Source organism: Streptomyces sp. NPDC036764, assembly GCF_055609385.1.
Genome location: NZ_JBVJPT010000004.1, coordinates 283113 through 338282 on the forward strand (window position 1 = coordinate 283113; position 55170 = coordinate 338282).

Below are 55170 nucleotides of genomic sequence, written 5' to 3' on the forward strand. Positions count from 1 at the left end.
ACTACTTCGTTACAAGACCCCCCAACGGGGCCTGCTGCAAGGGAACGGGGCGCGGCGTGACGGGAGCCGGAGGGTCCGTTTCCGCGGCCGTGGAAACGGTCGATGCCGCCTCCGCCGCCGATCCCTCCTCCGTCGCTTCTCCCCAGGGCACCTCCACCCGAGCCACCCCGCACGGCACCTCTCCCGTGGCATACGGCAGTTGCAGCACCCCGTCCCGTGTCCACAGGCCCGCACCCGCCAACCAGCCCTCGGGCGCCGCGAGATGACGTACCTGCCGCTCGGCGGGCCGCCACACCCCGACCCAGCTCCCGACCGGCCCGTCGATGCGCAGCGCCACCCCGCAGCGCTCCGGCGTCAGCACCTGCCCGGGCTGGATCGCGAACGGCGTCACCACGCACTCCGGCATCCGCAGGCACTCCGGGAAGCGCACCGGCAAAGTGCTGCCCAGCACCCCCCAGCCCAACCGTTCCTGCCCGGGCGAGGGCGCGTCCGAGCGGATCAGCAGCAGGCCGCTGTCCGGGTCGGCGAGCAGCACCCGGTCGTCGCTGTCGGCCGCGATCTGCAACAGCGGCGACACCTTGCCGCCCCGCCCCAGATCGACCACCACTGCCTTGGTGCGGCCCCCCGACTCCCGGTCGAGGGCCAGCATCCGCCCCTCCCGGTCCAGCCACACCCCGCCCGAGCAGCGCCCCGGGATCCGGGCGAGGGGCTCCGGCCCGAAGGCTCCGCCCGCCACCAGCCACACCGTGCTGGAGTCCCGGCCCACCGCGAGGGCGTACGCCTTGTCGCCGCCCGGCGCCGGGGGCAGCATCCGCAGCCGGGTCCCCTCCTGCGGGCACTGCACCGCGCCCAGCGGCAGCTCGCCCGTGCCGGGCCCCGTCGGATACAGCAGCGAGAAGACGTGCCGCCCGTCGGTCGGGCGGCGGATGAGAACCCGCCCGTCGCCCATCGGCTGCACCTCGGTGCCGGGCTCCTCCGGCTGGTGGGCGGGCAGCGGCACGGCGTAGGGCTCGGGGCCGTCCAGCGTCCAGCGCTCCGGGAACCAGCAGTCGCCGTCCAGGGCGAGACGGGCGGCGTAGGAACCGTCCGCGGTGATGGTGCACTCCGTACGAGGCGCGTCGCCGCCCTCGTGCTCCGCCACGGGCGGTGGGGATCCCTCCTCCTCGAACGAAGTCGAGAGCTCGGGGGACGCACTGGCCGTCATGGTCCGGTCACCTCCGGTAACGACGCTAGTTTTCGCACGCACAGGCGTGGGACCGGGCCGTTCCCCTTCACACAAAGGGGTGGCAGAGGAACGATTCGCCTGAGGAAACAGGGGTGGATGTGCTGAGCGGAGCGGCTCGTGCGCACGGGTGGCGGGCGGGGCGGGCGAGCGGCTCCGGCACCGGTACATCCGCGGGGACCAGCCAGGTAGCCTTGCCCTCGTGCCCCGTCTGTCTGAAGTCATCGCCGCGCTGGAGAACCTGTGGCCCGCCGAGCGGGCCGAGTCCTGGGACGCGGTCGGCACCGTCGTGGGCGACCCCGACCTGGAGGTCTCCCGGGTCCTGTTCGCCGTCGACCCGGTCCAGGAGATCGTGGACGAGGCGGTGAAGCTGGACGCCGACCTGCTGGTCACCCACCACCCGCTCTACCTCCGCGGTACGACGACGGTCGCGGCGACGCACTTCAAGGGCCGCGCCGTGCACACCCTGATCAAGAACGACATCGCCCTGCACGTCGCGCACACCAACGCCGACACCGCCGACCCCGGAGTCAGCGACGCGCTGGCCGGCGCACTGGACCTGCGGGTCGTGGGCCCGCTGGTGCCGGACCCGACGGATCCTTCCGGGCGCCGCGGCCTCGGCCGGATCTGCGAGCTCGACCACCCGCTGACCGTCCGCGAACTCGCCGCCCGCGCCGCCGAACGGCTGCCCGCCACCGCGCAGGGCATCCGCGTGGCCGGCGACCCCGAGGCGACGGTCCGTACGATCGCCGTCAGCGGCGGCTCCGGCGACAGCCTCTTCGACCAGGTGCGGGCCGCCGGCGTCGACGCCTTCCTCACCTCGGACCTGCGCCACCACCCGGTTTCCGAGGCCCGCGCCCACAGTCCTCTCGCGCTGCTCGACGCGGCGCACTGGGCCACCGAATGGCCCTGGTGCGAGCTGGCCGCCGCCCAGCTCGACGAGATCTCCGACCGCAACGGATGGGACCTGCGCGTCCACGTCTCCGACACGGTCACCGACCCCTGGACCGCCCACGCGGCGTCCAACCCGCCCACTCGAACCACGGGAGCCCCCAACTGAACGCCGCGCCGGCCGACCAGATCCGACTCCTCGACGTCCAGGCCCTCGACGTCCGCCTGCAGCAGCTCGCGCACCGGCGGAGGTCGCTGCCCGAGCACGCCGAGATCGAGTCGCTGACCAAGGACCACACCCAGTTGCGCGACCTGCTCGTGGCCGCGCAGACCGAGGAGAGCGACACCGCCCGCGACCAGACCAAGGCCGAGCAGGACGTGGACCAGGTGCGCCAGCGCGCCGCCCGCGACCAGCAGCGCCTGGACTCCGGCGCCGTCACCTCGCCGAAGGACCTGGAGAACCTCCAGCACGAGATCACCTCCCTCGCCAAGCGGCAGGGCGACCTGGAGGACATCGTCCTGGAGGTCATGGAGCGCCGGGAGTCCGCGCAGGAGCGGGTCGCCGAGCTGACCGAGCGGGTCGGTGCGGTCCAGGGCAAGGTCGACGACGCGATCGCCCGCCGGGACGCCGCCTTCGAGGAGATCGACGGCGAGGTGGCCACGGTCACCAAGGAGCGCGAGGTCATGGCGGCGTCCGTCCCCGCTGACCTGCTCAAGCTCTACGACAAGCTGCGCCAGCAGCAGGGCGGCATCGGCGCGGCCAAGCTGTACCAGCGCACCTGCCAGGGCTGCCGCCAGGAGCTGGCCATCACCGAGCTGAGCGAGGTCCGCGCCGCGGCGCCCGACACGGTGCTGCGCTGCGAGAACTGCCGCCGGATCCTGGTGCGTACGGCCGAGTCCGGACTCTAGGAGCCTGCGCCGTGCGGGAGTTCATCGTCGAGGCCGACGGCGGGTCGCGGGGCAACCCGGGGCCCGCGGGCTATGGCGCGGTCGTGATCGACGCGGCCACGGGCCAGACGCTGGCCGAGGCGGCCGAGTACATCGGCGTCGCCACCAACAACGTCGCCGAGTACCGGGGCCTGGTCGCCGGCCTGCGCGCCGCGCACGAACTCGACCCCACGGCCACGGTCCACGTCCGCATGGACTCCAAGCTGGTCATCGAGCAGATGTCGGGCCGCTGGAAGATCAAGCACCCCGACATGAAGCCGCTGGCCTTCGAGGCGTCGAAGATCTACCCGGCCCCTCAGGTGACGTACGAGTGGATCCCCCGGGAGCAGAACAAGCACGCGGACCGGCTGGCCAACGAGGCCATGGACGCCGGGAAGCGGGGGGAGCAGTGGTCGGCTTCGGCTTCTACGGCGGAGCTGGAGGCGGCTGACGCCAAGGCGGCGCGGGCCGCGGCCGAGCCCGAGCCGTCCGGCCCGCCCGGAGACGCTGCTGCGGGTGCGGCTCGGGCGCGTGCGGCGCTGTCGGAGGGGCGGGCTGCTGACGCTTCTGCTTCCGCCGGTTCTTCTTCCCGCCGCGGAGCGGCGGAGGGTTCGGGCGGCGGAGCCGTCAGGGCTGAGGCCGATGTCAGGGCCGCGCGGAGCGTGGCCGCGCCGGCTTCCGGGTGGGGGCCCGCCGACATGGGGGCGCCTGCCACGTTCGTGCTGCTGCGGCACGGAGAGACGCCCCTGACGCCCCAGAAGCGGTTCTCGGGGAGCGGCGGTACCGATCCGTCGCTGTCCGACGTAGGCCGGGACCAGGCCGAGCGGGTCGGTGCCGCACTCGCCCGGCGCGGCACCATCCAGGCCGTCGTGGCGTCGCCGCTCGCCCGAACCCGGGAGACCGCGGGCATCGTCGCAGCCCACCTCGGCCTGGATGTGAGCGTCGACGACGGGCTGCGCGAGACGGACTTCGGTGCCTGGGAGGGCCTCACCTTCGGCGAGGTCCGCGAGCGCTACGCCGACGACCTCAACGCCTGGCTCGCCGACCCCGAGGCCCGTCCCACCGGCGACGGCGAGAGCTTCGCGGCGACCGCCACCCGGATCGCCGCCACCCGCGACAAACTGGTCGCGGCGTACGCGGGCCGCACGGTCCTCCTCGTCAGCCACGTCACGCCGATCAAGACGTTCGTACGCCTCGCCCTGGGTGCCCCGCCCGAGTCCCTGTTCCGCATGGAACTCTCCGCGGCGTCCCTCTCGGCGGTCGCGTACTACGCCGACGGCAACGCCAGCGTCCGCCTCTTCAACGACACCTCACACCTGCGCGGGTGAGCCGCCGAGCGCTGCCGCCTCGCGCGCCAGCGCCTCGACCCGCTGCCAGTCCCGCGCCGCCACCGCGTCCGCGGGAAGCATCCAACTGCCGCCCACACAGCCGACGTTGGGCAGCGCGAGATAGTCGGGTGCCGTCGCCGGACCGATCCCGCCCGTGGGGCAGAACCGGGCCTGCGGCAGCGGTCCGTTCAGCGAGTTGAGATAGGCCGTGCCGCCCGCCGCCTCGGCCGGGAAGAACTTCATCTCCCGCACCCCGCGCTCCAGCAGCGCCACCACCTCGGACGTGGTCGACACCCCCGGCAGATACGGCACCCCGGACGCCCGCATGGCCTCCAGCAGCAGGTCCGTCCAGCCGGGGCTCACCAGAAAACGCGCCCCCGCCGCGACCGCCCGCGTCACCTGCTCCGGCGTGATCACCGTGCCCGCGCCGACCACCGCGTCCGGCACCGCGGCCGTGATGGCCCCGATCGCCTCCAGCGCGGCCGGCGTCCGCAAGGTCACCTCGATCGCGGGCAGCCCGCCCGCGACCAGCGCCCGGGCCAGCGGTACGGCGTCGGAGGGGTCGTCTGCCACGACCACGGGGACGACGGGCGCGAGATCCAGGACTGAGGTCATGGCGTCATCCTGCCCATGAGACGCATCCTGCGCAAAGCTTGTTGCGCAGGATGCAATGAGCCGGCGTCGGCGGTCGCCGCTAGTGGATCTCCGCCACCAGCACGTCCAGCGTCCACGCCTTTCCGGCCCTGGCCGGCGCCTCCACCTCGACCTCGTACCCGAGGTCCCGCAGCGCCTCCACCAGTTCCGCCGGGCCCTGGGGCGCGGCACCCGCGGTCAGCAGGCTCCGTACGATCCGCCCCTTGGTCGCCTTGTTGAAGTGGCTGACGACCTTCCGTGTCGGCGCGTGCAGCACCCGTACCGACGCCGTCCGCCCGGCCACCTCGCCCTTCGGCTTCCACGCCGCCGCGTACGCCGACGACCGCAGGTCCAGCACCAGCCCGTCCCCGGCCGCCTCCGGCAGCACGTCCGCCATCGGGGCCCGCCAGTGCGCGCCGAGCGCGCCGAGGCCGGGCAGCTTCACGCCCATCGAGCAGCGGTAGGAGGGGATGCGGTCGTTGACGCGCACCGCACCCCACAGCCCCGAGAAGACGAGCAGCGAGCGAGCCGCCCGCTTCTTGGCGGCGGCGTCAAGGGACGCCAGATCCAGGGCGTCGTACAGCACCCCGGTGTAGATCTCCCCGGCCGGCCGCGCGCCCGCCGTCGGCAGCCCGGCGTTCTTCGCGACCTCGCCCCGCAGGCCCTCGCTCAGCCCGAGCACGTCCCGCGCCTTGTCCTCGTCACCGGCGCACAGCTCGACCAGCTCGCGCAGCACCGCCTCCCGGGCCTCGCCCAGCCCCGGCAGGGACAGCGACTCCAGCTTCAGCGGCGCACCACGACCGGACGAGGCCTTGCCTTCGGACGGCGGCAACAGGACAAGCACACGTACTCCCTCACTCGAACTCCGCCACAGCGTACGGCGTGCCACCCGGCGACCCTCGCCCTACGCTCGACACATGCCCCGCCGCCACATCCGCGTGACCGGCGCCCCCGAGGCCCCCCTCCGGGCCGCCCTCACCGCCCTGCGCACCGAGCTCGGCGTCGCCGGGAGCTTCCCGCCCGACGTCCTGACAGAGGCCGAGCAGGCCGCGAAGGCGCCGGCCCTCCCTTCGCACGACGCCACCGACATCCCCTTCCTCACCATCGATCCCCCCGCCCGTCGCCCACCACCACCCTTCCAACGAGTCGCTTCGCGACCACCTCTTGATTCCACCGACCTCGACCAGGCGATGCACCTCTCCCGGCGGGGCACCGGCTACCGCGTCCGGTACGCCATCGCCGACGTCGCCGCCTTCGTCGTACCGTCGGGCGCGCTGGACCGTGCGGCACACCGCCGGGTGACCACCCTCTACTTCCCGGACCTGCGGATCCCGCTGTACCCCGAGTCGCTGAGCGAGGGCGCGGCCAGCCTGCTGCCGGATCAGGACCGGCCCGCCGTGCTGTGGACGGTCGACCTCGACGCGGACGGCCGTACGGTCGCCGTCGACGTCCGCCGGGCCCTGGTGCGCAGCCGGGTCAAGCTGGACTACGCCGGCGTGCAGAAGGAGATCGACGCGGGGACCGCCGAAGAGCCGCTGGCGCTGCTGCGGGAGATCGGTCTGCTGCGGGAGAAGCTGGAGGTAGAGCGGGGCGGGATCTCGCTCAGCGTGCCCGAGCAGGAGATCGTGGAGCGCGACCACACCTACGAGCTCGCCTACCGTGCCCCGCTGCCCGCCGACGGCTGGAACTCCCAGATCTCCCTGCTGACCGGCATGGCCGCCGCCGACCTGATGTTGTCCCTCGGCACCGGCATCCTGCGCACCCTCCCTGCCGCCCCCGACGGCGCGGTGGGCCGGCTGCGCCACACCGCGCACGCCCTGCACATCGACTGGCCGCACCACGTGTCGTACGCCGAACTCGTCCGCTCGCTCGACCCGCACCGCCCGCACCACGCGGCCTTCCTCCAGGAGTGCACGACCTTGCTGCGCGGCGCCGGCTACACGGTGTTCCGGGACGGCGCCCTGCCGGCCATCACCACCCACTCCGCAGTGGCCGCCCCCTACGCCCACTGCACGGCCCCGCTGCGCCGCCTCGCCGACCGGTACGCGTCCGAGATCTGCCTGGCGGCCACCGCCGACCGACCGGTGCCCGAGTGGGTGGCGGCCGCCCTCGACGCGCTGCCGGCCCGGATGGCCGAGGGCAGCCGGCGCGCGGGCACGGTCGAGCGGGAGTGCCTGGACGTCGTGGAGGCGGCGCTGCTGAAGGACCGGGTGGGCGAGGTGTTCGACGGCTGTGTGGTGGAGGTCGAGGAGCGCCGACCCGCCGTCGGGACCGTGCAGTTGGAGTCCCCGGCGGTCATCGGCCGGATCGAGAACACGGACGGGGAGCCCTTGCCGCTCGGGGAGCGGATCGGGGTCCGGCTCACCCAGTCGGATCCGGGAGCGGCGAAGGTGCGCTTCGAGCCCGTGCGATCTCCTTGACGAGGCTGTCGGCGTCGTCGGCGTGGAAGCGCACGAGACGGATCTCCTGACGGCGTCCGAGGAAGGTGAAGTGGGCGACGGGCCCGGTGAGTTCGAGCGTCACGGTGGTCTGCGAGCCGATGGCGAGGTTCAGTTCGCCCTCGGCCCGCTCATGGGTGGTGCGCAGCTCGCGGCGGGCCCGGGCGATCTGCTCCAGCGGTATGCGCAGATCGACGTGCGCGGCACGCCGGACGCGCAGGACGTGGTCGTCGAGGACATGCGGTCGTACGACGGAGGCGGCGTGCATCCCGACGACGAGCACAAGGGTGTACACGTCCACCGTGAACCACGCCCGCTGCACGGCCGGGTGGTTCCGCAGCAGCACGGACATCATGATCGACTCGATCACGATCACGAACCCGAATCCCAGCAGCATCGTGCCCTGCCCACGCGAGTACCCGAAGCCGGTGCCGGTACCGAGCCCGTTCGGGCGCCGGGCCACCCACAGCCCGATACTCGCCAGGAGCCGCAGCTCGTGCCGGACGAGGACGAGCACGGTCCGCATCACGGCCCGTCTCCTTCCGTTTCGGTGAGGATGCGCAAGGTACGGCGGATGGCCTCCGCCTGGGCCGGTGCGAAGTCGGCGTAGAAGGCGCGCAGGAAGCTGCTGTCGGGGTCGACGTCCAGCTTCTCGGGCAGCAGGTCGGGGGCGAGGCAGTCGACCAGGGCGCGGGCCGCGTCGTCCACGCGCGGGTCGGCGGGGTCGGCGTCGGCGAGGTCGTCGAGCAGCGCGTAGGCCGCGAGGACCTGCTCCTTGGCGCCCGGCCGGGTGAACGCCTTCTCGAACGCGCCCACGAGCTGGTCCCGGCCCTCGGCGCCGGCCGTGGTCTCGATCAGCGCGAGCATCTCCCGGTCCTTGGCGGCCATGGGCGAGTCGGAGACCTGCCCCATGTCCCGGAAGAGCGCCGCGAGCTGGGGCGACACGGGCCCCTCGGCGGTCACCGCGCCCTCCGTCTCCAGCAGCGTCCGCAGCCGCGCCCGCCGCTCCCGGATCGCGTCCTCCTGCCGGGCAAGATCCTCATCCAGCTCGCTGAGCACCTCGACAAGATCCTTCCCGGCGTCCTCGGCGAGCACGTCCCGCACCTCCGCAAGCCCCAGCCCAAGCTCCGTCAGCCGCCGGATCCGCGCCAGCATGACGGCATGCCGCAGCGTGTACTCCCGATACCCGTTCGGCCGCCGCTCCGGCTCCGGCAGCAGCCCCTGATGGTGGTAGTGCCGCACGGTCCGCGTGGTGACACCGACCGCGGCGGCGAGTTCTCCGATCCGCATGGGACCAGTAGAGACGTTGACGTTGCGGCAGGGTCAAGCGCCGGCTTGCCTGCCTGACGATCGTCCGGCCCGTGTGCCACGATCGAGGGAACGGTTTCCGATCTCTCGGACAGGTGATCTTCCGATGTCCCAGTCTGACGGGCGACAGAAGGAGGGGCGTGACATGACTGCCATGGCCCACGAGCCGCTCACGCAGGAAGAGGTCCTGCTGGAGGGCTTTCTCGCCCTGGACACGCCGGAGGGTTTCCGGGCCGAGTTGATCGAGGGGGAGATCGTCGTGACGCCGCCGCCGGACGGGGATCACGAGAAGTACATCAGCCGGATCGTGAGGCAGGTGATCAAGCGATCCAAGACGGACATGGACTTCTCCGGGAACAAGGGACTGACGGTGAAGAGTGCGGTGGCCTGGCCGATGGACCACGTGATCCCGGATGTCACCTTCGCACCCGTCGATGCGGACTTGTTCGGCGGCGCCAATTCCTGGATGCCCTGCGAAGGCGTCGTCATGGTCCTGGAGGTGACATCGACCAAGCCGAAGGCCGACCGTGAGGCCAAACGTCGTTGCTACGCCCGCGGTGGCATCCCCTTCTACCTGCTGGCCGACCGGGACACCTCCCAGGTGACCCTCTTCAGCGAGCCCGAGGATGGCGACTACCGACAGCACTGCACACGCCCCTTCGGTAAATCGCTCGCCCTCCCGGAACCGTTCGCCTTCGACCTGGAGACGGCGGACTTTCTCTGACGCTCCTGGCGTTGCACCTTCCGGGAGTGGCCGGGAGGTGCGACGTGGGTGAACAGGCGCTGTGGACCAGAGCGCGGCTGGGCCGGGACGGGCCCCCGCTCGACCTGCTCACCGCCCGCTTCGACCTGCACGTCTACGCCCCGCACGCCCATGACGAGTTCACCATCGGCGTCTGCGTCGGGGGCAGCGAGATCATCGACTACCGGGGCGGCCACATCCGTCCTGGCCTGGGCTCCATCGTCGTACTGGCACCGGGCGAGATGCACACCGGCGGCCCCGGCGAGTCCGGCGGCTACGCCTACCGCGCCCTGTACGCCGAGCCGTCGCTGCTGACCGACGGCACCCTGGGCACCGGCACCCCGCACTTCCACGAGCCCCTCCTCGACGACCCCCAGCTCTCCAACGCCCTGCGCCTGACCCACGCCGAACTCGCCGCCTGCCCCGACCCCCTGGAGGCCGAGTCCCGCATCCCGTGGCTGATGACGGCCCTCACCCGCCGCCACTCCACCGCGCGGGCGACGACGGACACGGTCGCGGGCGCCGACCACATAGCCAGGGCGGTCCGTGACCGCCTCGCCGACGAGCTCACGGCCCCACCCTCCCTGGCATCCCTCGCCACCGACCTCGGCCTGTCCCGCTACCAGCTCCTGCGCGCCTTCCGTACGACGATGGGGATACCGCCGTACGCCTGGCTGGCCCAGCACCGGGTGACCCGAGCCCGCGGTCTGCTGGAGACCGGCCTGCGCCCGGCCGAGGTCGCCGGCCTGGTCGGCTTCGCGGACCAGGCGCACCTCACGCGCTGGTTCCGCCGGGTGCTCGGGGTGACCCCGGCCGCGTACCGCAACAGCGTTCAAGACAGCGGACGGTGAGGGGGCCGAAACTCGCCGCATGACTGCACGCGGCTGGTTCCTGTTCGCCCTGATGAGCGTGATCTGGGGCGTCCCCTATCTGATGATCAAGGTGGCGGTGGACGAGGTCTCCCCGTCCATGGTGGTGTTCACGCGCTGTGCGCTGGCCGCAGCCCTCCTGCTCCCCTTCGCGCTCCGCCAGGGCGGCCTGCCCCGGACGATACGGACGCACTGGCGCCCCCTGCTGGCCTTCGCGTGCATAGAGATCATCGGCCCCTGGTGGACCCTGACGGACGCCGAACGTCACCTGTCCAGCTCGACGGCGGGCCTGCTGATCGCGGGCGTACCGATAGTCGGGGTCGTCCTGTCCCGCTTCTTCGGCGCCACGGAACACCTCGGCGTCCGCCGCCTGACCGGCCTGGTCCTGGGCCTGGCCGGCGTCGCGACCCTCACGGTCCCGCACCTGACGGGCGGCGACGCCCGCTCCCTCGCCGAGGTCCTGCTGACGGTCCTCGGCTACGCGACGGCCCCCCTCATCGCCGCCCGCTACCTCAAGGACATCCCGTCCCTCCACCTCACCGCGGCCTGCCTGACCCTCGCGGCCCTGGTCTACGCTCCCGCGGCGGCCCTTACCCGCCCCGCAGCGATGCCCTCGGCCGAGGCCCTGACGGCCCTCGCCGCCCTGGGCGTGCTCTGCACGGCGGTCGCCTTCGTGGCCTTCCTGGAGCTGATCAAGGAGGTGGGCCCGACCCGGGCGACGGTCTTCACGTACGTCAACCCGGCGGTCGCGGTGGCGGCGGGCGCCGTCTTCCTGGACGAGAGCCTCACGGCGGGGGTCGCGGTGGCGTTCGCGCTGATCCTGGCGGGCTCGGTGCTGGCGACGGGCGGGAGGTCCGTAAAGGCGGGTGGCCCGGGCAGGGGGGATGCTGCCGGCTCTGGCGAGGGAGAGGCTGCCGGTCCGGGCGTGGGGGATGCTGCCGGTCCGGGCGTGGGGGAGACCGGCGGACCGGGGAAGGGCACTCGCCCGGTACCATGGTCGACACGGCAGACGAGCCGGGCGGACGGCCGCGTGGAGTCCCCTTAGGGGCTTCCCGAGGAACGTCCGGGCTCCACAGGGCAGGGTGGTGGCTAACGGCCACCCGGGGTGACCCGCGGGACAGTGCCACAGAAAGCAGACCGCCGGGGACCTCGGTCCTCGGTAAGGGTGAAACGGTGGTGTAAGAGACCACCAGTGCCCAGGGTGACCTGGGCAGCTAGGTAAACCCCACCTGGAGCAAGGTCAAAAGGAGCGCCGTAAAACGCGCTCTGCGGGGACGTTCGAGGGCTGCCCGCCCGAGTCCCCGGGTAGACCGCACGAGGCCGGTGGCAACACCGGCCCTAGATGGATGGCCGTCTCCCCGGCCGCCGCGAGGCGACCGGGCGACAGAACCCGGCGTACAGCCCGACTCGTCTGCCATCGAGGGCCTGAACTGGGATGTTTCCCTAGTCAGGGACTTTCCCGTGTCGAGGCACTTCCCGCTTCTAACTGGGAGTTCCTGCGAGTTCCCGTGAAGGTCCGACCTGCCGTCCGGCGCGATCGTGGGCCGCTCCAACGTCGAGAAGACCTACGACCCGATGCTGCGCTGCGTGGACGGCAAGCAGTGCATGGACGTGACCCCGACCGGCGTGCCAGCCGCCACGGGCCGCGCAAGCCCGCCGTGCTCGGCGCCACCACCGCCCTGCTTCCGCTGTCGGAGGAGGCTGGCATCCGATACGCACGGTGCAGTCAGGGCGTGGTCAGCGCGAGCGACTCGAACCGCACTCGATGACGCGGACTGCGGGAACCCGTGGTCCGCAGATACATCTTCACGCGAGGGCAGGCACAGGTGTCGAAGGAGCCACGAGTTCCCGCAGCTTCCTACGGGTCTCGGCGTCGGTCGAGTAGATCACTGTTCCGACCATGCCACGGGTCAGCAGGACCTTGTAGGTGTTCAGGATCAAACGGTCCACATCTCCATCGGGTGTGGACTTCTTGAACACGGGGTCCTTGGACGCCGTGCGGTCGACCCTGGGCGGTGTAGACACAGCCGACCTGGCCGAATCCGGCCGGATCTGTGGCCCAAAGAGCTGCCGGCGGCGCACCGTTCACAGCATGCCGGCCAGCACCGCGTCCGCTCGCTTGCTGGTGAGCGGGAGCGAGTACTCGACCAGCACCTCCACCTGGCCGAGACCGGCATCGACCAGGGCCCGCCCAAGCGCGGGTAGCGAGCGCTCCCACGAGCGAGCCTCGGACAGGCTGGGTTTGTAACCGTGGAGGTGCACGAACCGCTCGGTGAGGTGCAGGAACAACGAACCGTCAAGGGCCCGAGCGGTGATCGCTTCTGCGGACTCGCGAAACAGCAAGGAACGCCCCCAGGCAGCACGAAGTAACTCGTGCGGGTGGGGGCATGTCCTTCGAGACCCCACCGGAGTGGAGCGGAAGCCCGTCGGGCCGCAATGACGATTAGTCGAACTCTATCGCGAGCTGCTGCGCGATGGTCTGCTCCACCTTGGTGACCTGCGGCGGAAGCTTCTTCTTCGCGGGCTTGGCCAACGGGGAGTCCGCGACCGTGCCGGAGATCAGTTCCCGGAGAGCGTGGCGTGTGTCCGTGTCCTCGGCGTAGATGACAATGCCTTTGCGGGCACGGGTGAGCAGCACGTGGTAGGCGTGTCTCACCAGGCGGTCCACTTGCTCGTCGCTCACCTTTGCCTGCTTGAGCTTGCCGTCGTGGGTCTTCGTCCGGTCCACTCTGAACCGTCCGTCCTGCCAGACGAGGTTCTGGCCGATGATGACGCCGCTCCAGTCGAACTCGAAGTTCTGCGCCGTGAAGATGCAGCCGATCTGCCCGAAGCCGCGTGGATCGGTAGCCCACTGACTTGTCTCGGGTACGTCGTCGAGGAGCACCCCGTCCTTCGCGTTCCATGGGCGATGCCAGTCTCCGATGCGCACTTCGAGGAGGAGTTCGCCGTTGCTGGGTTTCTTCCATTCCCAGCAGAACCCGGCAGTCATCCGCGCCTGTGCGTTGTCCTTGCGGATACGTTCCTCGAGAAAGGTCTCCATCTCCTCGGGGCTCTCCGCCAGACGAACGTCGATACGGCCGTCAGGTACCCACGGGGGCGCGGTTGTCGGGTTGAGACTCAGCAGCTTCGTCACCCAGTCGCGGAACGCGACGCTGCCCTCGGCTCGGAACATCCCGGGCAGTTCGAAGACTTCATAGTCGCACCCGCGCGCCTCGGCCCGTTCGATGAGATAGGACACCGAGCCGACTTCGTCCGGGCGAAGTGACTGCCAGTCGTCGAGCAGCTGTGCGTCGAGCGGCCGCCCCTCCTGGCTCCTGTGCCACCGCAGGGCTTGTGCCCGTAGAGGGCGCGGACAGGCTGGCCAGCGCCACCGTCCCGCCGGCTGCTGCACCGAGGGCGACAACAATCACGGTCGCGGAGCGCAGAAACAGGTACCTGACCAAGTCGGTCTGCTGACTCTGGCACAAGCAGCCCCTTCCCCGATCAGGAATCGGACATTCCGAGATCTGGAATGCGCCAGTAGGAACGCGATGTTCGAATGGGCCCTCTTGATCTGCGGGCTGACCCGACCAGTCAGCCGTGATCAAGGGGGTTTCATGCGCATTGCGCATCACAGACGTGTCCTCGTCGGAGCCGCGGCCTCAGCCACAGCCGCGATGCTTGTGCTCACCGGCACCCCGGCGGACGCCCAGCCTGCCTCTTCGGCAGTGGCTTCGTCGGCGAACGCCGACTCCACCGCTCTCACCCAGCTCGCCGAAGGCTACCTGCAGCAGCGGGCCGACATGCTGACGACGACTCGTCCGACGGCCAGAGCCGCGACCGCCCGCGTCCGGGCCACGCGCTCCATGACCGCGCAGGTACAGGATGATCTCGCCGCACTGGTGGAGAAGGGCAAGCGGTACAAGGAAGTCGACGGCGGCTACACGAAGGCGCAGGTCGATGTGGAGGTGACTGACACCTCCGTCACCGGCCAGTCGGCAACGCTTCAGCTCATCGAGCGCACCCGCCTCCACCTTCCGTTCACGCCGCAGGAGGTCGCGGACGGCGCTCCGGAATACGAGGAAGTGTCCGTTCCGCACACCGTGAAGTTCACCCAAGGCTCCGACGGTGCCTGGCTGCTTTCGTCCGACAAGGCCGACACGAAGGGAGGCCCGACGCCGACCACGCAGGTGTCCGACGTGGACGCCGTTGACGGCGCCGATGACGGGGGCGGTAAGGCGGAAGAGGACGAGGGAAGCAAGGACGCCGCGTCTGGCACCGCTCCGCTTCCCGACAGCAGCGACGACTCCGGCGACAAGCGGGAGGTCAGGGGCTACGGCTACGGAAAGATGGTGGCCTACGCGGACAAGTACTGGGACCACCACAACAGCGCCTGGCGCACGTACGGCACCGACTGCACCAACTTCATCTCCCAGGCGATGCATGCCGGCGGCTGGGGCCCCAAGGGCGGCGCGATCATCCAGCGGCCCAGCAACAAGTACTGGTTCTACGGACCGACGACGTGGACCACCAGCTACACCTGGGCGGCTGCGGAGAACTGGTACTGGTTCGCGAAGAAGCACTCGAAGCGGACCAAGATCCTCGACAACGTGTGGAAGATGGCCAAGTCGGACGTCCTCCAGGCCGACTGGGGCCGCGACAACAACATCGACCACACGATGATCGTCACGAAGAAGTACCGGGGCACCCCCTACCTGACGTACCACACCAGCGACACCCACAACAAAAGCCTGAAGAAGCTCCTCTCGGACCATCCGCGTGCCTGGTGGTACGCGCACCGCACCTGACAGGCTGCTGATCCCCCTCACAGGAACCACATAGGAGTGCGCTGTGGAGCGTCGACATCTTCTGGCTGTGCCGGCCGCTCTGGCCGCTCTTGCCTTCGCATCCGGCTGCTCGTCCGGTGATGACGAGGCCAAGTCCTCAAGCCCCTCGACCCCCTCGGCCTCGGCATCGTCCGACGGGGCCCGCGAGGCCGTCGTGGCGTACGTGAACGCCCTGAACTCCCGCAGCGCCGACGGACTGATCGAAGTCGGGGGCGTGAAGGACGAGAAGTGGTCCAGGCACGAGGCCGAGCAGATCCTCGCGGACAAGGGCGGGCGGGGGTGGAAGATCAAGGACGTGCAGGTCGAGCACGACATGGGCCCGGACACCGGCTCGGCCCGCCTGATGGCCGAGGACAAGGCAGGAAAGCCCATGCGGGACACCTTCACCGTGACGCGGGAGAAGGGCGCCTGGCACCTCGTTGTCTTCACACAGCAGCCTGCGGAGTCCGGTAAGGAATCCGCGTCCACCGACAAGCCGAGTTCCTGACAGAGCTGTTGGGGCGGCTCGCACCCGTGACCCGGGTGCCAGCCGCCCCAGCCGGTAGGTTCCGCCAGGCGAAAGTCCTCGAAAGCACTGGTCAGAGAAGGGTTCCGCTCTTCATGGGTCCACGGTGTCGTGGTCGCGACCCAGTCGCGATCACCGGGGAGGTCCCTGCCGTGGCGCCGATTCTGTTCACCGCTGTGCTGTTGCTGCCGTTCGTCACGGCTTACGCAGGTCATAGCGCTGCGGTGGCACTCCCCGGCGTATAGCCCGACTCTTCTGCCGCTCTCTGCGGGTTTCACTCGGCACGGCCTCTGACCTGCCCTCGGAAACTCCTCCCGACCTTTCGGGGGCTTGCCGAGTCGGGAGTCCGCCTCAGACACAACGGCAAGTCCCTGAAGTTTCCCAGGAGCAGAGTCGGCGGCGATGCTGCAGGCCCTCCGTGCGTTGCGCCGACTCCCCGTCGAGGCTGCACGCAGTGGGCATCCGTTCCGCGCTCGGCGCGCAGGCACTCCTGCGCAATCTGCCGGTGGTCGGTGCGCGTGCACAGTCTTTGAGCTGGCTCCGCAATCTCTGATTGGCCCACGGCCACTGACCGCGTAACCGTTCACGAGCACTGTGCATCCGCTGCGCAGTCGATGCGCAGTGCTCCTGCGCACCGCTGTGACCTGCTGTGGTCGGCCTTTCGTATCTGTGGTCGGACCCCATGGTCGGGCTCTGCGCAGCCCTCGCGAGCGGACGGTGCGCGCCGGCAGGATGACTACAAGGGTGGTGACTGGCTCCATGCGACCGGGATGGCAGGGTCTTGGACTGGATGCCAGACCGGTGAGGAAGGTCCGTTGTTGCGCAGGTCTGTCAGCGATGCCGCGAGGACGGGAACGTAGCGCAGGAAGCCGACCGCCGCCGGTTCCCTCGCAGCTGCACTGAGGGCGCGGATGCGCGTGGTGATGCCGGCGGGGCCGGTGCCGTCCAGGACGAACAGGACGCGAGGGAAGAGCGGATAGTGGCGTCGCCATGTCTCCTGCACCGGGTCCTGCGCGATGGTCGGTCCGCGGCGCGTAACGGGTGTGGGGGTGTACCGGTGGAGGCGAGCGTAGGTGCCGATTTTTGCGGACAGGCGTTCCGGGCCCATGGTGGCCCGGTCGACCTCGATGAATGCCCGCAGCATTGCCCCGTCCTCGCCGTCGGCGGGACCGCGGCGGTAGTACATGAGGGCGTCGGGTATGACGGCCTCGCCGCCCCCGAGGGAGTGGTAAACCTCCGGAATCCAGTCCAGTGGGCGGCACAAGTCGCCACTTCGGCGCGCGTCTTCGAGGAAGGCGAGCGCGGTCTCGGTCACCGTCAACGTGTGTCCCACCCGCAGCCTCGCGGCTGTCGGATCGGACAGCGTTTTCGGTGATCGTCGCCCGCGCGGCTCCGGCCACTCGGAGGCGATCTGCGTGCCGTACGAAGTGGGAAACCATACGCGCAGCCGTCCGGCCCGGGGCAGGGTGATGCGGTCGACCAGTCCCTCATCGCGTAGCTTGGCCATCCTCCGCCGCGTCTGCTCGATCCGCACCCCCGGCGCGATCACCCGGTGCATCTGCTCGGTCGTGGCCATCCGGTACTGAGTCAGCACCGCCAGCGCCAGGCGATCCCCACCGCCTGCATCCGCGTCCCTCATCGTCGGCCTCCCCTTCGTGCGCAGGGGGCGCCGCCGTACCCGGCGCCCCGCGTACGACCAGAGCAGCAGCCGACCCCGACCACACGTGCGACCACAAAACCCCGACCACGGTCACGATGCGGCAACACCCCCTGCCGACCAGACTGTTAACCCCGCCGACATTCCCACCCACACTCCCCCTGGCAGCCGTCAGCGCCCCGTGGGCTATGGGCGGCATATTTGCAGGTCACCACGTACGTATCCGTGTGGTCGTCAGCCCGACATCCCCCTCTGCACACCCCGCGCTCGCCCCGAACCAGAAGAAAGCAGGTGACAGGGGACGGCGGGCGAACGGGCGGGTGCGTGCCGCCGGGGGATCGGGGCGCCGTTCACGCTGTTGCACGCCACGGGCGCCGGCGCGCTCGCGCGTCGAACCCCGCGCCGGCCAGCAACACCACCCACTACAGGCGTCCGGGTGGCAGGCACCATGGAGGCCTTGGGACATCGCCGTGCACGAGGAGGTGGCACTCGACCTGCTCCTGGTGGATGTCCGCTGACACTCATTGGGGAGGGAGCATGTCCGGACGAAGTTGCAGGGCGGCGGCCTGGGTTCGCTGTTACGACTGCCGTCCGGTGAGCATCAGGTCCCGGTCCGTCTCTTAGCAACACCCGCACGTAAACGACGTGCACCCCGCACACGTCACAGCGCGTCGACCCCGCTCACCTTCCACCCCCCGTCCGTGTGGGCCATCGTCATCCGCACCCGGTTCAGATCCACCCGAGCCCCCGAGACCTGCGTGCTCTCGGTGACCTGGTTGATGAAGAGGAGCACCACGACCTTGTCCGGGGAAGCCGACACGACGGATGCGGCCGGGGTTCCGGTGGCGGGGGCGGTGATCGTTGCTTTCACGACGCCGCGGTACTTCTTGGCCGTCGGGCCGACCACGGTCTTCGTGGTCTTGCCGTACTCGGCGCGGAAGTCTCCGGTCAGGTGGGTGCGGGCCCTCGCGAAGTCCTCGTCCAGGTGGCGGTAGTCGTAGGACAGGACGACCGGTGCGGCCCTCTGCGCGGCAGTGAGTGCCTGGGTCCGGGCGTTCGCCGTCTGGCGTCCGTCCCAGTACTGCCAGCCAAGTATGGCGGTCGCCACCAGGGCGGCCACCAGAAGGACGCCGAGCACCGCGGTGAGCAGGCGGCGTCCACGGGGGTGTCCCTCGTCCCCTGCCGGCGCGTCCTCCTCGAAGGACTCCAGCGACGGCTCCGGCGGGTCCTCCCAGCCGTTCTTCGGGGCCTCGATGAGTACGGTGCGGCCGGCGACGGCGACGGAGGTCTCCGGCGCCGGTGCGCGGTGGCCGCGCTCCGCTCGCTTGGCCGCGGCACGGGCGGCCGCCGTCATGGTGCGCCGGGTGCCGGTGTTCGGGGTCGTCTTCGGCATGGTCGTACTCCTCTGTGGTGCTTGTCAGCCGATCTGCGGTGCTGTCAGCCGACGAACTCGACGTCGGACGTCAGCCAGCGCCCGTCCCGGTGCACCAGGTCCAGTTGCAGGCGATACGTGCGCGCCTCTCCCTGGGGCGCAGCCGTGTTCGTCACCTTGCTGTCGGCGACCACCAGAACGCGGGCCGCGTTCTCGGTGGAGCGGACGATGCCCGCCTCCAGGACCTGGCCCTCCGAGACGGACTTGTTCGCCGCTACGAGCCGCGTCAGTTGCTGCGTCTGTGCTGCGAACTGCTTCCTGAAGTCGCCCGTCGCGCCTGCCAGGACGTTCGCGCTGTCGCGGTCGTAGTGCCGGTAGTCGAGGGAAGTGAAGTTCAGCGCCGACTGACGGGCCGCGGCCAGGATGTCCTGGCGGCGCTGGTCCGCTTCGCGCTGCGCGTGCAGGCCGAGGGCCAGCCAACTCGTGAGTGCGGTTGCCAGGACCGTCGCGGCGACGAGTCCTGCCGTCACCGCCCTGGAACTCCGCAGGTTCTTCATGCCATCGGGCCGACGAGCAGCCATTGCCACGACTCCTTTCCGAACACGGCCTGCTGGCCGCCCTTCGAGCCGATCTCGACGGCCCTTCCGTCCGGGCCGGTGGTGGTACCGGTCTCCGGGTCGTACGGGGTGACGTAGGCCGCCTGGTTGGCGCCGCCGTACGCGGCCGACGCGCCAGGGGCGTTCTGTGCGCCCCGTACGGACGACTCGCTGCCCCGCGGGAGCGTGCAGCGGGCCTTGGTGTTCGCCTCGCGTGTGCTGGTGTCGGCAGGGTCGCGGCGTGCCGTGCCGTAACCCTGCGTGCAGGCCGGCGGGTCGTCGGCGTTCACCACCAGGCCGAAGTGGGTGGTGCCGTCGCCGGGGATGACCGTGTAGCTGCCCGCCACCATCACCGGGAAGGTGACCAGGGCCTGCTCCACGCCGGGCAGTCGCGCCAGCGTCACCTGGCCGCCGCTGATCAGGTTCGCCAGGAGCACCGACAGTTCCGGGCCGGCCGCCTTCAGCAGCGAGTTCACCTCCTGCGCCGCCGGTCTGGCGTTGCCGATCAGCTTGCGCAGGTCGCCGTCGCTCTCCTTCAACTGAGCCGTGAGCGCCGCCAGATCGCTCGCGAACGACTTGATCGACGAGCCCTGGTCGGCCTGTGTCTTCAGTACCTTCCGTGAGTCCTCGATGAGTGCGATCGTCTCCGGCAGCGCCTCCGATGCCGACTCGATCAGCACGTTGCCCGAGTCCACCAGCCGGCTCAGGTTCGGGCCCGTACCCGCGAACGCCTTTCCCAACTCGTCGACCGTGACCCGTAGATCCTTCCGCCCCACCGAGTTCACCAGGCGGTCCAGGCTGAGGACCAGGTCCGTCGTCGGCAGCGGTACGCGTGTGCTCTCGCGCGGGATCGTGCTGCCGTCCAGCAGATAGGGGCCGTCGGACGTGCGGGGCTGCAGGTCCACGTACTGCTCGCCCACCGCCGAACGGTTCGCCACCACGGCGAATGTGTTCGCCGGGATGCGCGGTGCCCCGTCCTCGATGTCCAGGGCGACCGAGACGCCGTCGGCGCCCGTCAGGTGCAGCGCGCCCACCCTGCCCACCGGCACCCCGCGATACGTCACCTCGGCGCCGGGGAAGATTCCCCCGGACTCGGCGAAGTCCGCCCGGACCGTGTAGCCGCGGTCCAGGACCTCGTCCACGAGCCCGGTGTACTCGGCTCCGACGTACGACACCCCTACGGCGGTGATGGTGGCGAAGGCGAGCAACTGGGCCTTGACCGTGCGTGTGATCACGGCTGGACTCCCTTCAGCATCAGCTCGGCCAGTTCCAGGTCGATCCCCTTCGGCCAGTCGCCCCCGGTGCCGTAGCCGCCGTAATCGCTGTAGCTGCTGGTGCACACCGGCGGGCACAGCGGGTCGCCACCGCCGCCGGAAGGGGCCGAGGGGGACGACGGCACGGCCGGTGTGCTCGGGAGCGCGGTGGGTGTCGGGACGGTCGGCAGGCTCGGGAGATCCGGTACGTCCGGGAGGTCCGGGGTCTTCGGGAGCTCGGGTCCCTGGGGTTCCCCGCCGCCACCGCGGCTGCCGCCCGGCTTCTCCGTCAAGTTGCCGTAGATCCCGGCCAGGTCGAGGTCGGCCGTGATGTGGAGGTTGACGTAGTCACCCTTGATGGCGTCCACCGCGTTGCGGGGGAACGGATAAGTCGTCAGCAGCTCGAGTGAGTTGGGCAGGTCGTCGCCCGCCTTGTTGAGCTGTTGCAGGATCGGGCGCAGATGTCTCAGGTTCGCGACCGCGTCGTCGTGCGACGCGTTGACCACCCTGGTGCCCGTCCTGCCGAGCTTCGACAACGACGTGAGCATGCGCGTCAGGTCTCGCCGCTGGTCGGCCAGGACCTTCAGGGCCGGCGGCATCGCGTCCACGGCCTCGGCGATGGTCCTCTTCTCCTTGCCGAGGCGCTTGGCGAGTCGGTCCACGGCCTTCAGCGCCCGGACGATGTCCTGCTTCTGCTCGTCCAGGCCGCCCAGGAACACATCCAGCTCCTTCAGCAGGGACCCGACCCGGTTCTCCCGCCCCTCCAGAGCCTTGTTCAGTTCTACGGTGATCGTCTTGAGCTGCGCCACGCCACCGCCGTTGAGCAGGGCGGACAGGGCGGACAGCACCTCCTCGATCTCCGGGTTGCGGCCGCTGCGGGACAAGGGGATCGCGTCGCCGTCCTTGAGGCGTCCGACCGGGGTGGTGTCCGTCGGCTCGGACAGCGCCACGTACTTCTCGCCGAGCATGCTGGTCTGCCGCAGCTCCGCGATCGCGTTGGCGGGCAGCTCGACCGAGTCGGCGACCCGGAGGCGTACACGCGCGTGCCAGCCGTCCAGCTCCACCTTCTCCACAGCGCCCACGGTGACGTTGTTGACCTTCACCGCCGACTGCGGCACCAGGTCGAGGACGTCACGGAACTCGACGGTGACGTGGTACGCGTCGCCGTCCGAGGCCGCTCCGCCGGGCATCTGGACGTCGTACCAGCCGTTGAACTCGCAGCCGGAGAGGAGCAGCGAGCCGACGGCCGCCCACGCCGCCACCCCGCCCTTGCGCAGCACGCTCGCGCGCGGAACGCTCATGCGTCGGCCTCCAGGATTCCGCCGAGGGTGCGGTCGACCGTGCCGGTGACCGCCGGGCCCTGCGGGACCTCGGGCAGGGAGTCGAACAACTCCCGCAGCTCCCTGCAGTCCGGGTTCTTTCCGCCCTCGTCCCCGGTCGTCCTGAGCACCGAGCACAGCAGCGAAGCCGGGTCCTGCGCCTGATCGGCGTTGTTGCGGGTGTCGAGGGTGCCGGCCGCCGGGTTGTAGGCGTTGTTCAGGTTCGACATGCCGGTCGGGGCCACCTCCAAGAGTTCCTCCAGCGCGGCCCGTTGGGTGACGAGCACCCTGGTGACCTTGCTCAGACCCTCCACGTTCGCGGTCAGTGACTTCTTGTTCCTCTTCACGAAGCCGGACACGTCGCCCAGCGCCGTCCCGAGGTTCTTCAGCGCCGCCGCCAAGTCCTCGCGCTCGCCCGCCAGTTGTTCGGCGACCTTCGCGAGGCTGCTGTTGAACGACCGCACGCTCTTGTCGTCGGCCGCAAGCGCCGCCGTGAAGACCTGGAGGTTGCGGATCGTGCCGAACAGATCCGTGCGGCCGTCGGACAGGGTCGTGACCGCCTGCGAGAGGTCCTCGACCGTCTGGTTGAGGTTCTTGCCCTGGCCGTCGAGGTTGTCCGCGCCGACCCCCAGCAGCCGCGACAGGGAGCCGTCCTTGTTGGCACCCTCCGGGCCGAGCGCCTCCGCCGTGCTGTGCAGGCTGTCGAAGACGCGGTCCAGCTCCACGGGTACGGCCGTGCGCGACTCGGGGATCTCGTCCCCGTCCCGCAGCACCGGACCGCCCCGGTACACAGGCAGGAGCTGCACATAACGGTCGCTGACCACCGAGGAGTTGATGATCGCCGCCTGCGCCCCGGCCGGGACCTTACGGCCTGCGTCGTATTCCAGGTCGACCCGCACACGGTCGCCCTCCGGCGTGATCCTCCTGACCTCGCCGATCCGGACGCCCAGCACGCGGACGTCCGAGCCGGGGTAGATGCCGACCGTGCGCGGGAAGTACGCCGTGACGCGGACCGGCTCGGGGCGCGGCCACAGGACGTGGGCGAGCGCGGCGACGAGGGACAGTGCGGTGAGCAGGGCCAGAGGCCTTCTCACCCTGACAGGGATGTTCACTGCGCCCCTCCCGTTCGCGGCACCACGGGAGCGGCGACCAGGTTCTGGACGTAGGAGTCGAACCAGCGGCCGTTGCCGAGGGTGTTGGTGAAGAGCCGGACGTAGGGCGCCAGGAGCTTGATGCTGCGGTCCAGGCTTGATTGATTGCGTTCGAGCATCTGCACCACGCGGTTCAGGCCCTTGAGCGCGGGCCCGATCTCCTTGTCGTTGTCCTCGACCAGGCCGGAGAGCTGGATGCCGAGCGCGGCGGAGCTCTTCAGCAGTTTGTGGATCGCCTCGCGCCGCTTGCTGATCTCCTTGAACAGTTTGTCGCCGTCCTTGACCAGGGCGGTGAAGTCCCCGGAGCGGTCGGCGAGTACGCCCGTGACGCCGTTAGCGTGGCTGAGCAGCTCGCGCAGCGCCTTGTCGCGGGAGGCCACCGTCCTGGAGATCCGGGACAGGCCCTTGAGGGACGCCCGTACCTCTTCCGGTGAGTCCTCGAAGGTGGTGGAGATGGTGTCCATGGCCTTGGCCACCCGGTCGGTGTCGACCTTCTCCGATGTCGTGGTGAGGTCGCTGAAGGCCTGTACGACGTCGTAGGCGGGGACCGTGCGTCTCAGCGGTATCTCGCTGCCGGGCGCCAACTGTCCCCGGCCCTTGGGGTGCAGTGCGAGGTACTTCGCCCCGAGGATCGTTTTGACCCGGATGGACGCGCCGGTCTCCCTGCCGAAACCCGGCTCGCCCTTGATCTTGAAGGTGACCTTGACGTGGTCGCCGTCCAGGTCGACCTCCTCGACCTTGCCGACCTTGACCCCGGCGATCCGCACCTCGTCACCGGGCTTGAGCCCGCCCGCCTCGGCGAAGGCCGCGCTGTACGTCCTGCCGTCTCCGATCACCGGCAGACGGTCGGCGTTGAACGCGGCCACGGCCAGCAGTGCGAGGGTGGTGAGGCCGACGGCACCGATGACGACGGGGTTGCGGTCGCGGAAGGGGATGAGGCGCGGTCGGCGGATCCGTATCCTCGGCAGCCTGGGCGGCTCGACGCGCACCTTGAACAGCGGTTGCGGGCGGGGCCTGCGGCGCGGCAGGAGCCGCACCCTCGGCAGACGTATCCTCGGCAGCCTCGGCGGCTCCACCCGCACCCTGAACAGCGGCTCGGGACGTTGCTTACGGCTCATCCCCCGCACCTCGCCCTCGCCACATGCAGTTCGGGTGTCAGTACCTGCTTCGTCTTCGGCAGCACGATCCGCCCGTCGAAGTCACAGAGGTAGAAGTTGAACCACGAGCCGTAGGACGCCGTCCCCGTCAGCTCGTTGAGCTTGTTCGGCAGCCGCTTCAGGACGCCCTCCACGGTCTCCTCGTTGTCGTTCAGCGTTCCGGTGAGTTCGGTCAGCTCGGCGATGTCGTCCTTCAGCGAAGGACGCGCGTCCTTGAGCAGCCCCGAGGTGGCCTCCGTCAGATCGCCGATGCCCACGAGCGACTGCCCGATGGGCTTGCGGTCGGCGGCCAGGCCCGAGACGACGCGCCGTAGCTGCTTGAGCAGCCCGGAGAAGCGGGCGCCCCGCTTGTCCAGCGTCTCCAGCACGGTGTTGAGGTTGTCGATCACCGAGCCGATCAGATGGTCGCGGTCGGCCAGCGTCGAGGTGAGCGACGCCGTGTGCACGAGCAGGCTGTTGACCGTGCCGCCCTCGCCCTGGAGGGTCTTGATGATCTCGGTGGCGAGCTGGTTGACGTCCTTCGGGCTCAGCGCGGCGAACAGCGGCTTGAAGCCGTTCAACAGGGCGTTGAGGTCCAACGCCGGTTGTGTGCGCGACAGCGGGATCGTCCCGCCGGGCCGCAGCAGCCGGGAGCCGTCGCCCACGCCCTCGGTCAGCGCGACGTACCGCTGTCCGACCAGGTTGCGATACCGGACCACCGCGCCTGTGGTGGCCGGCAGCGGCCGGTCCCGGCCGACCGTGAAGGTGACCTCGGCCAGCGTCCGGTCCTTGATCCGGATGCCCTCGACCTCGCCGACCCGCACCCCCGCCACGCGGATGTCGTCGCCCTCCTCCAGGCCGGTGACGTCGCTGAAAACCGCGCGATACCGATGCTCCGGGGTGAAGGAGATGCTCACGATGGTGGCGGCGAGGAGGGCCGTCGCCAGGATGGTCACCACCGCGAAAACGCTGAACTTGACAAGGGGAGCAGCGGTCTGCCGCGCGCCTGCGGTCCTCATGCCACACTCACCGCCGTCCCGCGCGCCAGCGGCCCGAACAGCAGCGTCGCGACCGGCGGTACCTCGTCGGCGGGCACCCCCAGCGCGGGCGCGACGAGCGAGCCGACGGCCTGCTGCTCGGCTCGCGTGGCGGACACGCCGAGCGGGTCACCCGAGGAGGAACCCCCGGCCTTCGAACCGTCATCGAGGTGGGCCCCGGGCGCCGGTACCGGCGGCCCGGGCAGATCACGGCAGTCGGGTCCCGAGTGCTCGCCGTACCGTGGCTCCTCGCCCGGTTGGTACGCACCCTGCGGCCGCACGACCTCCAGCGTGATGTGCATCTTGCCGCCCCGGAACGCTCCCTCCGATGCCTTCTCCTGCCGGACCAGACCGGCCAGCAGACACGGGTACTCGGGGGAGTAGCGGGCGAACAGCTCCAGCGTCGGACGGGAGACCCGGCCGAGGGCGATCAGCCGGTCGCCGTTCGCGTCGAGGAAGTCCTCCGTGGTGCCGGCGACGGTCGCCGTGCTCCGCAAAGCCGCAGCCAGCCGGTCCTTCTGCTCGACGATCGTGCGGCTGGTGGTGACGGTGTTGCGCAGGATGTCCATCAGGTCGGGCGCCGCGTCGCCGTAGATCTCGGCGACCTCGGCGAAGCGGGCGATGTCCTCGGTGAGGGAGGGCAGGTGGGGGTTGAGGCGGCGCAGGTAGGCCTCCAGGCGCGTGAGGTTGTCGCCGATCCGGTCGCCGCGGCCTTCGAGGGCGGTGGCGAACGCGGAGAGGGTGGCGTTGAGCTTGCCGGGCTGGACGGTTCGCAGCAGGGGCAGCAGGTCGTTCATGAGTTGCTGCACCTCCATGCCGACCCGGGTGCGGTCCTGGGTGATGACATCGCCGGCGCGGATCGGGCGGGCGGACGAAGCGGCGGACGGCACCAGGTCGACGTACTTCTCGCCGAACAGCGTCTTGGGAAGCAGGCGCGCATGCACGTCGGACGGGATGTACGCGACGTGCTCGGGCTTGAGCGCGATGTCGAGCGTCGCCTTCGTCCCGTCCGCCCGCACCTCGCGCACCTCGCCGACCAGCACCCCGCGCAGCTTGACGTCGGCCCGCGGATCGAGCTGGTTGCCGAGGCTGTCGGCCTCCAGCGTGATCCGCACGACCGGCGTGAACACTTGTCGGTACATCGCGACCGACAGGGACAGCAGCAGTGCGAGTACGGCGATGAAGACGACGCCGTACAACCGCAGTCTCAGCACTCTCATTCGGCGGCTCACCCCGCGATCCGTACGGTCGTACTGGCGCCCCAGATCGCGAGCGACAGGAAGAAGTCGAGGATGTTGATCGCCACGATCGAGGTCCGCACCGCACGGCCCACCGCCACGCCGACGCCCGCGGGGCCGCCGCTCGCGTAGTAGCCGTAGAAGCAGTGGACGAGGATGATCAGGACGGCGAAGACGAGCACTTTCCCGAAGGACCACAGCACGTCGACCGGCGGTAGGTACTGCTGGAAGTAGTGGTCGTAGGTCCCGGCCGACTGGCCGTAGTAGCCGGTGGTGATGGTGCGGGCGGCGAGGTAGGACGACAGCAGGCCGACCACGTACAGCGGGATCACCGCGACGAACCCGGCGATCATCCTCGTCGTCACAAGGAACGGCAGCGAGGGCACGCCCATCACTTCGAGCGCGTCGGTCTCCTCGCTGATCCGCATCGCGCCCAACTGGGCCGTGAACCCGGCGCCGACGGTCGCGGACAGCGCGAGCCCGGCCACCAGCGGGGCGATCTCGCGGGTGTTGAAGTACGCCGAGAGGAACGCCACGAAGTTGGAGGTGCCGAGCTGGTTGAGGGCCGCGTAGCCCTGGAGACCGACCTCCGTGCCGGTGAAGAAGGACAGAAAGGCGATCACACCGACCGTGCCGCCCACCACCGCGAGCGCGCCCCGGCCGAAGCTCACCTCGGCGAGCAGCCGCAGGATCTCCTTCTTGTAGCGGCGCAGGGTGCGGCCGGTCCACGCCAACGAGCGGCCGTAGAAAGCGAGTTGTGCGCCGAGCTCTTCGAGTGAGCGCAGCGGGCGTCGGAGAGGTCTCATCGGCTAACCCCTCTGCGGGACGACCTGGAAGTACACCGCGGTCATCACGAAGTTGGTCACGAACAGCAACATGAAGGTGATCACCACCGACTGGTTCACCGCGTCGCCCACACCCTTCGGGCCGCCCTTCGCGGTGAGTCCCTTGTACGAGGCGACGATCGCCGCGATCGCGCCGAAGACGAGCGCCTTGACCTCGGCCGCCCACAGGTCGGAGAGCTGGGCGAGGGTGGTGAAGGAGGCGAGGTAGGCGCCCGGGGTGCCGTTCTGCAGGACGACGTTGAAGAAGTAGCCGCCCGCCACCCCGACCACCGACACCAGGCCGTTGAGCAGCACCGCGACCAGCATCGACGCCAGTACGCGCGGTACGACCAGCCGGTGGACGGGGTCGATGCCCAGCACCTGCATCGCGTCGATCTCGTCGCGGATCTTCCGCGCCCCGAGGTCCGCGCAGATCGCCGTGCCGCCGGCGCCCGCGATGAGCAGCGCGGTGACGATCGGCGAGGCTTCGCGCAGCACGGCGAGCACGGAGGCGGCGCCCGAGAAGGACTGCGCGCCGAGCTGCCGCGTCAGGCTGCCGATCTGGAGGGCGATGACCGCGCCGAAGGGGATGGAGACCAGGGCCGTCGGGAGGATCGTCACGCTCGCGACGAACCAGGCCTGCTGGATGAACTCCCTTGCCTGGAACGGCCGTCGGGGGATCGTCCGGGCGACGTCAAGCGCCATCGCGAACAGGCTCCCCGAGTGCCGCAGCGCGCCGATCGGTGACAGGCTCATGCGCCGACCACCGTCTTCCGGTGCAGCGCGGCCTCGCGTCGGGCGATCGCCTCCCAGCGGGGCGGCCGGGGGATACCGGGCCCCGGCAGCAGGCGGGGAGTCAGAGCCTGGCCGGCGGGAGACTCCGTGCCCTTGGCGTCGTCGCCGAGGGCGGCCAGCTCCTGCTCGACCTGCGCGGCGTCCTTCTCCTCCGCCATCCCGATGGGGCCCTGCATACGGCCGTTCAGGAACTGCCGTACGACGGGCTCGTCGCTGGTCAGCAGGTCCTCGCGCGGCCCGAACATCACCAGCTCGCGGCGGAACAGCAGGCCGATGTTGTCCGGCACCTGGCGGGCGGAGGCGATGTCGTGCGTGACGATCAGGAAGGTCGCGTCGATCTGGGCGTTGAGGTCGACGATGAGCTGGTTGAGGTAGGCAACGCGGACCGGGTCGAGGCCGGAGTCGGGTTCGTCGAAGAGGATGATCTCCGGGTCGAGAACCAGGGCCCGGGCCAGCCCCGCCCGCTTGCGCATCCCGCCGGAGATCTCGCCGGGCAGCTTCCCCTCGGCGCCGATCAGCCCGACCATGTCCATCTTCTCCAGCACGATGCGCCGGATCTCGCTCTCGGACCTACGGGTGTGCTCGCGCAGCGGGAAGGCGATGTTGTCGTACAGGTTCATCGAGCCGAACAGCGCGCCGTCCTGGAACAGCACGCCGAAGAGCTTCCGAACCTCGTACAGGTCGTGCTCGCGAAGCTTCGTGATGTCCCGGCCCTGGATCGTGATCGAGCCACGCTCCGGCTTCAGCAGTCCGACGAGCGTCTTGAGGAACACCGACTTGCCCGTGCCCGAGGGGCCGAGCATGACCGAGACCTCCCCGGCGGGCAGCGTCAGTGAGACGTCCTGCCAGATGACCTGGTGACCGAAGGACTTGGTCAGCCCTTCCACACAGATCTCGACACCCATCCGGTCCACCCTTCGGCCCCTGGAGCAGCTCTGACATCTGCTCTACGGGGAGGGGCGGGGCGTCCGTCGCTCGGGTGACGGATTTTTTTCGAACGGGTTTCGGGGCGGGGGTTCGGCCGGATCTACGACCCTCCGGCCGGAGTCAGGGCTGAGGGGGCGTCGTGGGGAGCGGAAGCGAGGCGGACGGCACGGCGGAGGGCTCGACCGGCAGGTCAGGGGCCTCGGACAGTTCCGGGATCCCGGGCAGTTCCGGCACCTCGGGCACAGGTGGCACCTCCGGCGCGGACAGCACCGGCAGCGGGGACACCGAGACCTTCGGCACCGCCACTTCCGGCAGCGACGGCACGGACAGCGGCCGGAGCGATTCTCCCGACGGCGACCCGGCCTCGTCAGGTTCGGCTGCCGAGGCCGTGGGCCGGTTCCCCCGCGGAGCCCTGTGCCCGGCGCCGCTGTCCGGCCGCTGTGCCTCCGCGTCCGGCGAAGCAACCGCGGGCCGCGGAGTACCGCCCTGACTCCCGCCCCCGTCGAGCGTGTAGGGCAGCACGAACCCGGCCACCGCGAGCGTCGCCGCCGTAGAAGCCACCGCCACGGCGTGCACCTTGCCGCCGCCGCGCGGCCGCCCCCACCCGATCAGGAACAGCGCGCACCCGAGCGTCGCGGCCAGCGACTGCCGCAGTGTCCGCCGCGCCCGGGCCAGCAGCGACTCGACGGTCCGGTAGCTCAGCCCCATCCGGACCGCGACCTGGCCGACGTCGAGGTCCTGCGACTTCAGCCGCAGCGCCTCGGCCTGCCGAGCGGGCAGCTCACCACTGCGCACCGCCAGCCACTTCGCCTCGGCCCGGTCGCACACCGCCTCCTCGACGGGCACCGGGCCGGGGGCGATGAGCGTCGGGCTGGTGCGCACCTCGGCCTCCCGGTTCACCTGCCGGTAGCGGTCGACGCACAGCCGCATCGTCACCGTCGTCAGCCACGCCGCGAGCCGCTCGTCGTCCAGGTCGGGACGCTCGGCGGCCCGCAGCATCGCCTCGTGCACCGCGTCCTCGGCGTCCTCCGCGCTCATCGACCTGCGCCGGGCCACCTTGAGCAGATGCTCGCGGTGGCCCCACATCTGCTGCCAACGCTCGTCGGAGGCATCCGTCTCCGCAGACATGTCCGTCGCCATGAGGGCCCCTTCGCTCTCACCCCACCGGTGCCGTCCCGTCCGGCGGGGCGCGACATTACCGCTCGGTATCGGCGGTTGTGGAGGGGGAGGCGGTGATCGAGTCCGCGCTGTTACTGGTCAGCGCGTCGCTGCCCGGCAGCAGGTCGTCGCCGGAAAGCCCGATGTCCGGGGCGGGGAGGGGGAGTTGCGGATTCTCGGTCTCCTCGGGGTCGGCGGCCGGACGCGATGCGGTGGGGGCCGGCGAGGCGGGGGCCGACGGCGTGCGGGTCGGGGTGGCGCTCGGACGGGCGGAGCGAGTCGGCGAGGGCCGCTTCGGCTCCGAGGGCGGCCGCGACGGCTCGGGGCCGGAAGAGGAACCGGCAGAGGCGTCCGGCACCACGCTGTGCCCGTCCAGGAAGTACGCGTACCAGGCCCTGACCGTGCGCAGATACGCCGACGAGTGGTTGTAGCCGAGGACCGCCAGGTCCATCTGGGCGGGGACGGACAGGTCTCGCCCGCCCGCGCACAGATAGCGTCCGGCGGCGAGCGCGGCGTCGAAGACGTTGTTCGGATCCGTGCGTCCGTCGCCGTTGCCGTCCGCTCCCCAATGGGCCCAGGTCGACGGGATGAACTGCATCGGCCCGACCGCGCGGTCGTACGCCGTGTCCCCGTCGTGGACACCGCCGTCGGTGTCCCGGATCAGCGCGAAGGCGACGCCGTCCAGTCGTGGTCCGAGGATCGGCGCCACGGTCGTACCGTCGTCGGTCACCCGGCCGCCCCGCGCCTGCCCGGACTCGACCTGCCCGATCGCCGCCAGCAACTGCCACCGCAGCCCGCAGCCGGGCGTCTCGTGCGAAAGCCGCTGCTCCGCTCGCCGGTAGGCGGCGAACACGGTCGCGGGCAGCGCGGCGCCGACCCCCGCCGGGGCGCCGCCGCCGTCCCGCTTCCCGGTCCGCAGCGGCGGCAGCTCGGTGCGGTACGGGGTGTCGCCGGACACGCTCGGCCCGTGCTGCGCGGGCGACTGGCCCGCTACCGACGCCGAGGCCCGTGCCGGGACCGCACCCGGCGCCTGTGACGCGGTCAGCGCCACCAGTGCCACCGCCGCGGCCGCCGTACCTCTGGCGGTTCTGACTCCGTGCCCTGCCACTTTCTGTTCCCCTCCCTGCAGACGTCCGTCTGTGTGTCTGCTCTACGGGGAAGGGCGGCGCATCCGTCGCACGGTTTGCGCACCTGCCGCTACGGCGGATTTCGGAAGCTTCACTCTTTCTGGCTATTCCTGGAGGCCAGAGTTCCGGGCTTCCTCTAGTCAGGAGGAGAGAACCCTGGTCTCTGGAGGCAAGCCGTGGATGACAACCGCCGACTTCCCCTCGTCTACGTCCGTGGCTTCGCCGGCGGCACGCGCGGCATCGACAAAGCCGTCGACGACCCCTTCTACGGCTTCAACGAGGGCTCGGTCCACGTCCGTGTCGGCGCCCACAACCAACCCCTTTTCCACCAGTTCGAGAGCCCCCTGCTGCGGCTGCTCCGTGACGAGGGCTACGAACTCCTCGTGAAGGGGAACCAGGCGGCCTACCTCGCCGAGCACGACGAGATCCCCGCCAACACCGTCTGGATCCATCGCTTCTACGACCGCTCGGCCACCACCTGGGGCGGCAGCCCGCAGGAGTACCAGTTGGAGGACGCCGCCGTCGATCTGCTCGACCTGATCGACCGGCTGCGGGAGAAGACCGGGGCGCCCGGCGTCCTCCTCGTTGCCCACTCCATGGGCGGACTCATCTGCCGGTCCTTGTTGCAGAAGGTCCTGCCCGACCGGGGGCGCGACGCCGCCGGCTGCGTCGCGAAGTTCTTCACCTACGGCACCCCGCACGGCGGCATCACCTTCGACCTCGGCGGCGGGCTGCTGGAGCGGGTCCGCGACACCCTCGGCATCCAGGGCGCGGACATCTTCGGGCCCCGGCGGATGTACGAGTTCCTCACCCCGCAGGCGCTGACCGACCCCGACGGCCCGCCCGAGGGCTGGGACGCCCGGGAGATGCCGCAGGGGCCGGGGGCGCTGCCCGTCGAGCAGGTCTTCTGCCTCGTGGGGACCGACCCCGCCGACTACGACGTCGCCTTCGGGCTGTCGTCCGCCGCCGTCGGACCGCACAGCGACGGGCTCGTCCAGATCGAGCGGGCGTATGTGCCGGGCGCCCACCGGGCCTACGTGCACCGCAGCCACAGCGGGCGCTACGGCATGGTCAACTCCGAGGAGGGCTACCAGAACCTGCGGCGGTTCCTGTTCGGGGACACCCGTATCGAGGCCTCGCTGACCGGACTCCGGCTGCCCGCCGACGGCGACCTCGTGTGGCAGGCCGAGGCCCGGCTGTCGGTGCGCGGACTGCCGGTGGTGATGCACGAGCGGCTGGCCGCCCACTGGTGCCCCATCCAGCTCGACGGGCAGCAGCCGTCCACGTCGCTGGCCTCCACCTTCCTCAACAGCGGACTGCGGGCCACCTCCGACGAACCCATGCGGTTCATCCTCGAACTGCGGATCATCTCCCTGCGCGAGCGGCGCGGCATCCTGCACCTCGGCGACCACCTGGAGCACAGCGCCGACTTCGCCGACACCCTCGTCATCGACGTCGGCACACCGGACGGCGGCCCCGGCATCTGGGCCACCTGGAACTCGGAGATCGAGGGCGCCATCCGCGACCACCGTGCCGCAGGGGCGCCCCGCGTCGACGAGGACCCCGCCCCCGGCCACTGGGTCGCCCACATCCCGCTGCCCGCCAGCGCCGCCCCGCTCGTCGGCGGCGACGCGCGTATCCGGCTCGAAGCCACGCCCTGGAAGTGAGCCGGTGGTGGGACCTTCCGGCTCGGAGCCACGCCTTGGAAGTGAGCCGGTGGCGGGACCGTCCGGCTCGGAGCCACGCCTTGGTAGTGAGCATCGGTGGCGGGACCGTCCGGCTCGGAGCCACGGGGCGGACCCGGCGGCGGGCCGGCAGGCGGACCCCGGCCCTGAGCTCGATGGCCGGACCCGATCGGCGTTCACTTGCCTCAGGCAACCCGCAGGTACAGTGGCCGCATGCCGAAGCCGCCGTCGACCGACGCGGTACCGGCGATACCGGATGTCCTGCTCGTCGTAGGTGAGCCCCGTACCTCCGAGCCGCTCTCCGCACTGCTGGAGCTCGCCGGCTACCGGACCGTCGCGGTGGACCGGGCCACCGAGGCCGGCCTCCTGCTCGCCGAGCGCCGGTTCGATCTGGTCATCCTCGACGTGATGCTGCCGGACACCGAGGCCCTCCGGCACAGCCGCCGTCTCCTCGCCCCCGACCGCCCGGCCGTCCTGCTGCTCACCGGGACCGGCGAGTTCCTCGGCAGCCTGCCCGGCGGCGGCCCCGGCACCCACGGGCCGCCGGGGGCGCCCGGCCGGGTCGCCGAAGTCCTCGCCCGGGCACGGCAGTTGGTTCGCGGTCAGGAGCCCGCCGGATGGGACGACGCGCTGCGCTACGGCGACCTGATGCTCGACGACGCCACCCGCCGGGCCCGGCGCGGCGAGCGCACCATCGAGCTCACGCCCGCCGAGTACCGGCTGCTGCGCTGTCTGCTGGTCAACGCCGAACGAGTGCTGTCCAAGGAGCAGATCGGCCGCCACGTCTGGGACGACCCGCCCACCGACGGCGCGATCGAACGGCTCGTCTCCCGGCTGCGCCGCAAGGTGAACGGAGGGCAGACCGCGCTGATCCACACCCGAAGGGGCTTCGGCTACTGGCTGGGCGGGCCCATACAGCCGTAGGCACCCGTCCGGCGGGTCGTTCTCTGTGCCCTGGGTCACATTGATCAAGTGTCCGGGATATGTCTGGGACCTGTCAGCCCGGTTCGCTTCACTGACCCCGACTTCCCCTGTCCCGGCCCTCCCGAGGCCGGCCCCACGACCGAGGAGAGCCCACCCATGCCCGAGCCGCAGGACGCGAGCAGGAGCCTGGACACCGAGCTGGACTTCGACCCCGAGGCCCTGCGCGCCAGATACCGCACCGAACGCGAGCGCCGGATCCGGCCCGACGGCAACAGGCAGTACCGGCGGATCGCCGGCGAGTCCGGCCCGTACGCCACATACGGCCAGGACCCGTACGCCGACCCGGAGTTCACCCGCGAGGCGCTGCACGACCGGGTCGAGGCGGTGATCGTCGGCGGCGGGTTCGGCGGGCTGCTCGCCGGGGCGCGGCTGCGGCAGGCCGGTGTGCGGGAGATCCGGGTCGTCGAGAAGGGCGGGGACTTCGGCGGCACCTGGTACTGGAACCGCTACCCCGGCATCCACTGCGACATCGAGTCGTACATCTACCTGCCGCTGCTCGAAGAACTCGGCCACGTCCCGAAGTGGAAGTACGCGCCCGGCGAGGAGATCCGCGAGCACGCCCGGGCCATCGCCCGTCACTTCGGTCTCTACGACCACGCCTGCTTCCAGACCCAGGTCACCGAACTGCGCTGGGACGAGGCGGAGTCCGAGTGGATCGTCGGCACCGACCGCGGGGACCGGATGCGGGCGCGGTACGTCGTCGTCTCCAGCGGCACCCTCAGCGAGGCCAAGCTCCCCGGCATCCCCGGCATCGAGACCTTCCGCGGGCACACCTTCCACACCAGCCGCTGGGACTACGGCTACACCGGCGGTGACGCCGGCGGCGGCCTGACCGGGCTCGCCGACAAACGCGTCGCCGTCATCGGCACCGGCGCCACAGCCATCCAGGTGGTGCCGCATCTCGGTGCGGACGCGGCGCACGTGTACGTCTTCCAGCGGACCCCGTCCTCCGTCGACGTACGCGGCAACCGGCCCACCGACCCGGAATGGGCCGAGTCCTTGAAACCCGGCTGGCAGCGGCACCGGCGGGAGAACTTCCTCAGGGTCGTCACCGGCCTCCGCACGGACGGGGACCTGGTGGACGACGCCTGGACGTCCACGGCCCGGCTCCAGGAGAAGCTCATCCCGACCGACGCCTACGCGGACGTGCCGGTCGAGGAGCGCGAACTCGCCTACGAGATCGCCGACTTCCAGAAGATGAACGAGCTGCGGGCCCGCGTCGACGCCATGGTCGAGGACCCGGAGACCGCCGAGCGGCTCAAGCCCTGGTACCGCTACATGTGCAAGCGGCCCACGTTCAGCGACAGCTACCTGCAGACCTTCAACCGGCCGGGCGTCACCCTCGTCGACACCGCCGACACCCACGGCGTGGAGCGGATCACCGAGAACGCCGTCGTGGTCGGCGGGGGCGAGTACGAGGTCGACTGCATCGTCTTCGCGACCGGCTTCGAGGTCGGCGTCTCCGGAGTGCTGTCCGGGCGGCTGCCGGTGTACGGCCGGGGCGGCGCCGATCTGCTGCGGACCTGGACGAGCGGCGGCCCGAGGACGCTGCACGGCTTCTACAGCGAGGGCTTCCCCAACCTCTTCCACCTGGGCCCGCTCCAGAACGCCTCCGCCGTGAACTACGTCCACATCCTCGACGAGCAGGCCACGCACGTCGCCGAGGTGATCGGAGAGGCCCGCAGGCGGCAGGTGCGGTGCGTCGAGCCGACCGCCGAGGCGCAGGACGCCTGGGTCGCGACGATCCGCCGCAAGGCCGCCGACCTGTACCGGTTCCAGGCCGAGTGCACGCCGGGCTACTACAACAACGAGGGCAGGCCGAGGGAGCGCAGCGAGTCGTACGGCGACGGCCCGGTCGCCTTCCACGAACTGCTGCGGCGCTGGCGCGCGGAGGGCGGCATGCGCGAGGTCCTGGTGGAGGGCGGCGAGGCGTGAGCAGATACGGCGACCGACCCGTCGTCAGCGCCCGTTGGGCGCCCCAGCGGCTCAACCCGCCGAACCCGCTGTGGGGTTCCAACGGCGTCGCGGCCGCGCCCCTACAGGGGCGTTGGGCCCAAGGACCGCTCCGTCACCCGCTCCAGATGCCGCCCGAACACCTCACGCGTGTCCGGCGTCAGCGTTCGCAGGGCGACCAGGGCCGTGATCACCACGTCGCACAGTTCGCCCTGTACGTCCTCCCAGGTGTGGGTGACCCCCTTGCGCGGGTTCTGGCCGGTCGCGCCGATGACCGCCTGAGCGACCTCGCCGACCTCCTCCGACAGCTTCAGCATGCGCAGCACCATGCCCTCGCGGCCGCCGATCGGCTGGTCGGTGTCGAGCCAGGTCCACAGGGCGTCGATGCGGGCCCACAGATCGGCGGTGGTGTCGGGACGGGCGGTCTGATCAGTCATGCGGGCAGCTTGGCAGAGGACCCGTGCCCCTCCCGACCAGGCCGACTACTCCTCGAACAACGGCTCCTGCCCATCGAACCCGTTGTTCCTGTCCGGCTTGTCCAGCCTCCTGTTCCGTGCCCCCACCACCAGTGCCGTGACCGCGGCCGTCGCCGCCAGCGCCGTGGGAACCATCCAGCCGCGGTCGAAGAGATGGCCCATGGCATGGTCGAGGGAGAGCCGGCCGGGGCCCGTGACGGCGAGGCCGGCCGCGGCGAGGCCCAGGGTCGCCGCGGTCTCGTAGCCGCCCTCCTGGGCGAAGAAGCCGTTCGGGGCGTGTACCGCGGACGCCCCCGCCATGCCGCCGGCCGCCGCGGCGCCCGCGAGCGGGGTCGCCAGCCCCAGCGCCAGCAGCGCGCCGCCGCCGGCCTCGGCGAGCCCCGCCGCCGTGGCGCTCGCCTTGCCCGGCCGATAGCCGACCGACTCCATGAACTGGCCGGTCCCCTCGATGCCATGCCCGCCGAACCAGCCGAACAGCTTCTGTGTGCCGTGCGCGGCCAGTACCCCGCCGGCACCCAGCCGGAGCATCAGCAGGCCCAGATCACGTCGGTCGTAAGCAATCACAGCGACTCCCGGAGCAGACAGCAGGAACAGATCCCCTCCCGTGCTGTCCACCGTCGCATCAGGGACACCCGACCGGCCTGCCTTCGCCGCCGTTCGGGTGGCGGGCCGTGCGGCCCGGTGTGAGGCTGACCGGTATGACGATTCAGACGTCCAAACTCAGCGACCCCGCCGTCCGTGCCTTCGTCACCGCCGTCAACGCCCACGACCGTGAGGGCTTCCTGAGCATCCTCGCGCCGGGCGCGACCATGGCGGACGACGGCACCGACCGCGACCTCGCCGACTGGGTCGACCGGGAGATCTTCTCCTCCAACGGTCACATGGAGGTCGACAACGAGTCGAACAACGGCCGCGACCTCCTCGCCAGCTACCGCAACGACACCTACGGCGAGATGCGCACCCAATGGCACTTCGAGGTCGAGCAGGACGGCCGGATCTCCCGCTTCGAGACCGGCCAGGCGTAACCGGTTTCGGGAGTCCCGCCCGAGGGCTTGCCTTCGCGCGCACTCCAACTCCTAACGTCCCACCTCATGGAGACCACGAGGACTTTGGGACGTACCGGCATCGGGGTAAGCGCTCTCGGTTTCGGCTGCTGGGCCATCGGCGGTGAGTGGCAGTCCGCCGACGGGCAGCCCCTGGGCTGGGGCAAGGTCGACGACGAGGAGTCGGTACGGGCGATCCGGCGCGCCCTCGACCTGGGCGTCACCTTCTTCGACACCGCGGACACCTACGGGGCCGGCCACAGTGAACGCGTCCTGGGCCGCGCCCTCGGCAAGCGCCGCGCCGACGTCGTCGTCGCCACCAAATGGGGCAACGTCTTCGACGAGGAGACCCGCACCCTCACCGGCGCCGACGACTCCCCGGAGTACGCCCGCCGCGCGCTGACCGCGTCCCTGAAGCGCCTGGACACCGACCACATCGACCTCTATCAGCTCCACCTGTCCGACGCGGACCCGCAGCGCGCCGCCGAACTGCGCGACCTCTGCGAGGAGTTCGTGCGCGAGGGGCTGATCCGCGCCTATGCGTGGAGCACCGACGACCCCGCCCGCGCCGCCGTCTTCGCAAGCGGGGAGCACTGCGCGGCCGTACAGCACATGGCCAACGTGCTCCAGGACGCGCCCGAGATGTTCGCGCTGTGCGAGGAGCTGGGGCTGGCGAGCGTCAACCGCAGCCCGCTCGCGATGGGCCTGCTCACCGGCAGGCGCAGGAGCGGCCAGGCCCTGGAGGCCGGGGACATCCGCAGCCGGCCGCCCGAGTGGCTGAAGGGCTTCGAGGACGGGTCCGGCGCCGACCCGCGGTGGCTGGCCCGCGTCGACGCGCTCAAGGACGTCCTCACCTCCGACGGCCGCACGCTCGGCCAGGGCGCCCTCGCCTGGCTGTGGGCCCGCAGCCCGCGCACCGTGCCGATCCCGGGGTTCCGTTCCGTCGTCCAGGCCGAGCAGAACGCGGGCGCCCTGGAGAAGGGGGCGCTCACGCAGGGCCAGATGGCCGAGATCGACCGGATCCTGGGGCGCTGAGCGCCCGGCCGATCGCACGGCAGCCGTTCCACGCACCGGTGCGTATCTCGCGGTCCCGCGCGAGATCCACCCCCACCCGGTGTCGTGGAACGGCTGCCGTCCACCCCCCTCGGTTTGGTCTGCGGAAGCACCCAGCTCCAAATGTGAAGCTTCGGTGCAGGCAAAGTTGAGCATAAGTCGTCTAACAGCACTGACGCAGCGGAATTCCACATTCCACTTGTGCAAGTTGTGGAGGCAACTACCGGCCGTCGGTTCTCAGCCACGCCCCACGTACGGCATCGCCGTCGCCAGTACGGTCGCGAACTGCACGTTCGCCGCCAGCGGCAGCTCGGCCATGTGCCGCACGGTCCGCGCCACGTCGGCCACGTCCATCACGGGCTCGGGCGCCACCGACCCGTTCGCCTGAAGAGCGCCCGTCTGCATGCGCGCCGTCATGTCGGTCGCCGCGTTGCCGATGTCGATCTGGCCCACGGCGATGTCGTACGGCCGCCCGTCCAGCGACAGCGACTTCGTCAGGCCGGTCAGCGCGTGCTTGGTCGCCGTGTAGGCCACCGAGTGCGGGCGGGGCGTGTGCGCGGAGATCGAGCCGTTGTTGATGATCCGGCCACCGCGCGGGTCCTGCCCCTTCATCTGCCGGAACGCCGCCTGCGCGCACAGGAACGCCCCGTTGAGGTTGGTGTCCACCACGTGCCGCCAGGCGTCGTACGGCAGCTCCTCCACCGGCACCCCGCCCGGCCCGAACGTCCCCGCGTTGTTGAACAGCAGGTCGACCCGCCCGAACCGCTCCACGGTGGCGGCGAACAGCGCGGCCACGTCCTCCTGGCGTGAGACGTCGGTCCGTACGGCGAGAGCGGCCCCGTCCGGCACCAGCGCCGCCGTCTCCTCCAGCGTCTCCACGCGCCGCCCGGCCAGCGCCACCGACCAGTCCGCGCGCAGCAGTTCTGCCGCTACCGCCCGGCCGATGCCGGAGCCGGCGCCGGTCACCACCGCGACTCGTGTTCCGGTTGGACGGTCCCCGACTCGGGTCTGCCTCGCGCTTTCCGTGCCGGCCATGCCGGGACCTGCCTTTCTGCTGGGGGTCCGGGGGTTATCCCCCGGGAAATGCGGCATGGGGCCGCAGGCTACGCGACGGTCCGCCATTCGGAACTCATCTGTCTGCCATCCGGGTGTTGTGTACGCGCCAAGCGAGTGTCGTCCCCGGCGACTCCAATGCCTCGTGCATCCATCAGTCAGGGGAGGACCGGATGACCATCACGACAGACCTGCCCCAGCACAGCCCCGAACTGCGCGCGGCGGCCCGCCACATCGGGCGCCGCCGCTTCCTGACCGTCACCGGCGCGGCCGCCGCGCTCGCCTTCGCCGTGAACGTGCCGGCCGCGGGCACCGCGAGCGCCGCCCAGTTCGACGCCCGCAAGATCACCGACAACCCCTTCACCCTCGGCGTCGCCTCCGGCGACCCGCTGCCCGATTCCGTGCTGCTGTGGACCCGCCTCGCCCCCGCCCCGTACCAGCCCGACAGCGGACTGCCCGCCGAGCGGATCACCGTGCACTGGGAGCTGGCGCACGACGAGGGCTTCACCCGGATCGCCAGACGCGGCGCGGCCATCGCCTACCCCGAGTTCCACCACACGGTCCACGTCGAGGTCGCCGCCCTCGAAGCGGGCCGCGTCTACTACTACCGCTTCCGCGCCGGCACCTGGATCAGCGAGACGGGCCGCACCCGCACCGCCCCGGCCCGCACCGCCGTGGCGAGTACCCTCACCCTCGCCGCCGTGTCCTGCCAGGCCTACACCGACGGCTACTACACGGCGTACCGCCATCTCGCGCAGGACGACGTGGACGTCGTCTTCCACCTCGGCGACTACCTGTACGAGTACGCGGTCAACTCCGTCGGCGGCTACCGCAACTACACCGACCGCACGCTCCCCGCGCTCTTCAACCGCGAGACGATGACCCTGGAGGACTACCGGCTGCGCTACGCCCTGTTCAAGTCCGACCCGGACCTGAGGGCCGCGCACGCCGCGCATCCGTTCGTCGTCACCTGGGACGACCACGAGACCGAGAACAACTACGCCGACGACGTCCCGGAGAACAGCGTCCCGCCGGAGGAGTTCCTGCTGCGCCGGGCCTCCGCCTACCGCGCCTACTGGGAGAACCAGCCCCTGCGTCTGCCCCAGCGGCCCACCGGCCCCGACATGCAGCTCTACCGCCGCCTGCACTGGGGCCGCCTCGCCCAGTTCGACGTCCTGGACACCCGGCAGTACCGCTCCAACCAGGCCTACGGCGACGGCTCCCAGATCCCCGGCCCCGAGGTCGACGACCCGGCGCGCACCATGACCGGCGCGACGCAGGAACGCTGGCTGCTCGACGGCTGGCGCGACTCGGCGGCGCTGTGGAACGTCGTACCGCAGCAGGTCACCTTCGCCCAGCGCAAGTTCGACCTCACCGAGCCGTCACGGGTGTCGATGGACGCCTGGGACGGCTACCGCGCCTCCCGCCGCCGGGTGCTGGACGGCGCCAAGGCCGCCGGCGTCGAGAACCTGATGGTCCTCACCGGTGACGTCCATGTCGGCTACGGCTTCGACATCAAGGACGACTTCGACGCCCCCGACTCCGCCACCCTCGGCACGGAGATCGTCGCCACGTCGATCGCCAGCGGCCGCGACGGCACCGACAGGCCCGCCAACTGGGACACCTACATGAAGGCCAACCCGCACATGCGGTTCTACAACGGGCGGCGCGGCTACGTGACCGTCGCGCTGGGACAGCAGCTCGCGCGGGCCGACTTCAAGACGGTGCCGTACGTGACCACGCCCGGGGCGCCCCTCGCGACGGCCGCGTCCTTCGTCACGCAGGTGGGCTCGCAGGGGCTTACGCCGGCGTGAGTTCCGGTGCTTCGCCGGCGGTCTCCTCGCCCGGGTAGCGGACGCCGACGCGGTCCCGGATCGCGTCGAGCGTCCGCATCACGGCGAGCGTGCCCTCCAGCGGGACCAGCGGCGACTCACTCTCGCCGGCGCGCAGGGCCCGCATCACCTCGGCGGCCTCGTGCCGCAGGCTGTTGCGAGGCCCGTCGGCCGGGTCGGCCGTGAACTCCTCGGGGTCACGGCCGTCCCGGTGCAGCACGAAGCGGTCCGGGAAGAAGAAGCCGCTCGGCACGTCGATACGCCCCGCCGAGCCGGTGATCGACGCGGCGGTCGCCGTACCGCCGACTATCGAGCAGTGCACCGAGGCGAGCGCGCCGCCGTCCCAGGAGAGCAGGGCACCGGTCTGGAGGTCGACGCCCTCCGCGGACAGCGTCGCGCGAGCCGTCACGTCCGACGGTTCCCCGAGCAGCAACTGGGCGAAGGAGACCGGGTACACGCCGAGGTCGAGCAGGGCGCCGCCGCCCTGTGCCGGGTCGCGCAGCCGGTGCGCGGGCGGGAAGGGGCCGGCCAGCCCGAAGTCGGCCTGGACATGGCGCACTTCGCCGATCGCGCCGTCGTCCACCAGGGCCTTGAGCCGTCGGACCAGCGGGTTGCAGTACATCCACATCGCTTCCATCAGGAAGCTCCCGCGCGCCTTCGCCAGTGCGACCAGTTCCCGGGCCTCGCGAGCGTTCAGCGTGAACGCCTTCTCGCACAGCACGTTCCGCCCCGCCTCCAGGCACAGCCCGGCGGCCTCGCGGTGCGCCGAGTGCGGGGTGGCGACGTACACGACATCGATGTCGCCGTCCTCGGCGAGCGCGGTCCAGTCGCCGTAGGCGCGGGGGATGCCGAAGCGCTCGGCGAACGCGTCGGCGGAGTCCTGCCGCCGCGAGGCGACGGCCACCACCTCGGCGTCGGGCAGATCCACGAGATCCGCGGTGAACGCGGTCGCGATCCCGCCGGTCGCCAGAATCCCCCACCGCACGCTCTGCTCGGCCATCGCGGCCCCACCCCTCGCTCATGTGACCTTAGGCACTCTGTACGAGCTGAGAGCATAGAGGGCGGATCACTCGGAGAGGGAGGGGCACATGGGCGACCGAGGGGGGCCGATACCGGACGTCTCGCAGTCGGCGGTATCGAGGACGGACCGACCGCCCACCCGTTCCCTGCGCACCACTGGCCTCCTCGTCACCTTCATCCTCGGCGGTCTGACGGCCACGCCCCCGCTGGCGATGGACATGTACCTCCCGGCGCTGCCCGAGGTCACCGGCTCCCTGCACGCGCCCGCCGCGACCGTCCAGCTCACCCTCACCGCCTGCCTCGCCGGCATGGCGCTCGGGCAGTTGGTGGTCGGCCCGATGAGCGACCGCTGGGGCCGCAGACGCCCGCTGCTGGCGGGCCTCGCGGTCTACGTCGTGGCCACCGCGCTGTGCGCCCTCGCGCCCACCGTCGAGTCACTGGTCGCGTTCCGGCTGGCGCAGGGGCTCGCGGGCGCGGCGGCGATCGTGATCGCACGGGCGGTCGTCCGCGACCTCTACGACGGCCTGGCCATGGCCCGCTTCTTCTCGACCCTGATGCTGATCTCCGGCGTCGCGCCGATCGTGGCGCCCCTCATCGGCGGGCAGATCCTGCGGGTGACGGACTGGCGGGGCGTGTTCGTCGTGCTGACGGTGGTCGGGGTGCTGTTGGCCGGTCTCGTCTGGCGCAGGCTCCCGGAGACCCTGCCGCCCGAGGACCGGCACGCCGGCGGGGTGGGCGAGGCCCTGCGCGCGATGCGCGGTCTGCTCGCCGACGGCGCGTTCGCCGGATACACGCTGGCGGGAGGCTTCGCCTTCGCGGCCCTCTTCGCCTACATCTCGGCGTCTCCCTTCGTGATCCAGGAGATCTACGGCGCTTCCCCGCAGACCTTCAGCCTGCTGTTCGGGCTCAACTCGGTCGGGCTGGTGGTGCTCGGCCAGATCAACGGCAAGGTGCTGGTGGGGCGGGTGAGCCTGGACCGGGTGCTGGGCGTGGGACTGGTGATCGTCATCCTCGCCGCGACTGCGCTGCTGCTGATGTCCCTCGGCGTGTTCGGCGAGGTCCAACTGGCGCCGGTGGCCGCCGCGCTGTTCGTCCTGATGTCCGCGATGGGCATCACGCTCCCCAACACACAGGCCCTCGCACTCCAGCGCACCAAGCACGCCGCCGGGTCCGCCTCCGCACTCCTCGGTACGTCCTCCTTCCTCATCGGCGCCGTCGCATCACCCCTCGTGGGCATCGCGGGCGAGGACACGGCCGTCCCGATGGCCGTCGTCCAACTGGCCGCAGCACTGGTGGCGCTGGCCTGCTTCATGGGAATGTGCCGTCCTTGGAACAGACGTGCGGATGGGCGTACGGATGGACGTTCGGTCGCGGAGGGAGCAGGGAGCTGAGCGCGCCGAGACTGCGCGGGGACACGCCGGAAAGGGCCGGACTCGACCCCGAGGAGATCCGACATCTCGTCCGCGAGGTCCACGACCTCACCACCGGCTCACGTCCCTGGGCGGCCGGAGCGGTGCTGATCGTGGGGCGGGGGCCGTTCCTCGCCGTCGAGGAGGCGATGGGCTGGGCGGTGCGGTACGCCTCCTACGACGAGGAGAAGGAGTCGGGGGAGGAACTCCCGCCCGACTCCCGCGTCCCGATGACCCCAGACACCCCCTTCGACCTGGCCTCCCTCACCAAGCTCTTCACCTCGGTCGCGGCGGTGCAGCAGATCGAGCGCGGCACGCTGGGCATCGACGCGCGGGTCGGGGCGTATCTGCCGGACTTCCGGGCGGCGGCCCGGCACGACATCACGGTGCGCCAGCTCCTCACGCACACCTCCGGGCTGCGGCCCGAACTCCCGCTGTACGACTGCGCGGACGACGCGGAGCGACTGGAGAGGCTGCGCGCGGAGGCGCCGATCGGCGTCCCCGGCACGTACTGCTACTCCGACCTGAACATGCTGCTGCTCCAGCACGTCCTGGAACGCATCACCGGCCGCACCCTCGACGTCCTGATCCATGACGGCATCACCCGCCCGCTGGGCATGACCGCGACCCACTTCGGCCCCTGCCCGGGTGCTGCGGCGACCGAGGACCAGCGCCGGCCCTGGGCCAAGGCGGACCGGGGCATGCTGCGGGGGGTCGTCCACGACGAGAACGCCTGGGCGCTGGGTGGCGTCGCGGGCCACGCGGGCCTGTTCTCCACCGGCCGCGACCTCGCGGTGTTCTGCCGCGCCCTGCTGTCGGGCGGCGCGTACGGCCCGGCCCGCGTCCTGGGCCCTGACTTCGTGGAACTCCTGCTGACCCCGCCCGGGTTCGGCTTCGCGGTCGATCAGCCGTGGTTCATGGGTGAGCTGGCGGGGCGGGGGGCGGCCGGGCACACGGGCTTCACGGGGACGTCCCTGGTTCTGGACCCGGCCACGGACACGTTCCTGATCCTGCTGGCGAACACGGTGCATCCGCGACGCCGGGGAGCGGACAGCAGGCCGCGGGCGAGGGCGGGGACGAGGGTGGCACGGGCGGTACAGGGCCGCTAGCGGTACGCGAGATGCTGAATTCAGCCCGTCCGGCGTTTGAGGACGAGGCCCGTTCAGGGCCGAAGCGAGGGGCTGGGGGCGCAGCCCCCAGGGATGGGACGGGTAAGGGCGGCGGGGGCGAGGAATGCCGGGGCCGCGACCACCGGGCCCACCCTCATAGAATCGCCGGGTGAACGCCCCCGTCCCCCCGTCGGCCGAGACCCTGCGCATCGCCCTCGCCACCCTCCTCGACGGCCTTCCGCCCCGCCAGGCCGCCCAGGCCGTCGACCGGCTGATCGCCAACTACCGGGGCGCCACCCCCACCGACGCCCCCATCCTCCGCGACCGCGCGGACGTGGCGGCCTACGCCGCGTACCGCATGCCCGCCACCTTCGAGGCGGTCCACTCGGCACTGGAGGCGTTCGCCCGGGCCGTCCCGGACTGGACCCCGGCGAGCCACACCGACGTGGGCGGCGGAACCGGCGCCGCGACCTGGGCCGTCTCCACCACCTGGCCCGGCGAGCGCGACATCACCGTGCTGGACTGGGCCGAGCCCGCCCTGGCCATCGGCCGGGAGATCGCGGCCGCCAACCCGACGCTGGACAAAGCCCGTTGGCAGCGCGCCCGCATCGGCTCCGCGCTCACCCTGGACCCGGCCGACCTGGTCACCGTCTCCTACGTCCTCAACGAACTCACCGCTCCCGACCGCGCCACCCTCCTCGACACCGTCGCCTCCGCCGCCCGGGCCGTGGTGATCGTCGAACCGGGCACCCCGGACGGCTACACCCGCGTCATCGAGGCCCGCGACCGCCTCATCGCCGCCGGCTTCCGCGTCGCCGCCCCCTGCCCGCACAGCGCCGCATGCCCCATCGTCCCCGGCACGGACTGGTGCCACTTCTCGGCGAGGGTCAGCCGCTCGTCCCTGCACCGCCGGGTCAAGGGCGGCTCACTCGCCTACGAGGACGAGAAGTTCAGCTACGTCGCCGCCACCCGCCTCCCGGCCACCCCGGCCCCCGCCCGAGTCGTCCGCAAACCCCAGATCCGCAAGGGCCAGGTCCTGCTCGACCTGTGCGAGACCGACCCCGCCCTGCACCGCACCACGATCACGAAACGGCACGGCGACCTCTACAAGACGGCCCGCGACACGGACTGGGGCGACGCCTGGCCGCCGGCGACGCGGTGACGCCGCCGGCGGTGCCCTGCTAGGACGTCTCCTCGTCCCGCGTCTCCTCCTCCGCCTGCCTCTCCTGGAGCTTGCGCAGCAGCTCCCGTTTCTGGGCCTGTGGGTCCAGACCGCCGCCGATCCGGCCGTTCTGCCCGCCTCCGCGCAGGGCCTTGCGGCCGAGGTTTCGGCGCGGGCCGCCGACTCCCAGCATGTTTCCGCTCCGGGCCATGTGAGGCTCCTTTCAACTCCACCGAAGGGACGAGACGTACCGTCTCGTAATCTCGGACCCTCACAGCGTCCGGCGAGACGCTCCGTCTTGTCAACCTGATAAATTCGAGCCATGGCAGCCCACAAGTCCGACCAGAAGTCCGACCCGCCCGCGCCCAGCTCCACCCGCCGCAGTGAGAGGTCCCGGCGGGCCATCTATGACGCCGCCCTCGCGCTCGTCGTGGAGGTCGGCTATCCCAGGACCACCATCGAGGGCATCGCCGCCCGCGCCGGCGTCGGCAAGCAGACGATCTACCGGTGGTGGTCGTCGAAGGCCGAGGTGCTGATGGAGGCGTTCCTCGATCTCGGCGAGCAGTCCGTGCAGGCCATGGGGCACGAGCCGTACGTCATCCCGGACACCGGTGACCTCGCCGCCGATCTGAAGGGCGTCCTGCGTGCCACCGTCGACGAGCTGAAGGACCCCCGCTTCGAGGCGCCCTCGCGCGCCCTCGCCGCCGAAGGCGTGGTCAACGAGCAGCTCGGGCGCGAGTTCGTGACCAAGCTGCTCGAACCCTCGCTCCAGCTCTACGTCGAGCGGCTGCGCACCGCGCAGGAGGCCGGGGACGTGCGCCCGGACATCGACCCGCGCATCGCCCTCGAGCTCTTCGTGTCGCCGCTCGCCCAGCGCTGGCTCCAGTACACGGGCCCGATCTCGTACGAATACACCGACACCCTCGTCGACTACGCCCTGCACGGCCTCGCACCGCGCACCGGGTAAGTCTGTAAATACCGCCAAAGCGGCGCATAACCCCTGATCGCAGGGCTGTGTCCACCTCGCCCCACCTGGCCCGGTTGTCCGCTACGGCCCCCCGAGGCGCACGATGGTGGGACCATAGGGCATGCTGTTCCGCACGACAGCGAGGCGAGGGGATAGATGAGCGCGGAGTTGGGCGGCCGGACCGGACTGCGGGGCAAACTCACCCAGTGGCTGCGCGGAGGCCGCCCCAAGGACAGCGCCGACGACGGCGGCCGGGAAGCCCTGCTGCTCGCCACCGCGGCGGCCGGACTGCCGCTGGCGCCCGCGGCGCACCCGGCCGGCTACCGCTGCTCCTGCGACCGGGTCGGCTGTCCCACCCCGGCCCGGCACCCGGTGTCCTTCGCCTGGCAGACGCAGTCCACCACCGACCGGGGACAGATCGAGCGGTGGGCCCGGCACCAGCCGCAGGCCAACTTCATCACCGCCACCGGCATGGTCCACGACGTGCTTGACCTGCCGCTGGAGGCCGGCCGCGCGGCGCTGGAGCGGCTGCTCGACGCGGGCATCGAGGTCGGACCCGTCGCCGAGAGCGACGACGGCCGCCTGCTGTTCTTCACCGCCACCCGGGGCACCCCCGAGGACGAGGACGAGTGGTGGCCCTGCGAGCTGGACTGCCACCCCGAGACCATGGACGAGCACCCCGGACTGCGCTGGCACTGCCGCGGGTCCTACGTCCTCGTACCGCCCGCCCGGCTTCCCGGCGAGGACCGGACCGTGCACTGGGTGCGCGGCCCCGAGCACCCGCTGCCCGACCCGCTGAGCCTGCTGGAAGTCCTCACCGACTCCTGCGCCCGCTACGCCGGCGAGGAGCCCGACCACGCATCCGCGGCCTGGCCCCTGCGCCGCCACTGAGCGGGCGCGGTCACTCGCCCTTCGCCGACGTCAGTCCCTGGATCCGGCCCAGCACGTCGACCTTCCCGGAACCCTTCGGATCCAGCGCCACCTCGTTGGAGACGAACTCCATCGTCAGCGACTGCTTTATCTCGCCCTCCGTCAGCGCCTCCACCGCCTTGCCCGGCGAGGGAACCGAGGTGCCCGCGTACGCCGTCCGCTTCTCGTAGTAGCGAGTGGTGAAGAACACCAGCGCGCCGCCGTCCGCGGTGCGCAGCGCCAGCGGGGCGTAGTCGCCGTTGGTGAGCGGCTCGTCGATGAACTGGCTCACCAGGCCCGGCCGTTTGGCGTCCTTCTCCCGGTCCGCGCGCCAGGTGCTGGTGTGCCGGCCCTGGGCGAACGTGTCACCGCCGTCCTTGAGATAGCCCGCGTAGTCCTTGCTCAAGTCCCCGGGCGGCACGGCCAGTTCGGTCGAGTTCGCGGGCACGGCCTCGGCCCAGCCGTCCTTGTCCGTCTTGAACTTCGGCATGTCGCCAGGTGCCATCAGCGTCAGATACGTCGCCTCCCACGCGTCGTCCAGACCGCTGCGGGTGAACACGAAGACCCAGCGCGCCTTGCCGCCCTTGTTCGCGGCCGTGTCGGCGACGAACCAGCGCGGCCAGCCCGCCTTCTTGGGGATCGTGAACCTGGCGTCCGACAGCTCCAGCGGGGTGTGCACCGCGTTGCCCTTGGGGCTCAGCGCCTTGCCCGCCTTCAGCCGAGCCCCGTCGATGTCGCTCAGCGCGCCGGTGACGTGGTCGGCGTAAAGGGAGTTGTCGTACGCCTTGTCCGCCTTGTTGTACGCGGAGGTGAACTCCTTGAGGGCCTCTTCGGCTTCAGCCTTGGTGGCCGAGGGGAGGATCTCCCGCTCCCCGTGGACCACCACGCATCCGCTCGCCGTCAACGACAAAGCGGTCGCACCGGCCGCTATCAGTGCCCTCCGGTCAAGCCTGCGGAGCCTTCGAGGGCCGCGTTCCCTGCTCATCAGGTTCCTTCACCTTCCCCTTCCCGGAGGCGAACCCTACCGGGGCGAGGAACAGCGCGAGCGTCGGGATCAAGTACAGCAGCCACACCGTGACCTGGAGGACGGTCGGGTCCGGCTGGAAGTTGAACACGCCCTTCAGCAGGGTGCCGTACCAGCTCGACGGATCGACGGTGTCGCTGATGTCGAACGCCTTGTCGTTCAGGCCCGGCAGCCAGCGCGCCTCCTGCAGGTCGTGGAAGCCGTACGCCAGCACACCCGCCGCCACGACGACCAGCATGCCGCCGGTCCAGGTGAAGAACTTGGCGAGGTTGATGCGCAGGGCACCCCGGTAGAACAGCCAGCCGAGGACGACCGCCGTGGCGATGCCGAGGGCCGCGCCGACCAGCGGGCGCGGGGTGCCGTCACCGGCCGCGCGCACAGACGTCCACACGAACAGAGCCGTCTCCAGGCCCTCCCGGCCCACCGCCAGGAACGCGGTCGCCACCAGCGCGCCGGTGCCCATCTGCAGGGCCGCGTCCAGCTTGCCGTGCAGCTCGGACTTCAGGTGCCGGGCGGTGCGCCGCATCCAGAACACCATCCACGTCACCAGGCCCACCGCGATGAGCGACAGGGACCCGCCGAGGGCCTCCTGCGCCTCGAACGTCAGCTCCTGGGAGCCGAATTCGAGCGCGGAGCCGAAGCCGAGCGCCAGGGCGACAGCGACGCCGATGCCGATCCAGACGGGCTTCAGCGCGTCCCGGCGGTCCGTCTTGACCAGGTAGGCGATGAGGATGCAGACGACGAGGCTGGCCTCCAGGCCCTCGCGCAGTCCGATCAGGTAGTTGGCGAACACGGGCTACGCCTCCTTGCCGAACAGCGTGCTGCCCCACCAGTCGTCCTTGCCGCGGACGCCGGGCGGGACCGCGAACAGCGCCGAGCCCACGTGCTGGATGTACTCGTTGAGCGAGTCGATGGCCAGGTTGCGCTGGATCCGGATGAACCCGCTACGCGGGTCGCGCTGGTAGGCGAGGAAGAACAGGCCCGCGTCCAGGCGGCCGAGGCCGTCGGTGCCGTCGGTGAAGGAGTAGCCGCGGCGCAGGATCGTCGCCCCGTCGTTGGACTCGGGGTGCGCGAGCCGGACGTGCGCGTCGGGCAGCATCGCCTTCAGGAACGGCTTGTCGCGCTCCTTGGCCTTGCCGACCGGGGCGCCCTCGCCCTTGTCGCGGCCGATGATGTCCTCCTGCTCCTGCAGCGAGGTGCGGTCCCACGTCTCGATGTGCATCCGGATGCGCCGGGCGACGAGGTAGGAGCCGCCGGCCATCCACTCGGGCCCGTCCTTCTCACCGACCCACACGAACTTCTTCAGCCGGTCGGTCTCGGTCCCCGCGATGTTGCGGGTGCCGTCCTTGAAGCCCATGAGGTTGCGCGGGGTCTGCTCCTCGGGGGTGGTCGAGGAGGTCTTCCCGAAGCCGAGCTGGGACCACTTGATGACGACCTTGCCGAAGCCGATGCGCGCCAGGTTGCGGATCGCGTGCACGGCGACCTGCGGGTCGTCCGCGCAGGCCTGCACGCACAGGTCGCCGCCGCTGCGGTTCTTGTCGAGGTTGTCGCCGGAGAAGTGCGGCAGCTCGACGAGGGCCTCGGGCCGCTGATCGGCGAGATCGAACTTCTCGAACAGCGACGGGCCGAACCCGATGGTGAGCGTCAGCCGCGACGGCTTCAGGCCCAGCGCCTCGCCGGTGTCGTCCGGCGGCGCCTCGGCCAGCCCGCCGTAAGCGCCCTCGCCGACGGCCTGTCCGGCGGTCATCCGGCGCGCTGCCGCCGTCCAGTCCTTCAGCATCTGCACGAACTCGGCGCGGTCGTCCGTTTTGACGTCGAACGCGGCGAAGTGCAGCCGGTCCTGCACCGGGGTGGCGATGCCCGCCTGCTTCTCGCCGTGGAAGGGGATCGCGGCGCCCGTCTCGGCGGCGGCCGGATCCACGTCGTCGCCCGTACGGGTCATCGCCACGGCACCGCCGGCCGCGACGGCGCCGAGCGCGAGCCCGGCACCGCCCCAGCCGATCAGCGAACGCCGCGAGGGGGTGGTGGCTTCGGAAGATTCGGTCATGCCCGTGTCCCCTGCCTTACTTCACGACGACGGCGGCGGCGAGCTTGGACAGCGGCTCCGCGAGGGCGTTGACACCGTCCGACAGCTCCTTGCGGTCGGCCTTGCCGACCTTGTCGTACGAGGTGAAGTCGTACGACGACTTGTCCGCGCGGAACTTGTCCAGCAGCGTGTTCAGCGCGCCGAACTGCTTGTCGAGCTCGGTGACCAGCGCCGGGTCGTTCTCCTTGGCGACGGGCTTCAGCAGCTCGTACGCCTTTTCCGCACCCTCGACGTTGGCCTTGAAGTCGACGAGGTCGGTGTGCGAGTAGCGCTCCTCCTCGCCGGTGACCTTGCCGGTGGCGACCTCGTCGAGGAGCTCCTTGGCGCCGTTGGCCATCGAGGTCGGGGTGATCTCGGCCTTGCCGACCCGGTTCTGCCAGTCCTTCAGGTCGGTGATGAGCTGGTCGGCGAGCTCCTTCTCACGGTCGCCGATCTTCTTGTCCTGCCACAGGGCCTTCTCCAGCCGGTGCCAGCCGGTCCAGTCCGTGGCCGGGTCCTGGCCGGCCTCCAGGCCGTCCTCGCGCACGTCGACCTTCGGGTCGATGTCGCCGAACGACTCGGCCACCGGCTCGGTGCGCTCCCAGCCGATGCGGGAGGTGGCGTAGGCCTTCTTCGCGGCTTCGAGGTCGCCGTCCTTGACCGCCTTCGCGAAGGCCTCGGCGAGCGGCAGCGTCTCGTCGGCCTGCTCCTGGGCGTACTTGCGGTAAGCCGCCACGGCCTCGTCCAGGCGCGGGTCCCGCTTGGCGGATGCGCCCTTTCCGGTGGCCTTGACGGTCTGCCGGATGCCGTCGCCCTTCATGCCCGGCTTGCAGGCGATCGTGTAGTCGCCCGCCTTCACCTCGGCGGTGACCCGCTGCTTGGTGCCGGGGCCTATGTTCTCGCGCTCGGTGACGATGCGGTCGTCCGGGAAGAGGACGTAGACCTCGGTGACCTTGGAGCCCTTGTTCTCGATGGCGAGTTCGACGTGCCCGGCCGGGAACTCCTTCTTCGACACCTCGCACTTGTCGTCCGTCGAGGTCACGTTGACGACCCGGTCGCCGCCCTCGGTGCTCCCCTTCTCGGTGCACCCCGTGACGGCGGTCAGAGCCGCCACGGCGGCGATGGCGGTGGTGACGGGGAGTCTGGCGGTGCGCATGAAGGCTCCATGAGGTGGCCGGAAGGAGTGCGTGACGGTACTCACATACCAAGGTGAGGCTCGCCTAACGGAGATAAGGATTACCTAAGTGGCCAAAATCGACCCCATGGATAGGTCAAAGGATGGTCAAAGGTTCCGCCGCGGGGTCACCAGCAGCTCTCCTGTCCGAGGATGCGAAAGCACTTCGACCGGCTGGTCGTAGACCTCCGACAGCAGTTGTTCGGAGAACACCTCGGCCGGCGGTCCGTCGGCCGCGACCCGCCCGGCGCGCAGGATCGCGACGCGGTGCGCGTACGCGGCGGCGAGCCCCAGGTCGTGCAGGACGGCCACCACCGCGTCCCCGGCCCGCGCCCGCTCCCGGCACACCCGCAGCACCAACTCCTGGTGTTTCAGGTCCAGTGCGGCCGTCGGCTCGTCGAGCAGCAGCAGCGGGGTCCGCTGCGCGAGCACCCGGGCGAGCGCCACGCGGGCCCGCTCGCCGCCGCTGAGCGCGGAGAACGGCCGTACCGCGAAGCCGCTCACCTCGGTGGCGGCCATCGCCCCGGCGACGGCGAGGTCGTCCTCGGCGGGGGAGGCGGCGTGGGGCGCACGGCCCATCCGGACGACCTCCTCGACCGTGAAGGGAAAGGAGAGGGTCGCCGACTGCGGCAGCACCGCCCGGCGCAGGGCGAGTTCGGGCGCGGTCCATTCGTCCGCCGGCCGCCCGTGAATCCGTACGACCCCGTCGGCGGTCGGCAGATCCGCGGCCAGGGCCCCCAGCAGGGTCGACTTCCCGGCCCCGTGGGGCTCGACGAGCGCCCCGGCGGCTCCTCCGGTACGGCGGGCTTGACCGCCGGTGGCACGGGCACGACGACCGGCGGTGGCACGGGCACGACGACCGGCGGCGTCACGGGCGGTCTGGCAAGCACCGGGTCCGATGTGCCGGTGGCCGCGCTGGGCACTGCGGCCGCGGTGACGGTGGCGGCCGGTGCGGGCGTGGTGCTCGCGATGCGCAGGCGGCGTACCGAGGCGTAGGACTGTGTGCGGGTTCGGTGGGGGTGCGCGTGGCGCCGACGGTTCGGTGGGTGGGTCGGGGCCGTGCCGGGGGGTGTCCGTCCTCGGTCGGGCGGTTGCTGTCGGGCAGGGAGGGGCTGTTTGTTGACGCCCGCCGCTGCGGGCGGACACCCCCCGGCACGTCCCCTTGCCGCCGTACGCGGGTGCTGCGCCATCGCCGGCACGTCCCCTTGCCGCCGTACGCGGGTGCTGCGCCGTCGCCAGCACGTCCCCTTGCCGCCGTACGCGGGTGCTGCGGCGTGGGGGTGCGCGCCTGTGCCGCCGTGCGCGGGTGCGGCGCCGCCGGGGTGCGCGTCTGTGCCGCCGTGCGCGGGTGCTGCGGCGTGGGGGTGCGCGCCTGGCGGGTGCTTGAATTCCTTCGTGACTGATTACGACGTTCTCCGCGTGTTCTGCGGGCCTACCGGCGGGTACGGCAACGAGCTCGGTGTCGTCCGTGAGGGATCCGTTATGCCGGACCTCGGGGAACGACAGGCGTTCGCTGCGAAGCTCGGGTTCAGCGAGACCGTGTTCGTGGACGACCCCGAGCGCGGGGTCATCGACATCTACACGCCCTCCGTGCGGCTGCCCTTCGCCGGGTACCCGTGTGTCGGCACGGCCTGGCTGCTCGACGTGCCCGAACTCGTCACGCCCGCCGGTGTGGTCGGCGCCCGGATCGACGGGGAGTTCTGCTGGATCGAGGCCCGGCCGGAGTGGGCGCCGCCGCGCACCCTGCGGCAGTACGGCAGCGCGGGTGAGGTCGACGGTCTGGCGGTGCCTCCGGCGGGGGAGTGGATCTACGCCTGGGCCTGGGAGGACGAGGCCGCCGGGCGGGTACGTGCGCGGGGGTTCCCCGGGCGGGGCGACGGCGTCGACGAGGACGAGGCGACCGGCGCTGCTGCCATTCAGCTCACCCACCGGCTCGGCCGCGCTCTCAACATCACCCAGGGCGCCGGTTCCCAGCTTCTGACGGCACCTCAGCCCGGGGACTGGGTCGAGCTCGGCGGCCGGGTGGTCCTGGAGCGCTGACACCTGGTGCGGGTCGCCGGATGCGGTCACACTGGGCCCGTTGGCGGGGCGGGCACAGGGGGGCATCCGGTGCGTACCGTGATCGTGGTGCTGGTCGTCGTGGGGTGTGGGCTGCTGTTCTGGCTGCTTCGCTATCCGTGTGTACCCAGCAGGCTGCGCTATGCCTTCTCGCTCGGCGCCGAGGAGCGTGCTGCGCGACGGGCGCTGTCCGAGGCCCGCGGTGAACGGCGGATCGCGTACGAGAAGGCCCGTCAAAGCGTGGCGGACGCGGAACGCCGCTGGTCGGACAAGGTCGCGCCGTACCGGCAACGCGTACAGGAGTTACAGGCGATCCGGGCGGCACTGCCGAAACCCGGGCCCGGGCAGGCGGTGCGTCCGGAGCGGTGGCTGCCGCCGCTGGAACTCCACGAGCACGTCCTGCTGTTCATGAGGAATGGGGCATCGGAGGGGGATGGTGTTGTTCGGCCGGCCGTCGATGAGCAGATCGCGCTCGACGCCATTGTTGTCGAGTTCGGGCACACTCGCGACAACGTCCATATACGGGTGACTCGCCCCGACGGCACCTGTCGTAGTGAGCACTATCCGCGGGACCGGGAGATCGCCGTGTACGACCTGGTCGAGGACATCCGCAACCAGGTGCTGTTGCACGCTGAGTTCCTGCGTCGGCAGGAGGCCCGGGACGCCGAGCTCGTCGCGGAGATCGGGCGGGCCGAGGCCGATCTGGCGGAGGCCGGGGAGGCGGGGCGGCCCGAGCTCGACACGGTCAGGGAAGCGGCCCGCACGCGTCGGGCGCGGGGTGATGCCGTGCTGCGCGGTGCGCGTGACACCTGGAAGACGGACGCCGGCGGTCTGCGGCCCCGGCGGTGAGGGTGCCGGGCTTCACGCCGACAGCGGGAACTCCTCGCCCAGTGCCCGGAACACCGCCGTGTTCAG

General features: G+C 71.0%; 53 protein-coding genes, 1 other RNA gene and 2 pseudogenes (1 of these 56 cut by a window edge). 23 read left to right on the forward strand and 33 right to left on the reverse strand.

Annotation, left to right across the window (positions count from 1 at the left end):
* Position 1 precedes the first annotated feature (1 nt).
* Positions 2-1204, reverse strand: a complete 1203-nt coding sequence (locus ACZ69Q_RS19485; protein WP_471043220.1) for a hypothetical protein — start codon at positions 1202-1204, stop codon at positions 2-4.
* A 220-nt stretch (positions 1205-1424) separates the two neighbouring features.
* On the opposite strand from ACZ69Q_RS19485, the gene ACZ69Q_RS19490 reads away from it, so the two are divergent.
* Genes ACZ69Q_RS19490 through ACZ69Q_RS19500 form a run of 3 tightly spaced genes read left to right on the forward strand, consistent with a single transcriptional unit; the run spans position 1425 to position 4368 of the window.
* Positions 1425-2282: a Nif3-like dinuclear metal center hexameric protein gene (locus ACZ69Q_RS19490; protein ID WP_471043223.1), complete on the forward strand. Its 858-nt coding sequence runs from the start codon at positions 1425-1427 to the stop codon at positions 2280-2282.
* Positions 2279-3022: a zinc ribbon domain-containing protein gene (locus ACZ69Q_RS19495; protein ID WP_471043719.1), complete on the forward strand. Its 744-nt coding sequence runs from the start codon at positions 2279-2281 to the stop codon at positions 3020-3022. Before ACZ69Q_RS19490 ends, ACZ69Q_RS19495 begins: the two co-directional genes overlap by 4 nt.
* Before the next feature lie 11 nt (positions 3023-3033).
* A complete protein-coding gene (locus ACZ69Q_RS19500; RefSeq protein WP_471043225.1) occupies positions 3034-4368 on the forward strand; it encodes a bifunctional RNase H/acid phosphatase in 1335 nt (444 codons plus the stop codon).
* Here the strand turns inward: ACZ69Q_RS19500 and eda are convergent.
* Together eda and yaaA are read right to left on the reverse strand one after the other, a co-directional pair.
* The gene (gene eda, locus ACZ69Q_RS19505) at positions 4351-4983 is read right to left on the reverse strand and encodes a bifunctional 4-hydroxy-2-oxoglutarate aldolase/2-dehydro-3-deoxy-phosphogluconate aldolase (protein ID WP_471043227.1); all 633 of its coding nucleotides are present in this window, start codon (positions 4981-4983) and stop codon (positions 4351-4353) included. The genes ACZ69Q_RS19500 and eda overlap by 18 nt on opposite strands.
* A gap of 79 nt (positions 4984-5062) precedes the next feature.
* On the reverse strand, positions 5063-5845 hold the full coding sequence (gene yaaA, locus ACZ69Q_RS19510) for a peroxide stress protein YaaA (RefSeq protein WP_471043229.1): 783 nt from the start codon (positions 5843-5845) through the stop codon (positions 5063-5065).
* 73 nt (positions 5846-5918) lie between these two features.
* On the opposite strand from yaaA, the gene ACZ69Q_RS19515 reads away from it, so the two are divergent.
* Positions 5919-7421, forward strand: a complete 1503-nt coding sequence (locus ACZ69Q_RS19515) for an RNB domain-containing ribonuclease (RefSeq protein ID WP_471043232.1) — start codon at positions 5919-5921, stop codon at positions 7419-7421.
* On the opposite strand, the gene ACZ69Q_RS19520 is transcribed toward ACZ69Q_RS19515, so the two are convergent.
* Together ACZ69Q_RS19520 and ACZ69Q_RS19525 are read right to left on the reverse strand one after the other, a co-directional pair.
* Positions 7363-7965, reverse strand: coding sequence for a hypothetical protein (locus ACZ69Q_RS19520; protein WP_471043721.1), 603 nt, complete (start codon positions 7963-7965; stop codon positions 7363-7365). The two genes, ACZ69Q_RS19515 and ACZ69Q_RS19520, sit on opposite strands and share 59 nt — an antisense overlap.
* Complete coding sequence (locus ACZ69Q_RS19525) at positions 7965-8729, reverse strand: MerR family transcriptional regulator (RefSeq protein WP_471043233.1); 765 nt, start codon at positions 8727-8729, stop codon at positions 7965-7967. Before ACZ69Q_RS19525 ends, ACZ69Q_RS19520 begins: the two co-directional genes overlap by 1 nt.
* A 163-nt stretch (positions 8730-8892) precedes the next feature.
* On the opposite strand from ACZ69Q_RS19525, the gene ACZ69Q_RS19530 reads away from it, so the two are divergent.
* The 4 genes and pseudogenes from ACZ69Q_RS19530 to rnpB all read left to right on the forward strand — a co-directional run bounded on the left by ACZ69Q_RS19530 (position 8893) and on the right by rnpB (position 11772).
* Positions 8893-9471 carry a Uma2 family endonuclease gene (locus ACZ69Q_RS19530; protein WP_471043235.1) on the forward strand — a complete coding sequence of 193 codons (579 nt, stop codon included), beginning with the start codon at positions 8893-8895 and terminating at the stop codon, positions 9469-9471.
* A gap of 44 nt (positions 9472-9515) precedes the next feature.
* Positions 9516-10340, forward strand: coding sequence for an AraC family ligand binding domain-containing protein (locus tag ACZ69Q_RS19535; RefSeq protein WP_471043237.1), 825 nt, complete (start codon positions 9516-9518; stop codon positions 10338-10340).
* Between the two features lie 19 nt (positions 10341-10359).
* A pseudogene (locus ACZ69Q_RS19540) lies at positions 10360-11202 on the forward strand (DMT family transporter); the annotation flags it as partial.
* A gap of 166 nt (positions 11203-11368) precedes the next feature.
* Positions 11369-11772, forward strand: an RNA gene (gene rnpB, locus ACZ69Q_RS19545) — RNase P RNA component class A.
* A 392-nt stretch (positions 11773-12164) separates the two neighbouring features.
* Here rnpB and ACZ69Q_RS19550 read toward each other — a convergent pair.
* From ACZ69Q_RS19550 to ACZ69Q_RS19560, 3 genes and pseudogenes are all read right to left on the reverse strand, one after another.
* Positions 12165-12459 (reverse strand): annotated as a pseudogene (locus ACZ69Q_RS19550) (DNA/RNA helicase domain-containing protein); the annotation flags it as partial.
* Positions 12444-12701 (reverse strand): hypothetical protein, encoded by a 258-nt coding sequence (locus ACZ69Q_RS19555; RefSeq protein WP_471043747.1) that lies wholly within the window; start codon positions 12699-12701, stop codon positions 12444-12446. The gene ACZ69Q_RS19555 and the pseudogene ACZ69Q_RS19550, both read right to left, overlap by 16 nt.
* A 100-nt stretch (positions 12702-12801) precedes the next feature.
* Positions 12802-13749, reverse strand: a complete 948-nt coding sequence (locus ACZ69Q_RS19560; protein WP_471043239.1) for a DNA/RNA helicase domain-containing protein — start codon at positions 13747-13749, stop codon at positions 12802-12804.
* Between the two features lie 205 nt (positions 13750-13954).
* Between ACZ69Q_RS19560 and ACZ69Q_RS19565 the strand changes: the two genes are divergently transcribed.
* Positions 13955-15145, forward strand: coding sequence for an amidase domain-containing protein (locus ACZ69Q_RS19565; protein ID WP_471043241.1), 1191 nt, complete (start codon positions 13955-13957; stop codon positions 15143-15145).
* A gap of 43 nt (positions 15146-15188) precedes the next feature.
* Positions 15189-15671, forward strand: a complete 483-nt coding sequence (locus tag ACZ69Q_RS19570; protein WP_471043244.1) for a hypothetical protein — start codon at positions 15189-15191, stop codon at positions 15669-15671.
* A 754-nt stretch (positions 15672-16425) separates the two neighbouring features.
* On the opposite strand, the gene ACZ69Q_RS19575 is transcribed toward ACZ69Q_RS19570, so the two are convergent.
* From ACZ69Q_RS19575 to ACZ69Q_RS19640, 14 genes are all read right to left on the reverse strand, one after another.
* Positions 16426-17328 (reverse strand): replication-relaxation family protein, encoded by a 903-nt coding sequence (locus ACZ69Q_RS19575; RefSeq protein WP_471043247.1) that lies wholly within the window; start codon positions 17326-17328, stop codon positions 16426-16428.
* Between the two features lie 679 nt (positions 17329-18007).
* Positions 18008-18739 carry a hypothetical protein gene (locus tag ACZ69Q_RS19580; protein ID WP_471043249.1) on the reverse strand — a complete coding sequence of 244 codons (732 nt, stop codon included), beginning with the start codon at positions 18737-18739 and terminating at the stop codon, positions 18008-18010.
* 44 nt (positions 18740-18783) lie between these two features.
* The gene (locus tag ACZ69Q_RS19585) at positions 18784-19299 is read right to left on the reverse strand and encodes a hypothetical protein (protein WP_471043251.1); all 516 of its coding nucleotides are present in this window, start codon (positions 19297-19299) and stop codon (positions 18784-18786) included.
* Positions 19272-20549: an MCE family protein gene (locus ACZ69Q_RS19590; protein WP_471043254.1), complete on the reverse strand. Its 1278-nt coding sequence runs from the start codon at positions 20547-20549 to the stop codon at positions 19272-19274. Before ACZ69Q_RS19590 ends, ACZ69Q_RS19585 begins: the two co-directional genes overlap by 28 nt.
* Complete coding sequence (locus ACZ69Q_RS19595; RefSeq protein ID WP_471043256.1) at positions 20546-21868, reverse strand: MCE family protein; 1323 nt, start codon at positions 21866-21868, stop codon at positions 20546-20548. Before ACZ69Q_RS19595 ends, ACZ69Q_RS19590 begins: the two co-directional genes overlap by 4 nt.
* Entirely contained in the window at positions 21865-22968 is a 1104-nt protein-coding gene (locus ACZ69Q_RS19600) for an MCE family protein (protein ID WP_471043724.1), read from the reverse strand. The genes ACZ69Q_RS19595 and ACZ69Q_RS19600 overlap by 4 nt, the downstream gene beginning before the upstream one ends.
* Before the next feature lie 26 nt (positions 22969-22994).
* Positions 22995-24155, reverse strand: coding sequence for an MCE family protein (locus ACZ69Q_RS19605; RefSeq protein ID WP_471043258.1), 1161 nt, complete (start codon positions 24153-24155; stop codon positions 22995-22997).
* A complete protein-coding gene (locus ACZ69Q_RS19610) occupies positions 24152-25192 on the reverse strand; it encodes an MCE family protein (protein WP_471043261.1) in 1041 nt (346 codons plus the stop codon). Before ACZ69Q_RS19610 ends, ACZ69Q_RS19605 begins: the two co-directional genes overlap by 4 nt.
* On the reverse strand, positions 25189-26430 hold the full coding sequence (locus ACZ69Q_RS19615) for an MCE family protein (protein ID WP_471043264.1): 1242 nt from the start codon (positions 26428-26430) through the stop codon (positions 25189-25191). The genes ACZ69Q_RS19610 and ACZ69Q_RS19615 overlap by 4 nt, the downstream gene beginning before the upstream one ends.
* Before the next feature lie 8 nt (positions 26431-26438).
* Positions 26439-27254 (reverse strand): MlaE family ABC transporter permease, encoded by an 816-nt coding sequence (locus tag ACZ69Q_RS19620; protein WP_471043267.1) that lies wholly within the window; start codon positions 27252-27254, stop codon positions 26439-26441.
* Between the two features lie 3 nt (positions 27255-27257).
* Positions 27258-28028 carry an MlaE family ABC transporter permease gene (locus tag ACZ69Q_RS19625; protein ID WP_471043270.1) on the reverse strand — a complete coding sequence of 257 codons (771 nt, stop codon included), beginning with the start codon at positions 28026-28028 and terminating at the stop codon, positions 27258-27260.
* Positions 28025-28972: an ABC transporter ATP-binding protein gene (locus ACZ69Q_RS19630; protein ID WP_471043273.1), complete on the reverse strand. Its 948-nt coding sequence runs from the start codon at positions 28970-28972 to the stop codon at positions 28025-28027. Before ACZ69Q_RS19630 ends, ACZ69Q_RS19625 begins: the two co-directional genes overlap by 4 nt.
* Before the next feature lie 142 nt (positions 28973-29114).
* On the reverse strand, positions 29115-30134 hold the full coding sequence (locus ACZ69Q_RS19635; RefSeq protein WP_471043275.1) for an RNA polymerase sigma factor: 1020 nt from the start codon (positions 30132-30134) through the stop codon (positions 29115-29117).
* 55 nt (positions 30135-30189) lie between these two features.
* Complete coding sequence (locus ACZ69Q_RS19640) at positions 30190-31260, reverse strand: lytic transglycosylase domain-containing protein (RefSeq protein WP_471043277.1); 1071 nt, start codon at positions 31258-31260, stop codon at positions 30190-30192.
* A 195-nt stretch (positions 31261-31455) separates the two neighbouring features.
* On the opposite strand from ACZ69Q_RS19640, the gene ACZ69Q_RS19645 reads away from it, so the two are divergent.
* From ACZ69Q_RS19645 to ACZ69Q_RS19655, 3 genes are all read left to right on the forward strand, one after another.
* Complete coding sequence (locus ACZ69Q_RS19645; RefSeq protein WP_471043280.1) at positions 31456-32946, forward strand: esterase/lipase family protein; 1491 nt, start codon at positions 31456-31458, stop codon at positions 32944-32946.
* Positions 32947-33177: 231 nt separating this feature from the next.
* Positions 33178-33888, forward strand: a complete 711-nt coding sequence (locus tag ACZ69Q_RS19650; protein WP_471043282.1) for a response regulator transcription factor — start codon at positions 33178-33180, stop codon at positions 33886-33888.
* Positions 33889-34044: 156 nt separating this feature from the next.
* Complete coding sequence (locus ACZ69Q_RS19655; RefSeq protein ID WP_471043284.1) at positions 34045-35883, forward strand: flavin-containing monooxygenase; 1839 nt, start codon at positions 34045-34047, stop codon at positions 35881-35883.
* 101 nt (positions 35884-35984) lie between these two features.
* On the opposite strand, the gene ACZ69Q_RS19660 is transcribed toward ACZ69Q_RS19655, so the two are convergent.
* Together ACZ69Q_RS19660 and ACZ69Q_RS19665 are read right to left on the reverse strand one after the other, a co-directional pair.
* Positions 35985-36338, reverse strand: coding sequence for a MazG-like family protein (locus tag ACZ69Q_RS19660; RefSeq protein ID WP_471043286.1), 354 nt, complete (start codon positions 36336-36338; stop codon positions 35985-35987).
* A 45-nt stretch (positions 36339-36383) separates the two neighbouring features.
* Positions 36384-36941: a DoxX family membrane protein gene (locus ACZ69Q_RS19665; RefSeq protein WP_471043289.1), complete on the reverse strand. Its 558-nt coding sequence runs from the start codon at positions 36939-36941 to the stop codon at positions 36384-36386.
* A 134-nt stretch (positions 36942-37075) separates the two neighbouring features.
* Here ACZ69Q_RS19665 and ACZ69Q_RS19670 point away from each other — a divergent pair, with 134 nt between their 5' ends.
* Together ACZ69Q_RS19670 and ACZ69Q_RS19675 are read left to right on the forward strand one after the other, a co-directional pair.
* Positions 37076-37402 (forward strand): nuclear transport factor 2 family protein, encoded by a 327-nt coding sequence (locus ACZ69Q_RS19670; RefSeq protein ID WP_471043292.1) that lies wholly within the window; start codon positions 37076-37078, stop codon positions 37400-37402.
* Positions 37403-37468: 66 nt separating this feature from the next.
* Positions 37469-38455, forward strand: coding sequence for an aldo/keto reductase (locus ACZ69Q_RS19675; RefSeq protein ID WP_471043295.1), 987 nt, complete (start codon positions 37469-37471; stop codon positions 38453-38455).
* Positions 38456-38710: 255 nt separating this feature from the next.
* Here ACZ69Q_RS19675 and ACZ69Q_RS19680 read toward each other — a convergent pair whose 3' ends face one another.
* Positions 38711-39508, reverse strand: a complete 798-nt coding sequence (locus tag ACZ69Q_RS19680; RefSeq protein WP_471043298.1) for an SDR family oxidoreductase — start codon at positions 39506-39508, stop codon at positions 38711-38713.
* Positions 39509-39699: 191 nt separating this feature from the next.
* Here ACZ69Q_RS19680 and ACZ69Q_RS19685 point away from each other — a divergent pair, with 191 nt between their 5' ends.
* The gene (locus ACZ69Q_RS19685) at positions 39700-41340 is read left to right on the forward strand and encodes an alkaline phosphatase D family protein (protein WP_471043300.1); all 1641 of its coding nucleotides are present in this window, start codon (positions 39700-39702) and stop codon (positions 41338-41340) included.
* Here the strand turns inward: ACZ69Q_RS19685 and ACZ69Q_RS19690 are convergent.
* Complete coding sequence (locus tag ACZ69Q_RS19690) at positions 41327-42358, reverse strand: Gfo/Idh/MocA family protein (protein ID WP_471043303.1); 1032 nt, start codon at positions 42356-42358, stop codon at positions 41327-41329. The genes ACZ69Q_RS19685 and ACZ69Q_RS19690 overlap by 14 nt on opposite strands.
* Before the next feature lie 88 nt (positions 42359-42446).
* Between ACZ69Q_RS19690 and ACZ69Q_RS19695 the strand changes: the two genes are divergently transcribed.
* From ACZ69Q_RS19695 to ACZ69Q_RS19705, 3 genes are all read left to right on the forward strand, one after another.
* Entirely contained in the window at positions 42447-43769 is a 1323-nt protein-coding gene (locus ACZ69Q_RS19695; protein WP_471043305.1) for a multidrug effflux MFS transporter, read from the forward strand.
* Complete coding sequence (locus ACZ69Q_RS19700) at positions 43697-44896, forward strand: serine hydrolase domain-containing protein (RefSeq protein WP_471043308.1); 1200 nt, start codon at positions 43697-43699, stop codon at positions 44894-44896. The genes ACZ69Q_RS19695 and ACZ69Q_RS19700 overlap by 73 nt, the downstream gene beginning before the upstream one ends.
* Before the next feature lie 169 nt (positions 44897-45065).
* Positions 45066-46058 carry a small ribosomal subunit Rsm22 family protein gene (locus tag ACZ69Q_RS19705; RefSeq protein ID WP_471043311.1) on the forward strand — a complete coding sequence of 331 codons (993 nt, stop codon included), beginning with the start codon at positions 45066-45068 and terminating at the stop codon, positions 46056-46058.
* Between the two features lie 19 nt (positions 46059-46077).
* Here the strand turns inward: ACZ69Q_RS19705 and ACZ69Q_RS19710 are convergent, their stop codons facing one another.
* Positions 46078-46269, reverse strand: a complete 192-nt coding sequence (locus tag ACZ69Q_RS19710; protein WP_471043314.1) for a DUF6243 family protein — start codon at positions 46267-46269, stop codon at positions 46078-46080.
* 111 nt (positions 46270-46380) lie between these two features.
* Between ACZ69Q_RS19710 and ACZ69Q_RS19715 the strand changes: the two genes are divergently transcribed.
* Together ACZ69Q_RS19715 and ACZ69Q_RS19720 are read left to right on the forward strand one after the other, a co-directional pair.
* Positions 46381-47025: a TetR/AcrR family transcriptional regulator gene (locus ACZ69Q_RS19715; protein ID WP_471043317.1), complete on the forward strand. Its 645-nt coding sequence runs from the start codon at positions 46381-46383 to the stop codon at positions 47023-47025.
* A gap of 156 nt (positions 47026-47181) precedes the next feature.
* Complete coding sequence (locus ACZ69Q_RS19720) at positions 47182-47916, forward strand: bifunctional DNA primase/polymerase (RefSeq protein WP_471043319.1); 735 nt, start codon at positions 47182-47184, stop codon at positions 47914-47916.
* 10 nt (positions 47917-47926) lie between these two features.
* Here ACZ69Q_RS19720 and ACZ69Q_RS19725 read toward each other — a convergent pair whose 3' ends face one another.
* The 5 genes from ACZ69Q_RS19725 to ACZ69Q_RS19745 form a co-directional block, all read right to left on the reverse strand.
* Positions 47927-48919: an SCO2278 family lipoprotein gene (locus ACZ69Q_RS19725; protein WP_471043321.1), complete on the reverse strand. Its 993-nt coding sequence runs from the start codon at positions 48917-48919 to the stop codon at positions 47927-47929.
* Complete coding sequence (efeU, locus tag ACZ69Q_RS19730; protein ID WP_471043323.1) at positions 48879-49751, reverse strand: iron uptake transporter permease EfeU; 873 nt, start codon at positions 49749-49751, stop codon at positions 48879-48881. The genes ACZ69Q_RS19725 and efeU overlap by 41 nt, the downstream gene beginning before the upstream one ends.
* Positions 49752-49754: 3 nt before the next feature.
* A complete protein-coding gene (gene efeB / locus ACZ69Q_RS19735) occupies positions 49755-51005 on the reverse strand; it encodes an iron uptake transporter deferrochelatase/peroxidase subunit (protein WP_471043324.1) in 1251 nt (416 codons plus the stop codon).
* A gap of 16 nt (positions 51006-51021) precedes the next feature.
* Positions 51022-52179 carry an iron uptake system protein EfeO gene (gene efeO / locus ACZ69Q_RS19740; RefSeq protein WP_471043326.1) on the reverse strand — a complete coding sequence of 386 codons (1158 nt, stop codon included), beginning with the start codon at positions 52177-52179 and terminating at the stop codon, positions 51022-51024.
* Between the two features lie 126 nt (positions 52180-52305).
* Positions 52306-53097 carry a heme ABC transporter ATP-binding protein gene (locus ACZ69Q_RS19745; protein ID WP_471043727.1) on the reverse strand — a complete coding sequence of 264 codons (792 nt, stop codon included), beginning with the start codon at positions 53095-53097 and terminating at the stop codon, positions 52306-52308.
* A 495-nt stretch (positions 53098-53592) separates the two neighbouring features.
* On the opposite strand from ACZ69Q_RS19745, the gene ACZ69Q_RS19750 reads away from it, so the two are divergent.
* Together ACZ69Q_RS19750 and ACZ69Q_RS19755 are read left to right on the forward strand one after the other, a co-directional pair.
* Positions 53593-54237, forward strand: coding sequence for a PhzF family phenazine biosynthesis protein (locus tag ACZ69Q_RS19750; protein WP_471043329.1), 645 nt, complete (start codon positions 53593-53595; stop codon positions 54235-54237).
* Between the two features lie 69 nt (positions 54238-54306).
* Complete coding sequence (locus ACZ69Q_RS19755; RefSeq protein WP_471043332.1) at positions 54307-55104, forward strand: hypothetical protein; 798 nt, start codon at positions 54307-54309, stop codon at positions 55102-55104.
* 12 nt (positions 55105-55116) lie between these two features.
* On the opposite strand, the gene ACZ69Q_RS19760 is transcribed toward ACZ69Q_RS19755, so the two are convergent.
* Positions 55117-55170, reverse strand: the 3' end of a protein-coding gene (locus ACZ69Q_RS19760; RefSeq protein WP_471043335.1) for a biliverdin-producing heme oxygenase. The gene runs 594 nt beyond the window's last position; 54 of the gene's 648 nt are visible here — the last part of the coding sequence; its start codon lies beyond the right edge, outside the window; the stop codon is at positions 55117-55119.

What these genes read in the sequence shown, in the direction of transcription:
- ACZ69Q_RS19485 (WP_471043220.1), bottom strand. Translation starts at nt 1,204, where the DNA reads ATGACGGCCAGTGCGTCCCCCGAGCTCTCGACTTCGTTCGAGGAGGAG.
- eda (WP_471043227.1), bottom strand. Translation starts at nt 4,983, where the DNA reads ATGACCTCAGTCCTGGATCTCGCGCCCGTCGTCCCCGTGGTCGTGGCA.
- ACZ69Q_RS19515 (WP_471043232.1), top strand. Translation starts at nt 5,919, where the DNA reads ATGCCCCGCCGCCACATCCGCGTGACCGGCGCCCCCGAGGCCCCCCTC.
- ACZ69Q_RS19520 (WP_471043721.1), bottom strand. Translation starts at nt 7,965, where the DNA reads ATGCGGACCGTGCTCGTCCTCGTCCGGCACGAGCTGCGGCTCCTGGCG.
- ACZ69Q_RS19525 (WP_471043233.1), bottom strand. Translation starts at nt 8,729, where the DNA reads ATGCGGATCGGAGAACTCGCCGCCGCGGTCGGTGTCACCACGCGGACC.
- ACZ69Q_RS19530 (WP_471043235.1), top strand. Translation starts at nt 8,893, where the DNA reads ATGACTGCCATGGCCCACGAGCCGCTCACGCAGGAAGAGGTCCTGCTG.
- ACZ69Q_RS19565 (WP_471043241.1), top strand. Translation starts at nt 13,955, where the DNA reads ATGCGCATTGCGCATCACAGACGTGTCCTCGTCGGAGCCGCGGCCTCA.
- ACZ69Q_RS19575 (WP_471043247.1), bottom strand. Translation starts at nt 17,328, where the DNA reads ATGAGGGACGCGGATGCAGGCGGTGGGGATCGCCTGGCGCTGGCGGTG.
- ACZ69Q_RS19580 (WP_471043249.1), bottom strand. Translation starts at nt 18,739, where the DNA reads ATGCCGAAGACGACCCCGAACACCGGCACCCGGCGCACCATGACGGCG.
- ACZ69Q_RS19585 (WP_471043251.1), bottom strand. Translation starts at nt 19,299, where the DNA reads ATGGCTGCTCGTCGGCCCGATGGCATGAAGAACCTGCGGAGTTCCAGG.
- ACZ69Q_RS19595 (WP_471043256.1), bottom strand. Translation starts at nt 21,868, where the DNA reads ATGAGCGTTCCGCGCGCGAGCGTGCTGCGCAAGGGCGGGGTGGCGGCG.
- ACZ69Q_RS19605 (WP_471043258.1), bottom strand. Translation starts at nt 24,155, where the DNA reads ATGAGCCGTAAGCAACGTCCCGAGCCGCTGTTCAGGGTGCGGGTGGAG.
- ACZ69Q_RS19610 (WP_471043261.1), bottom strand. Translation starts at nt 25,192, where the DNA reads ATGAGGACCGCAGGCGCGCGGCAGACCGCTGCTCCCCTTGTCAAGTTC.
- ACZ69Q_RS19615 (WP_471043264.1), bottom strand. Translation starts at nt 26,430, where the DNA reads ATGAGAGTGCTGAGACTGCGGTTGTACGGCGTCGTCTTCATCGCCGTA.
- ACZ69Q_RS19620 (WP_471043267.1), bottom strand. Translation starts at nt 27,254, where the DNA reads ATGAGACCTCTCCGACGCCCGCTGCGCTCACTCGAAGAGCTCGGCGCA.
- ACZ69Q_RS19625 (WP_471043270.1), bottom strand. Translation starts at nt 28,028, where the DNA reads ATGAGCCTGTCACCGATCGGCGCGCTGCGGCACTCGGGGAGCCTGTTC.
- ACZ69Q_RS19630 (WP_471043273.1), bottom strand. Translation starts at nt 28,972, where the DNA reads ATGGGTGTCGAGATCTGTGTGGAAGGGCTGACCAAGTCCTTCGGTCAC.
- ACZ69Q_RS19635 (WP_471043275.1), bottom strand. Translation starts at nt 30,134, where the DNA reads ATGGCGACGGACATGTCTGCGGAGACGGATGCCTCCGACGAGCGTTGG.
- ACZ69Q_RS19650 (WP_471043282.1), top strand. Translation starts at nt 33,178, where the DNA reads ATGCCGAAGCCGCCGTCGACCGACGCGGTACCGGCGATACCGGATGTC.
- ACZ69Q_RS19655 (WP_471043284.1), top strand. Translation starts at nt 34,045, where the DNA reads ATGCCCGAGCCGCAGGACGCGAGCAGGAGCCTGGACACCGAGCTGGAC.
- ACZ69Q_RS19660 (WP_471043286.1), bottom strand. Translation starts at nt 36,338, where the DNA reads ATGACTGATCAGACCGCCCGTCCCGACACCACCGCCGATCTGTGGGCC.
- ACZ69Q_RS19670 (WP_471043292.1), top strand. Translation starts at nt 37,076, where the DNA reads ATGACGATTCAGACGTCCAAACTCAGCGACCCCGCCGTCCGTGCCTTC.
- ACZ69Q_RS19675 (WP_471043295.1), top strand. Translation starts at nt 37,469, where the DNA reads ATGGAGACCACGAGGACTTTGGGACGTACCGGCATCGGGGTAAGCGCT.
- ACZ69Q_RS19680 (WP_471043298.1), bottom strand. Translation starts at nt 39,508, where the DNA reads ATGGCCGGCACGGAAAGCGCGAGGCAGACCCGAGTCGGGGACCGTCCA.
- ACZ69Q_RS19685 (WP_471043300.1), top strand. Translation starts at nt 39,700, where the DNA reads ATGACCATCACGACAGACCTGCCCCAGCACAGCCCCGAACTGCGCGCG.
- ACZ69Q_RS19690 (WP_471043303.1), bottom strand. Translation starts at nt 42,358, where the DNA reads ATGGCCGAGCAGAGCGTGCGGTGGGGGATTCTGGCGACCGGCGGGATC.
- ACZ69Q_RS19695 (WP_471043305.1), top strand. Translation starts at nt 42,447, where the DNA reads ATGGGCGACCGAGGGGGGCCGATACCGGACGTCTCGCAGTCGGCGGTA.
- ACZ69Q_RS19710 (WP_471043314.1), bottom strand. Translation starts at nt 46,269, where the DNA reads ATGGCCCGGAGCGGAAACATGCTGGGAGTCGGCGGCCCGCGCCGAAAC.
- ACZ69Q_RS19715 (WP_471043317.1), top strand. Translation starts at nt 46,381, where the DNA reads ATGGCAGCCCACAAGTCCGACCAGAAGTCCGACCCGCCCGCGCCCAGC.
- ACZ69Q_RS19720 (WP_471043319.1), top strand. Translation starts at nt 47,182, where the DNA reads ATGAGCGCGGAGTTGGGCGGCCGGACCGGACTGCGGGGCAAACTCACC.
- ACZ69Q_RS19725 (WP_471043321.1), bottom strand. Translation starts at nt 48,919, where the DNA reads ATGAGCAGGGAACGCGGCCCTCGAAGGCTCCGCAGGCTTGACCGGAGG.
- efeB (WP_471043324.1), bottom strand. Translation starts at nt 51,005, where the DNA reads ATGACCGAATCTTCCGAAGCCACCACCCCCTCGCGGCGTTCGCTGATC.
- efeO (WP_471043326.1), bottom strand. Translation starts at nt 52,179, where the DNA reads ATGCGCACCGCCAGACTCCCCGTCACCACCGCCATCGCCGCCGTGGCG.